The sequence below is a fragment of the Arthrobacter sp. B0490 genome (assembly GCF_002929355.1).
Lineage (GTDB): Bacteria > Actinomycetota > Actinomycetes > Actinomycetales > Micrococcaceae > Arthrobacter_D.
The window spans coordinates 1-48,519 of record NZ_PJIR01000017.1 but is presented as its reverse complement, the minus strand read 5'-3'; the positions used below and the strand labels follow the sequence as shown (position 1 = coordinate 48,519).

Below are 48,519 nucleotides of genomic sequence, written 5' to 3'. Positions count from 1 at the left end.
CACCCTGTCCGACGTGCAGCGTGAGGCAATCTACCTGGCGTACTACACCGGGATGACCTACACCGAGGTCGCCGAACGCCTGGGCATCCCCATCCCGACCGCCAAAACCCGCATCCGCGACGGCATCAAACGCCTCAGGATCGCCTTGCAGGACGCCCGGTCATCAGCGTGAACCCGTCGCGCGGGGTGCACCCTCGATGACGCCAGGCCGCTGGAGACATAGCGGAGCGCCGGCGATCCTCTGGGGATCGGATCACTGGAACATCTTGGTAGATACCGGATTGCCGAGGGAAACCATCTGCACGGCGTAGTGCTCCGAATCACACCCAGCGCGCGTTCAGGTTCGTGCGTGTTCTCCTCAGTGAAGGATATTGATCCCATGAACAAGATGCGCTTCCTCGCAGTACCGGCCCTGGCCATCAGCGCCGTTGCCCTCGCCGGTTCCCCCGCGATGGCCGCTCACGACGGTACCTACTCCTCGACCCTGGGTCAGCTCAATGGCACCACCGGAACCGGCACCATCACCCTCGACGTCGCCGGTGACCAGGCGACGGTCAACCTCCAGGTGTCCGGCCTCGCCCAGACCTTCATGGATGCCCCGTACCCGCACGTGCAGCACATCCACGGCGGAGCCCAGGGTGTCTGCCCGACTCCCGCCAATGACGCCAACGGGGACGGGATCGTCAATGTCGCCGAGGGTGCCCCGGGCTACGGCGACATCCTCACCACCCTGACCACCTCCGGCGCCACGACGCCGGCCGAGGGCCTCAACCTCGCACTCGGTGGCCAGGGCGGAACCTACTCGATCAACCGCACCATCACCCTCGATGACGCGACCCAGAAGTCCCTCGCCGCCGGCACCGCGGTCGTTGTCGTGCACGGCCTGGATCCCGCCACGGCCGGCGTCCCCGCCGAGGTCTTCAGCAGCCCGTCCGAGCTCAACCCGGACCTGCCCCTCGGTGCCACCTCACCCGCACTGTGCGGCACCCTCGTCAAGGCCCAGATGGGCGCCATGCCCTACGGCGGAGCCGACACCGGTGTAGCCCAGGAGACCGGCAGCAACGCCGGCATGGTCGCCCTCGGTGGTGGCCTTGTTCTCGCAGTAGCCGCCGGCGGGACCTTCGCCGTTCGTCGCAGCAGCGCCAGGGCATAACCGACCAGGGCCGGCCCGTCCGTTCCGTGACGGACAACAGCAGAACTCGGTAGTCCTGCCGGAACGCAGCAGAAATCCAGGACGATGACCTGATCGGACCACGAAAAGAAGCCCAATCATCGGTTCACCCGGCGACCGCCGCACACACCGCCTGGTGTCTGCGGCGGTCGCTCTGTACCCCACACCGGCCGTTCGTCCTCCCGAACACCACCGATCACGGCGGCCCAGGTGTACCGTCGTAGGCCGACGAACCAGCGGGAGCTCGCTGGTCGACCCTTGTCGTCGTCAGCGCGCGGGTGCGATCTGCGCGTAGAGAGCGGCGGGGTCGTGAGCGAGCGAGGCCTTGACCATTGCACTCCACTCGTCGACGACGACCTCGATCGCACCCGTGGCGAGTCCGTCGAGCGAGGCGCGGGGCACCACTGCGGGATCGATCATCGGTCCGTCGTAACCGGCCATGATGTCGGTATCCGCCGCACCGAGGTGAACGCCCTGCACGAGGGTGCCCTGCGCCGCGAGATCCAGGCGCACCCCATTGGTCATGTTCCACTCGGCCGCCTTCGCCGCTCCGTAGGCCCCGTTGCCGGGGAAGGAGAACCACGACAGCGCCGACAGGATATTGACGATTGCACCGCCCCCTCCCGCGGCAAGGGTCGGGGAGAACTCGCGGATCATGTCCAGGGTGCCCCAGAAATGAGTGTCCATCTCGCGGCGGATGGCCTCCAGGTCGCCCGTGACGAGGGGCGTCGAGGTGGCGATGCCCGCATTGTTGATCAGCAGGGTGACGTCAGTGGCCACCCGCGCAGAGGCCACGACCGAGGCGTGGTCCGTGATATCGAGCGAAAGCACCTCGACCCGGTCGAGGGCGGCGAGCTCGCGCGCCTGCGCGCTGTCGGTACGCCGTGCGGTGGCGTAGACCTTCCGGGCTCCTCGGGCGAGGAGCTCGTCGACGAAACGGCGTCCGATGCCGCGGTTGGCTCCGGTGACGAGGGCGACCTGATTGGTGATGTCCATGTGTTGCGTTCTCCATTCTCACGGTCGGGCCTCCTGCTCGACCTGCTCGGCTAGGCTAGGACCTCACGTTGACGTGAAGGGCAAGTCCCGCCGCCATCGAACCGAAGGAGTGTGCATGCGCATCGGAGACATCGCCGAGCGGGCCGGGGTCAGTACCAGGGCCCTGCGATATTACGAGGAGCAGGGGCTGTTACCGGCGGAACGGACGGCACGGGGCCAGCGCGTGTACGAAGAGGCGGCGGTCGAGCGGGTCCACCTGATCCAGCAGCTCTTCGCCGCGGGACTTGCTAGCCGCACGATCGTCGAGCTTCTCCCGTGCGTCGATTCCGGTGAGGCGAGCGAGGACGCACTCGCCCTGCTCCAGCGGGAGCGTGACCGCATCACCGAAAGCATCGGCGAGCTCGAGAAGGCCCGGGCCCAGCTTGATCGTGTCATCGAGCTGTCGTTGCATCCCGACCCCGAGCACTGTCCCGCGCTCCGCGCCGAGACGACACCGCTACCGGTATGAGCGCGGCCCCGTCATGGCACCACGTGCTGTCCGGCACCCGGACTGGTGCAGCGCGCTATCGGAATACGAAACGTAGCCTGCAACCCGTGGAGTGCGGGCCACCCGGAACTCCAGCACAGAAAGGAATCTGTGGGACCTGAGCCTCCGCGGAGAAACATCGACACAGACGTGCGCAGCAAGGGAGCAGTGTCCCAACTTCCCGGCCCACGTCCAGCGGCCGGCTGTTCTTCGGAGGTCGGTCAACCCTCACTGAGGGTTGACGCTGGTTCTTGCTCGTCCTAGCGTCAGGGCAGGACACCATCTGACCCCTCATGGGAGAACCTTCATGGATCTCAACGGCACACCCCTTGAAGTTGCTGACATCGCGGGAATCCAAGCCGCATTGTTCACCGGGCGGGTCACTGCCCGGCAGTTGGTCGACGCCTATCTTGACCGGATCGAAGCCTTCGACCATGCCGGCCCTGAGCTGAACGCGGTTGTCACGATCAATCCAGCCGCTCGGGATCAGGCTGACGCTTTGGATGATGCCTATCGTCGGACAGGGCAGGCGGTCGGACCGTTGCACGGCATTCCCATGGTCATCAAGGACTGTCTGGAAACGGCTGACATGCCGACTTCGTTCGGATCGGAGATCTTCGCTGACTACCGGGCGGAGGAAGATGCAACAGTGGTCGCCGGACTGCGCGCCGCGGGAGCCATCATCCTGGCGAAAACGACCCTTCCTGACTGGGCCACGTCATGGTTCAGCTACTCCTCCCGTACCGGGGTGACGAAGAACCCCTACGACCTTGACCGCGATCCAGGGGGATCAAGCAGCGGTACAGGTGCCGCCATCGCGGCAGGGTACGCAACCGTGGGGCTCGGCACGGACTGCGGAGGGTCAGTGCGGCTACCCGCCTCGTTCTGCAACCTGGTCGGGGTTCGCTCCACTCCCGGTCTGATCAGTCGAACGGGATGCAACCCTCTGGTCAGCGCCCAGGACACCATCGGGCCGATGGCCAGATCCGTGGAGGACGCCGCCCGGGTGTTCACCGTCATGGCCGGCTTCGACCACAGCGACCCCCTTACCTACGCCTACTCCGTGGCACGCGCTCCCGCCTCCTACCTGGATAGCCTGGTCCCCGACGCCCTGCAGGGACGACGCATCGGCGTACTGCGGAGTGCATTCGGTGCTGACTCGGACGCCAATGCTGCCCCCGTGAATCAGGTGATGGCCGGCGCTCTTGACGAGTTGCGGGCAGGCGGCGCCACTCTGGTCGATGTCACGATCGATGACCTGTCCGGGTGGATCGGTCGAACGTCCTTGTACACGATCAAGTCCAAGCACGACATCAACAGTTGGCTGTCGTCCAAGCCTGACCCGCCTGCCCGCACCGTCGCCCAGATCATCGACTCGGGCCGGTACCACAAGAAACTCGACCTCCTCGAGGCGTTGGCAGCCGGACCCGATGACCCGCTGAACGACGTGGACTACTACACCGCCTATACCGCGCGCGAAGCGTTCATGAAGACGGTCGTCAATCTCATGGAGTCCAACAGTCTTGATGCGTTGGTCTATCCGACCTGCCAGGTCGCCCCACCCACCCACGAGGACACCGATTCCGGACTGTGGAACACCCTGAACTTCCCCACGAACACGGTCATAGGTTCACAGACCTGGATGCCTTCCATGACGGTACCGGCCGGCCTGACCGACTCCGGACTGCCGGTCGGGATGGAGGTACTCGCACGTCCTTATGATGAACCCACCATGTTCGCCGTCGGCTACGGCTTCGAACAGGTCATTGGGCACCGGTCCCACCCCCGGAGCGTACCGATGAGCGCCTGATCGGGCCCTCGTACTCCGCCCTGGGGACCCGCCCGGGCCGCGCGTCCGCAGGTGGCCGGTGCAGTTCGAGGTCCTGGGCCCCGAGCCGCGTGCACGGCAGGAAGCGCCGGGTGGACGGTCGGTCCACCCGGCGCTTCACGGACTACCTGCTCCTGCTGCTGATTCAGAGGTTCGTGCGTGTCCCAACAGCCTGCAGGTAAGTGCCTCTACCTGTACGTGACGGTCGCTCCGGTGGGGGCGGACCAGGTGATGCGGCCGCCCTGGTAATCCTGGGCGACAACGGTGGCGCTCAGCCGGAATTCGTTGCTGATCGGGTAGCCGAGGCGGCCGCTCTCCCATCCCTGGGAAGCCCACTTGGACTGGATCGCACCCCTGGTGATCCATGCTCCGGTAACCGGGGACCAGTGCACTGACCCACCCTGGAAGGTTTGATACGCGCCGCCGTTCCTCAGCCCTCCGGCCTCGTTGCGGATCGGATACCCCAGGGACCCGTTCTCGTAGCCCTGAGACCCCCACCGGGCCCGGATCGCACCATAGGTCGCCTGCGCACCCGTCGCCGGGGAGTAATGGACGTCGCCGCCCTGGAACGCCTGGTAGCAGCCGCCGTCCTTGAGCCCGCAGACCTCACCGGCCACCGGGTAGCCGAGCTTCCCGTTCTCATAACCCAGCGAACCCCAGCGGGCCCGGATCGCACCGTAGGTCGCCTGCGCACCCGTCGCGGGCGAGTAATGGACGTCGCCGCCCTGGAACGCCTGGTAGCAGCCGCCGTCCTTGAGCCCGCAGACCTCACCGGCCACCGGGTAGCCGAGCTTCCCGTTCTCATAACCCAGCGAACCCCAGCGGGCCCGGATCGCACCGTAGGTCGCCTGCGCACCCGTCGCGGGCGAGTAATGCACGTCGCCGCCCTGGAACGCCTGGTAACAGCCGCCGTCCTTCAGCCCGCAGACCACCGGTCCCCCGGCGGCGCCGAGTCCCGGGGTACGGGATGCCACCGCCGAGATCAGCGGAGCCGCGGTCGCGGCCGGGCCCGCCGGCACCACTACGACCGGCGCCTCCGCGGTGGTGAAGCTCCAGCTCACCGGGGCCAGGGCGTTGCCGGCAGCATCGGTGATCCCCGCGGTCAGGTCCACCGTGTACCGGGCGCCCGGCGCCAGGTCGGCGGTCGGGTCCAGCGTCGCCACCCCTGTGGTGGCGTCGTAGGTGACGACTGCGGCGACCCCCGCGCCGTTGCCGGCCCGGAGGCTCACCGTCGCTTCGGTGACCCCCGTGACCACCTCGCTGAATGCTGCGGTGGTATCGGAGCCGGTGGCCACCCCCACCGCATCCGCACCCGGTGTCCGCGTCGTGACCGTCGGTGCCGAGGTGTCCTCCGGTTCGACAGACGTGTTCGTGAAGGTGGCCCGCATGTTGTCGGAGGCGTTCCCGGACGGGTCGATCGCGGCGTAGACCAGAGTGGTCGTCGTCGCGATGGAGAATGGCCCGGTGTAGCGGGTCGCCGTGTCGGCAATGCCACCCCCGGAGAGGACGACGTCGGTGCCGTCGGTCGTGTAGTAGATGTCGGCACCCGGCTCGGAGGCGGTCAACGTCACCTGCTGGGGCACCTCGGATGTTCCACCGTCGGGGGAAGCACTCACTGTCGGCGCAACACCGTCCAGTGCCAGTACCACCCTGGCCGCGGGGAAACTCTCACCGACGCTACTGACGGAGGCCACGTAGACGTCGTAGATCTCGTCCGGGTTCAACCCGGTAATGGTGGTGCCGGTGGCGGCCTGCCCTCTGATCCGCTTCCCGATCTCCACCTGCTCACCATTCGTGCTGGTCCGGGCGACTGCAGCAGCGCGGTAGCCGGTGATGGCAGGTGTTCCGGGAATCGCCTGTGCCGGAGTCCACGTCACCTTGAGGTCGCCACCGACCGGTGCGGCCGCGAGATCGGTGGGGGCGACGGGACCGGACCGGGACGGGCCGTTGGGGCAACCACCCATGCCGGGTCCACCGGTCTCGCCGAACTCGGCGATCGTCAGGCCCTGCCGGTTGTCGTCCACGTCCGCGGCTTCCCAGGCCATCGCGCGCGCACCGCCCGCGGCCGCTGCCAGCTGGGCAGTGGCCGGGGTGTCGAAGACATAGGTCGCCGTGAAGGTGTCCGCCCCGTCGAATGTGACACCGGAGGAATACCCGCCCTTGTCCGAGGGAGTCAGAGGACCAGGAAGAGCACGAACATCGCGTCGGCCGACGTCGGTGTCCTTCATGCCGGGCTCGATGATCCGTTGCTCGAACTGGGCGCGATCCACGCCCGCCGCGATACGTCCATGGACGGTGACGGTGTTGCCGGAAATCGTGGACGGGCCGGTGACCGCGGCGTCCTGGACCCGGGTGTCGGCAACGGCGACGCCGTCGAACTTGATGGACACCGTGTCGCCGGGAAGGATGTCCGGGGTGACGTTCAGGCCGGTGCCCGCCCCCCAGCACACGCCGCCGGGGTGGTTGATCTCGAAGGCGACGTCGCCGGCCCCGACAAGGCTGGAGGCCGAACCGACGACGCCGGCGCCGGGCCGGCTCACCTCGACGGTTGCTGTTTGTCCCACCCTGTCGGCGAACCCCTCGACGGTGATGAAGTCCCGGTCGGGAAACACCACCAGGTTGTCGGGGAAGGTAGGGACCGCCCCGAAGGCCGGTGGAACCGCGAAGATGGAGGAGGTGCAGACGACGGCGAACGCCGTCGTGATAATTCCGGTCCGCTTCCCTCTAAGAGACCGTACTTTTGTGTTTCCGTGAATGTCCCCTGCAGATTTCATGGCTACCTCATCGACCGGATGCGAGAGGGTTTCCCGCACACACAGAAGCTTGGAACCGGGGCCTTGGGAAAACGTTGGGTGAGCAGAGTCGTCCCGGAGGAAAATCACAAGGCCGGCCGAGGTCGGCCCGTCCCGCCCCCCAGCAACCTGCTACGCGGTGGAGCGGCTCCAGGAGCCGCGGGATGATCGAGCGGATCATGCGCGCCCCGGCGACCATGGGACAGCGGAGCGGCAGCGCCGGTGCTCCTGTCCCACGATGGCAGCCGAAGCACCCCACGACGTGCCCAGCGCCCAGGGGCTGCTGACCGACTTCTCAGCCGGGCCCGCTCAGCATGTCGAAGATCTCGCCGGCCAGGACTCGAGCCGCCTCCGGGGTCGGCGCCGACACTGCACCGTTGACCGCGTTCAAGGCGAGATCGGCGAGCTGGGACGGATCGAGATCGGTCCTCACCCGGCAGCACGAGGCGGTGGGATCGGCACCTTGCCCGACGGCTTCCCGGATGAGGTCGGTCAGGAAAGCCTGCCGGTGCTCATCGACCACTCGGTGCTGATGCGCGTCGTGAAGGACGGCCGGCGTACCCGCCGTCGAGGATTGCTGCAGCATCACCGAATAGACGTCGAGGACCGTGCGAAGCGTCTCCATCGGATCGACGCCCGACCCCGCCTCTCCACGAAGGTGAGCAAGATACCGGGACACCTGCTGCTCACGCCATGCCAGGAGCAGCACCTCGGTGTACGAGAAGTATTCATCCAGGGCCGTCCGACTGATACCGGCACCTTCGGCGGTCCTCGTCATCGTCACGGCCGCAACACCGCCGCCCCGCACGAGTTCCGCCACGGCGTCGACAATCGCCTGCCGCACCCTCGACCGGGATTCGTCCACAGTGTCGCTCCGTGACGCCGGCATCCTCGCCATACCGGCACTGTCCTTTTCGCTCATACCCCGACAATGCAGTGCACACGCTATGAAACGCTTGTAGTACAAGCGACCGGACGCGTGTGGAAAACCTTGGAAGCCGCCGTCGACCGAGGTCCTGCCTGGCGATGCTTCCGGCAGCACGTGCTCACAGGTAGGCGGTGGAGACCGCGAAAACGGCGGTCATCACGTGCCTCTGGCGCTCGGAGACCTGGTGGAGCAGCAGGGGTGCGTCGTCGTAGGGTACGACATCGGTGATCAGGTGCTTGCGGATCACATCGCCGTCGGAGCGGAGCAGCTTGATGGTTTCGGCGGAGAGCCGGGCACGGTCCCAATGCCCTGCCAGGCCTCGGGGAACCCGTCCGATCTGTGCGCAGCGCAGGCTCAGCCCGTTGTGATGGAACTCCTCGCCGAGGCGCACGGCGTCCGCTCCGCCGGTATAGAAGGCAAGATCGATGATGCTTCCTTGAGGGCGGGCGGCACGGAGAGCGGCGTGGAGCGCTTCGGGACGTCCACGGCACTGGAAGACGACGTCCGCCCCCCGGTCTGCCGGGCCATGACGCCACCGTGCCTTCAGTAGCCTGCCGGGATCGTCCTCCAGGTCCAGGGCAAGGAAGCCCAGTTCCTCCGCTGTCCGGCGGCGGCGCGGGTCCGAGTCCGCGACCACGACCTCGCGTGCGCCGAGGGCCCGTGCGAACAGTGCGGTGAGCAACCCGATCGGACCGGCTCCGGTGATCAGCACCTGACGTCCGTCCACGCCGTCGCCCAGACCGCGGACCATCCCTCCTGTTGCCTCCGCTGCCGCATGCAGCAGACCGTTGGCGCAGATCGGCCCGAGATGTGCCACGAAGACGCCCAGCAGCGGATCGAGGTCCGCGCCCAGCGGCACCAGATGCTCGTTGAGCGGATCCGCCACATGCGCGGTGGCATGCCCGTACGCGCAGGCGAGGACATCTCCCTCCGAGAATGCGGCAGTCCGCGATTCCGCTACCCGGGCGACTTCCATGTACCCGAGCCGGCGGATCGGGTACGCAGTGCCGGCGGAGTGCGGCAGGAACAGGCCCATGTCGGGATCCAGGCGCGACCGCAGCCCCGGATGGTCCCCCTTCACGAAGGCAAGTTCCGTGCCCGCGGACAGGCCGGTGACGAGGGTTTCGAGCAGTAGCCCACCGTCGGGAACCTCCGGCAACTGCTCCTCGATGATCTCCAGGGATCCAGCCGCGGGGATGATGAGATTGCGGCGGTGCTTCACGCTTCTGCTCCGCGGACCGCGGACCGCTCCACGGGCAGCTTCACCGGCAGTCCGGTGCGGGCCGATTCGGCGATGGCGCAGCCGAGCCGGTGACTGCGCAGGGCCTCCGCATAAGGGGTGCGTGTGGCTTCCCGCTCTCCGCGGACGGCTTGGATGAACTCCCGGTCCACCGTCACCCGTGGATCCTCCCTGCTTTCCAGATCCGTACGGGACGTGCCGTCGAAGCTGGCGAGGCCGGCCTCGGATATCTCCAGGTGCAGACCACGGCTCACGGTATGCAGAGCGGCCCGGTGCTTGGCGGCCAGCACGGACGTCGCAGCCATGGTGGCCACCGCTCCGGAGGCGAAGCGCAGCGTGGCCGCCGTGGCGTCGTCGACGTCGTCCAGCTCCTGGTCGGCCCTGCCTGCGGCCTGCGTGTCGTTCCCCGGGGCACTCCGGACACCCGCGGCGTAGACCTCGACGACGTCGCCGAGGAGGAAACGTGCGGCGTCCAGGACGTGGGTCAGCTGTTCCACGACCTGACCCCCGGAGCGGTCCACCCGGCCCCACCATGGGACCGGCGGGCGCTTGTCCAGCCAGTAGCCGTTGGCCAACAGGGCAGGTGCCTCCGCCAGCAGGTCGCGTGCGTGCTCCATCGTGTCCGTGCAGCGCCAGTGGTACCCGGTGCCGGTGACGACACCGGCGTCCTCGACGAGCACTCCGATCTCTTCCGCGGCCTCCCGGCCCAGGCCGACCGGCTTCTCCACGAACAGAGGCAGACCCCGGGAAAGCGCGGCGCGCTCACCCGAACCGTGGGCGAAAGGAGGAACACAGATATAGGCGGCATCCGCATCCGTGAGGTCCAGCGCTGTCTCGGGGTCCGTGAAGGCCCGAGCGTCCAGTTCGCGGGCCAGCTTCTCCGCCGCCGCCGCATGCGCATCGGTGACACTGGTGATCCGGACGCCGAGCTGCTGCAGGGTGCGTACATGGCGCTGCCCTACGGAACCGGCACCGACAAGAGCTATTTTCGTGGTCACGGAGTCTCCTCGAGGATCTGTTCGTACAAACGCAGGTAGCTGGCGGCCATCGCCTCCGGCGTCCAGACGGACGCCGCCTCGATGCAGTCCTCGGCGCGGATACTGTCCAGTTCCTGCAGGAACCCTGCCAGCTCCGCCTCACCGGCGGCAAGGAACCCGGTACGGCCGTGCTGCACCAACGAAGGCAACACCCCCAGCGGCGTGCCGACGACGGGAACGCCCCGCGAGAGAGCCTCCACCACCCCTGTCGCTCCGGGCTCGGCCCATCGGTTGGGTGCCAGGAGTACCCGGGCGGAACGCAGGACGCGTTCCTTCGCTTCACCACCGACACCCCCGATCCACCGGTACCCGTGTCCGTCGAGGAGAGGACGAACCTCGTCCTGGAAGTAGATGACATCGGGGTGGGACATCAGCTGGGCGTCGCCGGACGCGAGACGACGGTCCAGCTCAGCAGGATCATCGATACCGGCAACCGGCCCGGCGAGTACCAGCGGCAAGCCCGCCTGCCGACAGATGCGCACGGCCGCATCCTGCCCCTTGTCCCTGGTGATACGGGCCAGTACGAGGGCATGGTCTGCTTTGTCCGTCCGAACCTCCAGTGCCGGTGGGGCCGCCAGCGGGACGACGCCGATCGTCTGGCGACGCAGTGCCTCCGGCGCGCGATCCAGCTGGGACTGTGAGACGGCGGCGAACCGGACACGACCACGACCGTCGAAGGATTCGTAGAACGCGTCATGCTTCGCCAGGTCCCAATGCAGGGTCTGCAGCACTGGGGGCGCCGCCGTGCCCATGGCGGCAAGGACCGCAGGTCCCACGACCTCGAGGTGATCGTGGACAAGATCCCAGCTGCCGCCGTCGTGAATGGCCTGGACGATTCCCTGCATCTGGGCGTGCGCGATACCTGACACCTGGTTGTAGGGCCGGGCGATCGAGGCGAACTGCGGCCCGGCCAACGGGTGCAGGTAGCTGTCGGCTTCGATCGTGCTGGTCCCGACGGCGGCCAGCGTGACATGAACACCGGCCCGGCGCAGTTCGGGGATCAAGGTGGCGATGACCGTTTCGATGCCACCGTAGCCGGAGGGTGGGACGGGCAGCCACGGGCCGGCATTCATGAGGATCCGCATCCTCAAGCCCACTCGCCGGTCATGGAGAAGTGCTGTCCGACGTCCAGCATGGGCGGTCGTTCGGACACCCCGACGACGGTGGTGTCGCCGATGTAGTTGTCACCGTTCCGGAGGAACTGGGTCAGCTCGGCGGTCCGGGGAGCGGCCGGGGCAAGCCCGCGCCGGTGAAGCCGCGATTGGACGGTGAGCTGAATCTGCATCGCCATCTTGGCCAGTTCGCCATCGGTCGAGTTGCGGTGACGGCGTTCTCCGAGGTCCACCTGGGCCATACCGTCCAGACCCACCGTTTCCAGCACATCGATCAGCATGCCGATCTCGACTCCGTAGCCGGAGACGAAGGGTATGCATTCGAGCAGGCTGCGGCGGCCTGCGTACTCTCCGGCCAGCGGTTGGACGACCCCGGCCAGCTCGGGCCAGAACAGATTCAGCAGGGGACGCGCCACGAGCTCGGTCACCCGGCCACCCCCGGCGGGCATGACCTTGACCCCGTTATCAAGGGGTCGGTCGTAGTAGCTCTTGACGAAGTGAACCTGCGGATCGGTCAGCAAGGGGCCGAGCAGACCGACCGCGAACTGGGCGTCGAACCCCTGCAGGTCTGCATCGATGAACACGATGATGTCCCCCGAAGCGATCGCCAGGGACTTCCACAGCGCTTCGCCCTTGCCGGGGATGCATCCGGTGTCCGGCAGGATCTGGTCCTGGTGCGCGATCGTGGCTCCGGCGGCCGCCGCTACCGCGGAGGTATCGTCCGTGGAGTTCGAATCGATCACGATGATCTCATCCAGCAGCGGCAACTCCTCGATCAGTTCGGTGCGCAACGTGGTGATGATCGCCCCGATCGTTGCCGCCTCGTTCTTCGCCGGAAGCACCACGCTGACCCGTTGACCGTGCTTGTGCGCCGCCAGTTCCTGCCGGTCGAACACGCTCCCTCGGAAGCTTCGGGCTGAGTACCAATCCTGAACCTCTGCACGCATGTCGGTTTCCTCTCGCCAAGCGTGCCGGTCGTCCCCGGCCCGGCTATCGATAGGATCAGGTCGAAGCCTACGGTTCCGCCCGGCCCTTGGGAATAGATGAAAACCGTATCGGTCCGGGACCGCAGACTTCCTCGACCGGGACAACACGGACCCGGACCAGGGTCGGAAGCCCTGGGGAAACCAGCGGCAGTGGGGAGAACTGATGCACCAGATACGGGCCGGCGGGACACGTCCACGCCTGGTGTTGTGGAGGCACGGCCAGACCGAATGGAACGTGCTGGAGAAAGCACAGGGTCACGCAGACATCCCACTCGATGCAACCGGGCGCCGCCAGGCACGGCAGGCCGCAAAGCTGCTGGCCACCTTCGAGCCCCGGTTCATCTGGTCCAGCGATCTGGAACGCGCCCGGCACACCGCCGCCGAACTGGCCCGGCTGACCGGTCTGGAACCTGTGTTGGACGAGCGGCTGCGCGAATACCACGTGGGCATCCGGCAAGGCACCACCTTCGGCGAGTTCCGGCAGCAGCACCCGGACGTTCATCGGAGGTTCTTCACCGAGGAGAACTACCGGGTGCCCGGTGCCGAACTGCCCTCGGAAGTGAACCAGCGGATGAAGACCGTGATGGTGGAGGCGGCCCTGGCCCTGCGCGGCGGCGGTACCGGTGTGCTGGTGGGCCACGGGGCGGCCCTGCGCAGCGGGTTGATGGCCTTCTTCGACGCCCCGGCCCATATGCGCGAGATGTTCGCCGGCATGGCCAACTGCGCCTGGGCCGTACTGGAAGAACACCCCGACCGCGGCTGGCAGGTCATCGACTTCAACGCGCAGGCCCTGCCCGATACGTCGTTGACGCTGGCCGACGACATGCCGACCGAACACGACACGTAGGACCGGGCCGGCGGACATGCCGATCCTTCCGACCAGATCAGACCTGGTCCATTCCTTCACCTGAGTGGACCAGTTGCTCGGCGACCTGCACCAGTTTGCGATTGCTGCGCGAGCTCTCGTCCTGCAGGATCGTGAAGGCGTGGTGCGCGCTGATCTTGTGTCGTTCCATGAGGATCCCTTTGGCCTGCCCGATGGTGTCCCGTCCCCTCAGGGCCTGCTGGTATTCCTGCAGTTTGTCCACTTTCTGTTGCAGCAGCAGCTGGGTAGCAGCCAACTCACGGGTCAGAGTTGCAAGCAGGTCTCCTTCCCGGTGGTCGATCCGCGTCGTCTCTTCCACCGTCAGGACCGGCACCCCGCCCGCCTGAGAATCGGCGACGGGATCCGGCCGGGATCGCCGTGGCGAACCGGATGCTGCCGGGCTGGTGTTCCCTGGAGCGACGGGTGTGGAGGTGCCGACGTGTGATGCCAGGGCCGCCGAGGTGAGTTCGTCCATCGAGGACAGCCCGAGGATGGTCATCGCTTCGTACAGGTGCCCTTGGACGGCGCGTAGTGGAAGGGACAGATCGGCCGATATCTCCTCGCAACTGCGCCCATTGGCGACCATCACGGCAATCACCGCCTGCCGATCGCTCAGCCCTCCTGCCAGTGCCGGGAGATGCAGGGTCAGGGACGCTGCGGGAAACAGCCGAGGCGGGGCATCGGTGGGGTGATCGGACAGGAATGGCATGGGGTCCCCTGATAGGCATAGCGATAACAGCTCTTGCCGGGGTCTGGGGCAATCAACCCAGCGTTGCCGGTTCCGCAACCGACTGTCAAGGTAGAACTGTTTCGCCTACCGGTCGTGGAGCAGTGCAGCATCGAAAGCCGATGACGGCCTGATCTAGACTTCTGAGATGGTGACCACTTCGCGCTCCGAGAGAATCAGCGCAGCTTTCGTCAACCTCACCAGTACCCTCGTCGCCCCGTACGACATCCTGGAACTGCTGAATACTCTCGTGGCGGAATCGGTCGACCTGTTGGGTGCCGCCGAGGCCGGATTGCTGTTGGCGGATCCGAACGGAGACCTGCAGGTCATGGCCTCGACGAGCGAGGAGAGCCAGCTCGTGGAGGTCCTGCAACTGCAGGCCGGTGAAGGGCCTTGCATCGACGCGTACAGGACCGCCGGCGTGGTCACCGTCGATGACATCACGACGATGGGGGGTCAATGGCCGGCCTTCCAGCGAGCAGCCCTCGACCAGGGCTTCCGCTCCGTTCACGCCATTCCCATGCGTCTCAACGGCCGCGCACTCGGCGCGATGGGATTGTTCGGCGGAACCAGCGGTGCTCTGAGCCAGGAGGACGCCGCGATCGGACAGGCCCTCACGGATGTGGCGACGATCGGGTTGCTTCAGGAACGCTCGTTCCGCGAGAGCCAGATCGTCAACGATCAGCTTCGGCGAGCCTTGAACTCACGCATCACCATCGAACAGGCGAAGGGCGTCATCTCCCACACCGCGAACGTCGACATGAGTGAAGCGTTTCTCCGGTTACGCAATTACGCCCGGTCCCATCATCAGACCCTGCACCATACCGCTGCGCGCGTGGTCGACCGCACTCTCAGGTTTCAGGCCACCGACTGACCCCGCTTGCTGCCTCACCCGTGGGCGGGCGCATTTGGCGGGCCTTGTTACTCTGCTCTGAGGTCCGGGTTAAGACGCCAGCCCGGATCCGAGTACGTCGAACGGCTTTTCATGCCCTCCACCGTTGACCCCACGGATCCCTTCGTGCCCCTGTCCGGGGCCGTGTCCAGTGTCGAGTACTTCATCGACTGCCCGACCGGAACCGTCGAGCACTACTTCGCCGACGACACCTACACCTGGTCCGACGAGCTGTACCGGATCCACGGTTACGAACGCGGCGACATCGTCCCCACCCTCGAACTCGGCATGGCCCACTTCGACCCCGCCGACCGGGACGCCGTCCGCGCGTTCTGGACCAAGGTCACCACGGTGGGCGGACCGGCGTCGGTCTACGCCTCCCTGCTCGACCTCCAGGGCGATACCCACAGGCTCCTCCTCTCCGCGGACCTCATCGTCGACGGCACCGAGCCCGTCGGGGTGTGGGCGCTGGTCGTGGACCTCACCCGGTCGATCCACGCAGACACGCACCGGCTCGCCAACGAAGCCGTCGCCGCCTCCGCCCTCAGCCGGGCCGTGATCGAGCAGGCCAAGGGGATCCTCATGGGACGAGCAGGCCTCAGCGCCACCGAGGCCTTCCAGCAGCTCAGCTCCTACAGCCAGCGCACGAACCGGAAGGTCGTCGTCATCTCCCAGGAGATCATCGACCGGGCACTGACACTCACCCACGGGCACCGACACCAGTCCAGCACCGATGCCCTGCTGGACCTCTTCGAAAAGCTCTGACGTTCCGGAGCGCCTGGTCAGCAGGCTCGTCGAGGTAGCGGAGGAGCCCACCCTCACCGGGTACCTCGCCGCGCCCGACAGGGGCGGGGACCGCACAACGAACGGGGCGCCCCCGTGATCAGGTCACTCTCCGGTGCTGAGCCACCCGCTGTCCTCCTGACTGCGTACCATCCGTCCGGACGGATCGGCCTACGGGAGGGCTCTGGTGATCCCTGTGCTGTAGGGAGCGCGCGGCAGGGGCGGTATCTCATCGATGAGTTCATTGACGGCATGAGCAACGAGGTCGCCTTCCGCGGCCGTGAAGGGCATGAGTCCGTGGAAGTAGGCGTCGAGTTCGTACTCGTCCGCGGCTCCGGTCAGTCCGAAGTACCGGGCCCACACGTCCTTGTGTCCGAGCCCGGCCACCCGGACGGCGATGCAGGTATGCACGCGTTGATGATCCTGCCCGGGGAACCCGGTCATGACGACGCTCCGCGACGTCGATCCTCGTCGTGGCGGTCCTGGACCGCATGGCCATCGGGGTGCTGCCGGTCCGGGCGGGAGTAGAGTTCGGCGGCCAGCACCGCGATCGAGGTGCCGGTCTCTCGCGACAGGGCGATGAGTCTTTCGAGAGCAGCCCGGCCGTCGAGGTCATATCGTTCCATGAGGATCCCGCGGGCCACGCTGATCGCGTCCCGCGTGCCGAGTGATATCTTCACGGCGTCGCTGATGCGTTGTGGTGTGTCGGTGGTCTGGATGTGTCCGAGGAGGGCGGCCGCCGATTTGGTCAGGCCTAGGAGGAGTAGTTCATCGTTCCTGGTGAAGGCCTGGGGCGTGTGCGCATACAGCTTCATGGCGCCGATCGCGGTACCTCCCTTCTGCAGGGGGACGCTGAGGCAGGACCGGACGCCGATGGCTGCAGCGGCCTCGGCCCAGGGCCGCCATCGCGGGTCGGCATGGGTGTCGGTCACGCGGACGATGGAGTTCGTGAACCAGGCGCTGAGGCACGGCCCGTCACCCAACGCGTACTGGAGAGTGTCGACCTCCAGCACTTCCGGATCCGTTGCGCCGACGCTGGTGCATCGACCCTGATCGATCAGGCTCACCCCGGCGCCGTACGCGTGGCCGGTGAGGTTCCGGGCCACTGCGGCCAGGGCGTCCACTGCCTCGTGCGCTGTCTGCTCGGAGAGGAGGAAGCCTCGGGACCGTCCGAAAATGAGAGGCAATTCATCATGTGGCGGGATGCTTTTCACTGCGACTACCCTTCACCGCAGGCGCGGGACGTATCCCGCAGGTGAAGGCCGTTCACTCAGCCCAGCGGAAGCGCGCGCATGCGTACGTACCGAGATCGATCCTAGTCGTCAGCCGTTTTCGGCGGATGCTGTGGTCGCCACGAATCGGGTGTTGATTGTTCGCCCGTCCCTTCGGGTGCCGCGCCGTGCAGGATCAGATGTGCAGGGTCAGCAGGGTCACGAGTCGATCCCGGTACTGCCGATCTCCCGCACCACGTCGGCAGTGGTCAGGTGCGTACTGTAGGGGGCGCGGGGTAACGCCGGCATCTCGTTGATGAGTTCGTTGACAGCATGCGTGAGGATGTCGGCTTCCTCGTCGGACAGTGGGAAAGCGCCATAGAGGTGCGCCTCGATCTCGGTCATGTCGGCGTTGCCCGTGATCCCGAAATACCGTTCCCACACGCTCTGCAGGGTGAGCCCTGCCGCCTTGATGGCGTGCGCGGTGAGGCGGCGTTGCTCGTCCGCGGGGATGTCCCTGGTCATCGCGTCCTCGGATCAGCCGGGCGATCGGCCGACTGGGAAGCGGGAGAACGTTGATGGGAAGGATGAGTTCCAGTGAGGGATGGGTTGCGCACGAGGCGACCTTCGTCATCCCATAGGGAGCACTTCCACTGAAGTCACGGCTAGCGTCCGGTCGCGGTCGACGCCGAGGGAGGTAGTGACGCCTGCCTCCACCGTACGGCACTCAGGCTCCCGGAAGGGCCTTCGAGGACATGCAGATAGTCCAGTCGTTCTTCGATGCTCGGGTATCAGCCTCTGGGCGGGCGTTTCGTGGCCAGGTCTCCAGTATGCACAAAACTCGCGGCGACATCGGTCAATCTCGTGTTCGTGCTCGAACTTGCGGAGGACAGCAGCACGAACGCCTGATGCGAGGAGATCTTGTACCGCTCCATGAGGATGCCCTTGGCCTGACCGATGAGGTCCCTGTTCACGAGGGCGTCATTGAGCCCACGGACTTCCTTCGCATCGGACAGTGCGATCGCAGCATGCGTCGCAACCAACGCACCGGTCTGTTCCGCTTCCTGCCCGAAGGCACCGGCCACGCCGGCATAGAGGTTCAGGGCACCCATCGTGTCCCCTTCGACGAACAACTGGAAGCAGAGCATGCTCCGCGCACCGGCGTCCCATGCCCGCCGGGCGAAAATGGGCCACCTGGAGTCCCGGCCCATATCCGCCACCCGTACGAGCCGCTGTCGGAATGCGGCATCCAGGCACGGACCCTGCCCGATCTCGCTCTGGATATCATCGATGACACCCGGGAGAGCACCCGAGGCTGCACGCGGCTCGACGCGGCGGCGGCCCTTCACCAGACTGATCGATGCATCGGACGCCTCGGGTATGAGCTGGAGCGCGGTCTGCACCACATCCACCAGTCGGGTGTCCAAGTCGGACTCGTCATGCAGGCTTCGGGCAAGTTCCCCCAGCCGACGCGCCAGACCGTCCGTACCGCCAGAGCCGTCCGAGCCGTCCGCACGCTCCGCGGCGTCGACGCCACCTTCGGCAGGCGAAGGTACACCAGGTGCGGACTCCCGATCCTCGCGCGTGTTCATCCGATCTCCTGCCGGCCATGCCGGGATATCCCGACTGCCCCACCACCGCGTTCTTCACCGACGATCTCCACACCAGGGCGGAAGACCCTCGTCCCTCGCCGCATCGAACCGTCGCCACCCGGCCCTCAGCAGACCCTGTCCACTCATCGGCTTGACGCCAGCTTAGCCGCCCAGCTGAGTCGGCCACCCGTCACCCCGTCAGAGCATTGCCATACTCCCCCGTCGGCGCTGTGACCAGTCCTCCGCATCGCCTGTAGCCTGGTGCCTGATCGAGCCCTATGCTCTGTGTGAGGTAGTCGATCAAGGATGACCGAGACCTGCCCGCCCGCGAAGTCGGGAGGGCGTTCCGGGTCATCACTGTTTGAAGGACACGGAATGCGACATCGGTATGCGGCTCTTTGTTCAGTGATTACCGTCGCCCTCCTGGGTGTCACAGCATGTTCCGGCAGTTCAGGAGACGCCTCGTCCGAGACCGACACGCTGACGGTATGGACGACGGAGGACCTGCCTGACCGGGTCGCCTCCCAGCAGGCCATCATGGATCGATTCACCGAGTCCTCGGGGATCGAGGTGGAGCTCGTTGCCATCGCCGAGGATCAGCTGACGTCGGTACTGTCCTCGTCCGCAGCGTCGGGCGAACTCCCCGACGTCATCGGGGCGTTGTCCCTCAACGGCATGAATCAGCTGTCGACGGATGGGCTCCTGGACACATCGGCGGCCACTGCAGTCGTGGAGGAGCTCGGCGCGGACACCTTCTCGCCTCGCTCCCTGGAGCTCACGTCGGCCGACGGTGAACAACTCTCGGTGCCGAGCGACGCCTTCGCGCAACTGCTGTTCTACCGGGAGGACCTGTTCGAGCAGGCCGGCCTCGACGCTCCGACCACGTTCGAGGCGATCGAGGCGGCAGCTGAAGCGCTGCACTCGGACGAGGTCGCCGGTATCGTCGCCGCCACGGCGCCGGCAGACTCCTTCACCCAGCAGACCTTCGAGCAGTTCGCGCTGGCCAATGGATGCGAGCTGGTCGGCGATGACGGCGGCGTGACACTCGATAGCGATCAGTGCCAGGAATCGCTCACGTTCTATTCGGAGCTGCTCCGTAACTATTCGGTGCCGGGCAATCAGGACGCGGACACCACCCGCGCCAGCTACTTCGCCGGCGATGCCGCCATGACGGTGTGGTCGTCGTTCCTCCTCGACGAACTCGCAGGGCTGCGCAGCGACGCGTTGCCGACCTGCGCCGAATGCGCGGACGATCCGGCGTTCCTTGCGGAGAACACCGGAATAGTGACAGCCATCGAGGGCCCGCAGGGGCAGCCTGCAGGGTACGGGGAGATCGTCTCGTGGAACATCCTCAACGACGCCTCCCCCGCAGCGCAGGATCTCGTCACGTTCATGATGGGCGACGGCTATCAGGACTGGTTGGCAGTGGCACCCGAAGGGAAGATCCCGGTTCGGCTGGGCACTGCGGACAACCCGACCGAGTACAGCGATGCCTGGCAGGGCCTCGAAGCCGGCGTGGATTCGAAGGCGCTCCTCTCCTCGATCTACCCTCCCGAAACCCTCACCGAGATCAGCACGAGCACCAACCAGTTCGATCGGTGGGGCATACCGCAGGGCCAGGGTGCCCTTGCAGCAGCGGTGAGCGGGCAGTTCATCGCTCCACAGATCATCGCTTCGATGGTCAGCTCGGGCACCAGCGGAGAAGATGCGGCCAACCAGGCCCAGGACGAAGCAGAATCCCTCAAAGCCGATCTGGGCCAGTGAGCTCCGGATGCCGGGAGCTGGACGACGCGCAGCGTTGCAGCGACCTTCTGACTGAGGAGTAGGGCGTGCCACCGGTGTCAACGACGTCAGTGCCCCCCGGGTCCCCGGCGCGTCGGCGAACCCTGTCGCAACGCGATGCCCGCACGGGTTTTCTCCTGATGTCGCCCACCTTGCTGATCGTCCTCGCCGTCGTGGTGCTTCCCCTGCTGTGGTCGATCCTGATCGCATTCCAGCAGCTGCGGCTCCTCGAGATCGGCACCGCGAGCCCGTTGAGGCCCCTGACGCTGGCGAACTTCGAGCGCGTCTTCGCGTCGGGTGAACTGTGGCTGAGCCTCGGCACCACCCTGGTGTACACGGCGGGATCCGTGATCCTGTCCATCACGCTCGGCCTGATCGCCGCGATGGCGGTCCGGAAGCCCTTCCGCGGACGGACCTTCGTCCGCGCCGCGTTCCTGCTGCCCTACGTCGCTCCGGTCGTCGCCGTCACCTTCGTCTGGCGCACGATGCTCAGTCCCCAGTTCGGGATCGTCAACGAAGCCGGCCAGTCGCTGTTCGGCTGGGCACAACCCATCCCGTTCCTCTCCGAAGCCCAACGGACCCTCGAGATCTTCGGCGCCGAATTCCCGATCCCCACTGCGCTGCTCACCGCGATCGCGTTCGAAGGGTGGCGCTACTTCCCGTTCGCGTTCCTGTTCCTCATGGCCCGCCTGGGCGCGTTGTCGGCAGAGACGGAGGAAGCAGCCCTGGTCGACGGTGCCAGCCCGCTCCAGTCCTTCCGCTACATCGTGCTCCCCCAGCTGATGCCCGTCATCGCCCTGCTCGCCATCCTGCGCACCATCTGGACGTTCAACGAGTTCGACGACATCTTCCTCCTCACGGGCGGAGCGGCAGGAACCGGGGTTGCCAGCGTCCGCGTCTACGAATTCCTGACCGTCCAGCGCAATGTAGGAGCTGCGGCAGCACAGTCCCTCGTGCTGTCCCTCGTCCTGATCCTCATGCTCGCCGTCTACATGGTCCTGCTACGCAGACGAGGAGAACGGCTATGAGCGCCCGTGTGACACCCGACCCCGCCGTGCCCACCAGGCAGCAACCGGCGACCCGGGAGGTCGGTCCACCCCCACCTCGACCCCGGCGTTTCAACCGTCACACCGTCGAACGCAGGACCCTGGGCATCCTGCGCTGGACCGTCATCGCCTTCTTCCTGCTCATCACCCTGCTGCCCTTCTACTACATGGTCCTGCTCTCCCTGAAGCCGATCGAATCCCTGCTGCGGAATCCCGCGTCGATCATCGTGACGCCCGCAGAGTTCACACTCAGGGCGTATGAACAGGTCCTCTCACCGGTATCAGCCGGTGGTCAGGGATTCGGGACGTTCCTGCTCAACAGTGCCTTCGTTGCCATCAGCGCCGTCATCCTGTCGCTCCTCGTCGCCGTACCGGGCGCCTACGCGGTCGCACGGCTGCCCTTCTTCGGGTACCGACAGGTCAACGCCCTGTTTCTGGCCGCCTACCTGTTCCCGGCGATCGTCATGGCCATCCCCCTGTTCGTCCTGTTCACGCGCCTCGGACTCCGCGGATCACTGGTAGGCCTTGTCCTGGTCTACATTGCGCAAACGGTCCCCGTCGCCATCTACATGCTCCGCAACTACCTCGAAACCGTGCCGGTATCCGTCGAGGAAGCGGGCCTCGTCGACGGTCTCAGCCGTATCGGCATCCTCCGACGCATCAGCCTCCCCCTCGTCCTGCCCTCGATCATGGCGACCGGACTCTTCATCTTCATGATCGCCTGGAACGAATTCCTGTTCGCACTCCTGTTCCTCGTCGAACGACGCGACAGCTGGACGGTCTCCCTCGGGCTGTCGCAACTGTCCGGTAGCGCCGAGATACCCACCACGGTCCTCATGGCCGGTTCCGTCGTCCTGACCCTGCCGATCATCATCGTGTTCTTCTCCACCGAACGGCTCCTCACCGGAGGGCTCACCGCCGGCGCCGAGAAGGGCTAGGCCACCGGACCGTCATCCCGCGAAGGGGGCACTCAGTGGACCACCGCGCGATCGGGCGCTGCCCCCTCCCGGCGTCGAAGGGCACCGCGACCGGGCCATGGCACGCGCGGGCTAGACTTCGGACGATGAGAGCCGAACTGGGTGGACTGGTTTCATGACGGGCAACGTCACGGGAGGCTCCCGACGCCCGCCGACCGCACAGGCCTTCGTCCTCGCCGAACTCCGCCGGGCGATCATCGCCGGTGAGTTCCTGCCCGGACAGCCACTGCGCCAGGACGCCCTGGCGGAACGGTTCGGCGTCAGCCGTGTTCCTCTCCGTGAGGCACTGAAGACCCTCGAGTCCGAGGGACAGGTCGACTACGAACCCCACCGCGGCCACAGGGTGGCCACCCTCTCCCTCACGGACCTGCTGGAGGTGTACCGGATCCGGCAGCTCCTCGAGGGGGAGGCGGCGCGGGTCGCGTTGTCGAAGAAGCTCGGCAGCACCGTCCTCGACGACCTGAGGACTGCTGCCAGGGACGTGGAGACGGCGAGCAGCGCCGGGGACCTGCTGAAGATGACCGAGGCGAACCGGCGGTTCCATTTCCTGCTCGTAGGAGCAGCCGGGATGCCGCGGCTGGAACGGATCATCACGATCCTGTGGGACGCGACCGATGCCTACAGGTTCGTCTACTACGGAGCGGAGTCGAACCGTGCCCGCGTGGAGCACGAACACGCCCTGATCATCGAGGCGTTCGCGGAGCGGGACGCCGAAAAGCTCATTCTACTGCTCGATGAGCACCGTGAGCACGCAGTGAAAGCCCTCAGAACCTTCCTGGAAGTCGGTTCCGCTCGCGAGGCCTGACGGGGAGACTGGTTGAAGCAGATGGTGTGACGCGGGTTACATTCTGCTCCGAAATTGTATACAGTCTCCAGGGAGGTGCATCGACGGACCTCGGTACCGCACAGGTACCCATGCTTACTGCCCAATGAATCGGAGATGCTTCCTTTGGCTGACTGGCTTGGTATGAAGGATCAGCGTGTGCTGGTGGCCGGCGCCGGCGGTATCGGCGCGGCCTGCGCGGAAGCCTTTCTCCAGGCCGGAGCACGCGTACTCATCGCGGATCAGAACACGGAACGCCTGGCGGCCTTCGCCGGTACGGCCTCCATCGCCGCCGACCTGACGACCACCGACGGGTGTGAGCAGGCGGTGCGTGCCGCCCGGACGGAGCTCGGGGGCCTGGATGTCCTCGTGCACGCGGTCGGCATCAACCACCGGGTGCCTGTCCTCGACACCCTGGACGAGGACTGGGACAGGATCCTCGACGTCAACCTGTCGAGCGCCTTCCGCCTCGGCCGGGCCGCCGGCCGCATCATGGTCGACGCCGGATACGGCAGGCAGATCTACTGCTCCTCGGTCTCGAGCCTGCTCGCCCATCCCGACCACGGGCCCTACGCCGCGAGCAAGGGCGGACTGAACCAGCTCGTCCGTGTGATGGCGCGCGAGTGGGCGGCCAGCGGAGTGACGGTCAACGCGATCGCGCCGGGGTACGTCGAGACGGCCCTGACCACCGCCTACCTCGATCGGCCGGGCGTGCGCGAGCACTATACGGGCATGGTCCCGGCCGGCCGGCTCGGCACCGTCGATGACCTCACCGGCCCCGTGCTCTACCTCGCGTCCCGGCAGTCTGCCTTCGTCACGGGCCATGTCCTCTATGTGGACGGAGGGCGGACCCTTGTCTGACGCCATCGACACGACGAGGCCGCAGGCCGCCGGGCGGTTCCCGCTGCTCACTCCGGCGGAACTCTCCGCGGAACAGCGCGCCGTCTACGACTCCGTCGCAGGACCCCCGCGGGGCAACGGGACGTTCACGGTGGTCTACGACGACGGCTCCCTCGCCGGCCCCTTCAACGCGATGCTCCTCGCCCCGACCCTCGGCAATGCCGTCCAGGCGCTCGGTGCCGTCCTCCGCTTCGACAGTGCCCTCGACGGACGACTCCGTGAGCTCGTCATCTGCGCGATCTCCGCAGACCTCGACTCTGCCTACGAGTGGTATGCCCACAGCCGGGTGGCAGCGACCGTGGGGATCGACGAGGCCGAGCTGGAACACCTCAGGGCGGGCAGCATGCCGCCCACCCTCTCCCCCGCCGAACGTGCCGCGCTCGACCTGACCCGCGTGCTCCTGCAGGACACCACCGTGGACGACGACACCCATGCCCGCGTGCTGTCGCACTTCGGGCACGCCGGAGTCGCCGAGCTGTCCCTGCTGGTGGGCTACTACCGGATGCTCGCGGGCCTCCTCGCCGTCGGGGACGTCCCGGCGCCCGGCACCGGGCCCTGACGACCAGCACCACCCCGGCTTCCCTCCCCCCGAAGAACCAGTCATCACCGACAGCAAAGGATCAAGTCCATGACCACATACCAGCGAAGCCGGAAGCGTCTCTGCGCCGCAGCACTGATCGCCCCCGCGCTCTTCCTCTCGGCCTGCGGCAGCCCCGAGCCCGCCACCAGCGGCGGAGGAGGCGGGGCCGAGGCAGGCGGCGGCGGTGCCCTGTCCATCGCGACGGGCGGCACCGGCGGCGTCTACTACCCCCTGGGCGGCGGATTCGCCACGGTGATCCGCGACAACATCGAAGGCTACGACGCCACCGTCCAGGAGACCAACGCCTCCGTGGACAACATGCTCCTCATCCAGAACGGCTCCGCCCAGCTCGCCTTCTCGGTGGGTGACGTGGTGTCCGACGCCGTGGAGGGGGTCGGGGAATTCGAGGGCAACGCCGTGGAGGTCTGCTCGCTCGGCAACATCTACAACAACTTCATGCAGGCCGTCAGCGTCGACGGGACGGGGATCCAGTCCGTCGAGGACATGGCAGGGAAGGTCATCTCCGTCGGAGCGCCCGGTTCGGCCACCGAGGTCGCAGCACTGCGCATCCTCGAGGCCGCGGGGATCGATCCCGAGAGCGGAGTGGAACGCCGCCAGCTCGGCGCCGCGGAGACCGTGGCCGCCCTACGGGACGGCACCATCGACGCCGGGTTCTGGTCCGGCGGACTTCCTACGGGCGCGCTCATCGACCTCGCCAGCGACGGCGACATGGTGCTCGTGCCCATCGGCGAATACGCAGAGCCCCTGGCCACCGAATACGGCGAGTACTACGTCGCCGAGGACATCCCCGCCAACACCTACGAGGGCCAGACCGAAGCCGTTCCCGCCATCGCCTCACCGAACCTGCTGGTCGCCAGCCCCACGATGGACGAGCAGCTGCAGCAGGACATCACCCGGGCGATCTTCGACAACGAGGAGGCCCTCATCAAGGTCCACCCCGCGGCCGTCGAGCTCGATGCCACCACCGCAGGCGACATCTCCTACGTCGAGACCTGCCCGGGCGCCCAGACCTACTTCGACGAGGCCGCAGGCTAGGCCATGCGGAAGCCGGCCGCCGTCGTCGTCTCCCTCGCATGCCTCGGCATGCTGGGAGGAGGGTTCGCGAGCGCGTCCGCGCAGCCGGACGCGTCCATCAGCATCACCAACGACGACGGCGAGCTGGCGAGCGTTCCGCTCACCGGAACCAGCTTCTCCGTGAGCTACCGCAACTCTCTCTACGGCACCCGAGCCGAGGAACGCTACGTCCTCGGACCGGACGGCACCTTCGTGCTCGACCAGATCGCGGCAGACCAGCTCGCGGTGCTCGAGGAGTACTACGCAGTTCCCGGCGTCCCGTCGGCCGCCGGGGAAGGTGACCGCCGGCAATGGGTCGTGGAGCCGGACCCGGCGAGGCCCGCCGTGTTCGAGGAGCTCTCGATCGCGGCGACCGACCTCGGACAGCGCACCCTGCACGTGCAAGGCGCTCCACCACTCGAACTGTGGAGCCTAGTCGACGACGACAACCCGTTCGTCGAGCTACATCTCAAGGAGAGACCATGACCGAGCGACCAGACGGCAACGGCGCCGTGAAGGCGCATGCTTCAGACCCCGCCCCCACGCACAAGGCGCCCGGGCATGCGGACCTCGCGCGGGCGAAGGAGGACGATCCGATCAGCCCCCTCGAGCGGGAGGACGTCATCGACGAAGAGGCGCTGATCGCCGAGTTCGAGGCGGAGAAACCCGCGCGGCACCTCACCGGGCTCCCCTCCCTGCTGATCAAGATCGCCGGCGCGGGGCTCTCGCTCCTGGCCCTCTACTGGGTGTTCAACCCCATGCCGACCCAGTTCTACCTCCCGCTGTTCCTCGGGATCGGCCTGTCCCTGACCTTTTTGGTCTACCGGGGCTGGGGAAGATCGGAATCCTCGAAGGCGAGGAGGGCGGGCGACAACCCGGGCATCGTCGACTGGGCCCTCGCGCTCGTGGCGCTCGTACCGTTCCTCTACATCATCTCCGACTGGGACGGCTTCTTCCGGCGCGCGATCACCCCCACCTACCTCGACCTGGCCATGGGCGTAATCGCCATCCTCGTGACCCTCGAGGCGTCCCGCCGGACCGTCGGAATCCTCGTGCCTCTGGTGGTCGTGGGCTTCTTCGCCTACGCGTCCTTCGGCTCGCTCGTCCCAGCCCCGTTCAACACCTCGTCCTTCAACTGGGTCCGCCTCGTCGGCCACAACGTCATGGGCACGCAGGGGCTCTTCGGCGTCCCCACCGATGTAGCGGCGACCTACATCATCCTGTTCACCATCTACGGGGCCGTCCTCGGGGCATCCGGGGCCACCAAGTTCTTCATCGACCTCTCCTTCTCGGCCTTCGGCCAGTCCAAGTCCGGGCCGGGCCGCACCGTGACCCTCGCCGGGTTCCTGCTCGGCACGGTCTCGGGCTCGGGCGTCGCGACGACCGTCACCCTCGGCGGTATCTCCTGGCCCCTGCTCCGCAAGGCCGGCTACCCGAAGGAGCACGGCGGTGCCATCCTCGCCGCCGCCGGCATCGGCGCCATCATGTCCCCGCCCACCCTCGGTGCGGCAGCCTTCATCATCGCAGCCCTCCTCGGTGTCTCCTACCTCCAGGTGCTCATCTGGGCCACCATCCCCACCGTCCTCTACTACTTCGGCATCATCCTGGCCATCGAGATGGATGCACGCCGGTTCAAGACCCGGGCCGTCGACTTCGACGTCAAGCCCGTGGGCAAACTGCTCCTGCGTTTCGGCTACCACTTCAGCTCCCTCGTCGCCATCGTCGTGTTCATGGCCATGGGCATGACGCCGTTCCGTGCGGTCGTGTACGCCACGATCCTCGCGTTCGTCCTCAGCTTCCTCGACCGCGCCTCCTGGATGACCCCCCGACGCATCTTCGATGCCCTGGCCACCGGCGCCACGGGAGCGCTGTCGGTCATCCCCGTCATGGCCGCAGCAGGACTGATCGTCGGCGTCATGACCCTGACCGGCCTGGGCCTGAAGCTCGCCAACATCATCGTGGACTTCGCCGGCGGCAGCCTGCTCCTGACGGCCGTCTTCTCGGCCATCTCGGTGATCCTGCTGGGACTGGCGGTCCCCGTGACGGCGAGCTTCATCATCTCGTGGGTCATCATCGGGCCCGCCCTGCAGGACGTCGGAGTGCCCGCGTACGCCGCGGCGATGTTCATCTTCTACTACTCGGTCCTCAGCGAGGTCTCGCCCCCCACGGCGCTCTCGCCCTTCGCCGCCTCCGCCATCACCGGCGGCAAGCCGATCAAGACCATGTGGCTCACCTGGCGCTACACCCTCTCGGCGTTCCTCGTCCCGTTCATCTTCGTACTCTCCGGATCGGGCGTCGGGCTGCTGCTGCAGGGCGGGATCGCCACCATCGCACTGGCCTTCGCCGTCTCCCTGCTGGCGGTGGGCGCGCTCGCCGTCGCGACCGGAGCCTGGCTGTTCGGCCCCGCCCGCTGGCCCGAGCGGATCCTGCTCGGGCTCGGCTCGCTGCCGATGCTCGTCATGGAGCCCATGTACATCGGCATCGGAGCGGCGATCATTACCGTTGGCGTCGTCGTGCATCTCATCGGCCTCAGGATGCACGGACACCGCACGGACGAGGACGAAGCACCCGCCGACCTCTCCGCGTCCGGCGCTACCGGCACCCCCGGCACTCCCGCCGTGGGTGGTTCCACGGCCGTCGGCCAGACCCCCCGTACCGGGACGGACGGCACTGCGGACGGGACCCACCGCACGGGAGCCGACTCGTCGTGACTCCCGCACAGCCGCCGGGCGCGGGCGGCACCCTGTTCCAGGCGGTCACCGTGACCACCCTGGGCGTGCTGCCCGCGTTCCTGGTCGGCGCCCTCGCCGTGCAGATCCGGGACGATCTGGACATCGGTCCTGCCCAGATGGGCATCGCCGCCGCCACCCTGTTCGCGGTCTCCGGGGTCGCCGCACGGCGGCTCGGCCGGCTCGTGCAGCGGATCGGCGCGGCGAGGGGGGTGATGGCCTCCGCCGTCCTGGCCGCTGTCGCCCTCGGGGGAGCCGGCCTGGCGCCGACGTTCGGGGTGCTGATCGCAGCGCTCGTGGTGGGCGGCCTGGCCAACGGCCTGGCGCAGCCCGCCGCGAACCTCGGGATCTCGCGGGCGGTGGCTCCCGGCCGGCTGGGGCTCGCCTTCGGGATCAAGCAGTGTTCCATCCCCGCCGCCGGCCTGATCGGGGGCCTCGCCGTCCCGGGCATCGCCCTGGTCCTGGGCTGGCGGTACGCCTTCGCGCTGGGCGTCGTCCTGGCCGTGGCGCTGGCCCTGTGGGCCGGCCTCACCGCGCAAGGACCGGACCGCCCGATGACGGGACCGGCCGCACCGGCCGACCGGGGGACCCCCCGGCGCGGACTCGTGCTGCTGGCCGTCGGTGCCGGCCTCGCTGCGGCGGCCGCCACCTCCATGGGGGTGTTCCTCGTCGATTCGGCCGTGGAATCCGGGATGTCGCCCAGCGCGGCAGGGTACCTCTTCGCCGGCGCCGCGCTGCTGGGGCTCGTGATCCGCATCGTGCTCGGCGCCGCCATGGACCGCTACCCCGAACGCAGCCCCTACATCCTGGTGGCCAACCTGCTGACGATCGGCGTGGGCGGTTACGTCCTCCTGGCCTTCGGCTCCTCCGCCGCGTTCCTCTGCGGAGCGCTGCTGACCTACGCCGCGGGTTGGACCTGGCCCGGACTCGTCCACTTCGCCGTGGTGCGCGACAACCGGCAGGGCGCCGCGTCGGCCACGGGAGTGCTGCAGACCGGGCTGTCCCTCGGCGCTGCGGCCGGCCCCCTGCTCTTCGGTTTCCTCGTCGCCGCCACCTCCTACCGGGTCGGCTGGCTGACCGCCGCCGTCGTCGCGCTGCTGGCTGCCGCGACGTTCCGGCTCGGCCGCCGGACCATCCGCGCAGCGCGGTCGGCGGCAGCGGCTCCGCCCGACACCACTCCCCATCCGGCCGCCAACGCTGGAGGAACTCCCCTGAAAGGAACATCCCCATGACCGAACCGCTCCCGCACCTGTCCCCCGGACTCTGGGGGGTGCTGGCCACACCGTTCAGCGGAGCCGACCTCGCCGTCGACACCGACTCGCTCCGCCGTGAGGTCCAGCTGTACACCGGGCTGTCCGCCACCGGGATGGTGGTCCTCGGAGTCTTCGGCGAGGGCGCGTCGCTGACCGCCGCCGAGCAGTCCCTCGTCGTCGGCACGGTCGCCGACGAGGCGGGAAGCACCCCGCTCGTCGTCGGGCTGTCCGCCCGCACCACCGCCGTCGCCATCGAGCAGGCCTCCACCGCCGTGACGGCCGCCGGCAGCAACCTCGCCGCGCTCATGGTCCAGGCGAACACCGGCGACCCGGACGTGCTGGCCGCCCACCTGACGGCCGTCCACCGCGCCACGGGTGCGGGCATCGTGCTGCAGGACTACCCGGTGGCCTCCGGCGTGAAGATCACCGCCGAACAGATCCTGCGCGTCCTGGACCAGTGCGAGTTCATCGTCGCCGTGAAGTCGGAAGCGCCCCCCACGGCGTCCGCGATCGCGAAGCTGACCCGCTCCACGGACGTCCCCGTCTACGGCGGGCTGGGCGGCGTGGGCCTGCTGGACGAACTCACGGCGGGTGCGGCCGGTGCCATGACGGGGTTCTCCCACCCCGAAGGACTGCAGATCGCGCTGACGGCCTTCGCCGACGGCGGCTTCGCCGGTGCCCGCACCGCCTTCGCACCGTGGCTGCCCCTGGCGAACTTCGAGGGCCAGCCCGGCGTGGGCCTCGCCCTGCGCAAGGAGATCCTGCGCCGTCGTGGGATCATCGCCGACGCGGCGGTCCGACCCCCCGCACCCTCGTTGCCCCGTGAACTCGCGGACCTGATCGACGCGCACCTCGACGCAGTACGAATGGAGATCGCCTGATGGATACCGGACTGACCGGAAAGAACGTGCTGGTGCCGGGAGCGAGCTCCGGGATCGGCCTCGCGATCGCGCAGGCACTCGGCGCCGAAGGAGCGAACGTCGTCCTCGCCGCCCGCCGCGAGGACGTGGTGAAGGCCGAAGCGGCCCGCCTGCCCTCGGCCGTCGGGATCGCGATGGACCTCGACGACGACGGCGCGCCGGCCGCGCTGGTGGAGGCCGCGGAGCACGCCTTCGGGCCGATCGACGTCCTGGTCCTCAACAGCGGCGGGCCTCCCCCCGGCGGTGCTGCCGACATCACCGATGTGCAGGCCCTCGCCGCCGTGAACCAGCTGCTGCTGCAGCACGTGCGGCTCACCTCCCTGGCGCTCCCTGGCATGAGGGAGCGCGGCTGGGGGCGGATCGTGGCCGTCGGATCCAGCGGTGTGCAGCAGCCGCTGCCCAATCTCGCGCTGTCGAACCTGGGCCGTGCCGGACTCGCGGGCTACCTGAAGACCCTGGCCGCCGAGGTCGCCGCCGACGGCGTGACCGTCAACATGGTCCTTCCCGGCCGTATCGACACCGAGCGCGTCGCGTCGCTGGACGCGGCCGCGGCCAAGCGGACCGGCGCCACCCCCGCCGAGGCGCGAGCCGCGTCCGAGGCCGGCATCCCGGCCCACCGGTACGGCACTCCCGCCGAATTCGCCGCCGTCGTCACCTTCCTGGCCAGTGCGCCGGCCTCGTACGTCACCGGAGTACAGATCCGGTGCGACGGCGGCATGGTCCGCGCCTACTAGATCCCCGTCCCCCGATCCGAAAGGGCAGCTCCATGGCTCCCAGCATCCTGCACCTCTGCTCCATCACCTCACCGGGCAGCGACCCGGGGACTCCCGGCGCCGAGACGGCGGCCGTCGTCCATCCGCGGCGCGGGCTCGCACGGGTGCACGACCTCCTGCCCGGTTTCACCGGCGACATCCTCGAGGTCCTCACCGGGGATCTCCTCGGGCAGCTCGACGCCGCGGCCGAGACCGCCGACGACGGCGTCTTCAGCGACCCGGAGGCCGCCGCCTACGGCGCCCCCTACCGCCACCCCCGCATGCTCTGGGGCATCGGGCTGAACTACGTGGAGCACGCCTCCGACCTCTCCGAGGGCGTGCCCGAGGAACCGGCGTCGTTCATCAAGGGCGACCACACCGTCATCGGCCCGGGCGAGGCCATCCCCATCCCCGTGCAGAGCGAGCGCACCACCACCGAAGCGGAGGTGGCGGTGGTCATCGGCAGGTACTGCCGCGACGTGGAGCCCGAGGACGCACTGGACTACCTGGCCGGCGTCGTACCCGTGCTGGACCAGACGGCCGAGGACATCCTGCAGCGCAACCCGCGGTTCCTGACCCGCTCCAAGAACTTCCCGGGCTTCTTCTCCTTCGGCCCCCGGATCGTGCCGCTGGCCGAAGCCGTGGGTGACGGGACCCTGGCCGACATGGAGGTCGCCACCGTGGTCAACGGCGAGGTGAGGCGCAGCAACACGGTCTCCCACATGCGCTACGACCCCGCGTACCTGATCAGTTTCCACAGCAAGGTGATGCCGCTCTACCCCGGCGACATCATCTCCACCGGGACACCCGGCGCCATCCACGTCACCCCCGGGGACACGGCCGAGTGCCGCGTCTCCGGCGTCGGCGTGCTCAGCAACCCCGTCACTGCGTCCAGCTAGGGCTGCAGACACACTTCTCGAAGGACGCATCTTGAGCACGAACACGGAAAACCCGCCGGACGGCACGGCACCGGAGGGAAGCCCCCTGCCCGGTCCGCTGGAGGGGCTGAAGGTGGCGGATTTCTCGCGGGTACTCGCCGGACCGTTCGCCTCCATGATGCTCGCCGATTTCGGGGCGGACGTCCTGAAGGTGGAGAGCCCGGCCGGGGACGACACGCGCTCCTGGGTCCCGCCGGTCGACGAACACGGCGTGGGCACCTACTTCTCCAGCGTGAACCGGAACAAGCGCTCGGTGGTCTGCGACCTCGCCACCGAGGAGGGACTGGCGCGGGCCCTCGCCCTCGCACTGGAAGCCGACATCGTCATCGAGAACTTCCGCCCGGGGGTCATGCAGCGTTTCGGACTGGACTACGCATCCCTCGCCGGGCGGCGACCGGACCTGGTGTACTGCTCCATCACCGGGTTCGGCAGCACCGGCGGAGCGCACCTGCCCGGTTACGACCTCCTCGTCCAGGCCGTGGGAGGTCTGATGAGCGTCACCGGCTCGCAGGACTCCGAGCCGAGCAAGGTGGGGGTGGCGCTCGTGGACGTGGTCACCGGCCAGAACGCCGTGGTGGGGATCCTCGCCGCCCTGCGTTCCAAGGAGGCCACTGGTCGGGGCCAGCGCGTGGAGGTCAACCTCCTGTCCTCCCTGCTCTCCGGGCTGGTCAACCAGGCATCGAGCACACTGGCCACCGGCGAGGCGCCCCAGCGGATGGGGAACGCCCACCCCAGCATCGCGCCCTACGAGACCCTGCAGACGGCCGACGGCCCCTTGGCGATCGCCGTCGGGACGGACAGGCAGTTCGAGGCGCTGGTGCGCGTCCTCGGGGTACCGGCACTCGCGGCCGACCCCCGTTTCCGGGGCAATGCGCAGCGCGTGGCGCACCGCGACGCCCTCAAGGTCCTGCTCGAGGAGCAACTCGGCACCAGGAGCGCCGCCGAATGGGCACAGCTCCTCAGTGCGGCGGGGGTGCCCGCCGGTAAGGTCAATTCCGTCGCCGAGGCGCTCTCCCTCGCCGAGGACCTGGGGCTGGCCCCGGTCATCGAGATCACCGACGCCGCCACCGGACGCACCAGCCAGCAGGTGGCCAACCCGATCCGACTCTCCGCGACCCCCGCGAACTACACGCGGGTGCCCCCGCTCCTCGGTGAACACGACGGAGCAACCTTCACGCCCCACCTCCAGCCCGCTACCGGAAAGTAGACCCATGACCGACCCTTCGGACCTTCTCGACATCGACGCACTGCTCACCGACGACGAGCGTGCCCTGCGTGACCGCGTGCGCGGCTTCGTGGACTCCGCCATCAAGCCGAACATCGCCGACTGGTACGACCGCGCCGAGTTCCCCCTGGAGATCGTGCCGCGCATGGCCGAACTCGGGCTCCTCGGCATGCACATCAAGGGCTACGGCTGCCCCGGCCGGAGTTCCGTCGAATACGGGCTCGCGGCCCTGGAACTCGAGGCCGGCGACTCCGGGCTACGCACCTTCGTCAGCGTGCAGGGCTCCCTGGCCATGAGCGCCATCGCGAAGCACGGCTCGGAGGAACAGAAGAACGAATGGCTGCCGAGGATGGCCGCCGGGTCGGTGATCGGCTGCTTCGGCCTCACCGAGCCGACCGGCGGTTCCGACCCCGGCAGCATGCTCACCTTCGCCCGGCGGGACGGCGACGACTGGATCCTCAACGGCAGCAAGCGGTGGATCGGGTTGGCCTCGGTGGCGCAGGTGGCCATCATCTGGGCGATGACCGACGACGGCGTCCGCGGGTTCGTGGTGCCGACCGACAGCGCGGGGTTCAAGGCCACCCCGATCCTGCAGAAACTCTCCATGCGCGCCTCGATCCAGTGCGACGTCGAGCTCACCGACATCCGGCTGCCCGGCACCGCGCTGCTCCCGAAGGCGAAGGGGCTCCGCGGCCCCTTCGAATGCCTCAACGAGGCCCGGTACGGCATCATCTGGGGCGCGATGGGAGCCGCGCGCGACAGCTATTACGCCGCACTCGACTACTCGAAGGAGCGCCTGCAGTTCGGCAGGCCGCTGGCCGGCTACCAGATCACCCAGCTCAAACTCGTCAACATGGCCCTGGAGATCAACAAGGGGATGCTGCTGGCCCTGCAGGTGGGACGCCTCAAGGATGCGGGGAAGCTGCAACCCCACCAGATCTCGGTGGGGAAGCTCAACAACTGCCGCGAGGCCATCGAGATCTGCCGCGAGGCCCGCGCGATGCTGGGCGGGAACGGCGTCACCCTCGACTACTCCCCGCTGCGCCACGCGAACAACCTGGAGAGCGTGCGCACCTACGAGGGGACCGACGAGGTGCACACGCTGATCCTCGGCAACCACATCACGGGCATCCCGGCGTTCCGGTAGCCGCCCGATGACTGGATCTGCTGCTCCCGCCGGCCGGGCCTCCGGGATCCGGCGCGGCCTCACGAGCTACGGCGACGCGGAGTTCTCGCTCTTCCTGCGCAAGGCGTTCATCAAGGGTGCCGGATACTCCGACGACGCGCTGGACAAGCCGGTCATCGGGATCATCAACACGGGCAGCGGCTTCAACCCGTGCCATGGCAACATGCCCGCGCTGCTCGAGGCCGTGAAGCGCGGGGTGCTGATGGCCGGCGGCCTGCCGGTCGACTTCCCGACCATCTCGCTCCACGAGAGCTTCTCACAGCCCACCAGCATGTTCCTGCGCAACCTCATGTCGATGGACACCGAGGAGATGATCCGCGCCCAGCCCATGGACGCCGTCGTCCTCATCGGGGGCTGCGACAAGACGGTACCCGCGCAGCTGATGGGCGCGGCATCGGCGGGCGTCCCGGCGATCACGCTGGTCACGGGGTCGATGCTGACGGGCGGGCACCGCGGGCAGCGCGTCGGTGCGTGCACCGACTGCCGCGCCTTCTGGGGGAAGTACCGCAGCGGCGAGATCGATCGGCAGGAGATCGACGACGTCAACTCACGGCTCGTGGGGAGCGTGGGCACCTGCTCGGTCATGGGCACGGCCAGCACCATGGCCTGCCTCACCGAGGCCATGGGCATGGCCCTTCCGGGGAGTGCGAGTCCGCCCGCCGTGACGGCCGACCGCGTGCGGATCGCCGAACGGACCGGGACCGAGGCCGTGGCCCTCGCCGCCCGTGGCACGGACATGGGCACCATCCTCACGCAGGAGGCCTTCGAGAACGGGCTGAGGGTCCTGCTGGCCATCGGCGGATCCACGAACGCGATCATCCACCTGACCGCCGTCGCCGGCCGCCTCGGGATCCGCCTCGAGCCGGAGGACCTGGACCGGATGAGCACGGAGACGCCCGTCCTGGTGGACCTGAAGCCGACGGGCACCTACTACATGGAGGATTTCCACCGGGCCGGCGGCGTGCCCGCCGTGCTGCGCGAGCTCGGGGACCTCATCCATCGCGACGCCCCCACCGTGACGGGCCGCACCCTGGGCGAGGAACTGGACGCCGCGGGGCCCGGCTTCCCCTCGGACATCGTGCGTCCGCTCACCGACCCGGTGTATCCGGAAGGCAGCCTGGCCTTCCTGCGCGGCAACCTCGCGCCGGGCGGTGCCATCATCAAGCAGGCTGCGGTGTCGGCGCACCTGCTGGAGCACACGGGCCGTGCCGTGGTCTTCGAGGACACCGCGGACCTCGCGGCACGGATCGACGACGACGCCCTCGACGTCGCCGCCGAGGATGTCCTCGTGCTGCGGAACATCGGCCCCGTCGGAGCGCCCGGCATGCCGGAGGCCGGTTACCTCCCCATTCCGAGGAAACTGGCGGCGCAGGGGGTGAAGGACATGGTGCGTATCTCGGACGGCCGCATGTCGGGTACCGCCGCCGGCGCCGTCGTCCTCCATGTCACACCGGAGTCCGCGATCGGCGGGCCGCTGCGGCTCGTGCAGAGCGGCGACACCATCACCCTGAGCGTCAGCCGCCGCCTGATCCACCTCGACGTCTCCCCCGAGGAACTGCGCCGCCGCGAGGACGCCCTGGGCCCGCCCTCCGCCCCGGTCGCGACGCGCGGGTACCGGAAGCTGTACGTGTCGGAGGTGACGCAGGCGGACGAGGGGTGCGACTTCCGGTTCCTCCAGAGCACCGCACTCCCGGAGCGGAGCGTTCCACGGAACCTGATCCAGGAGCCAGGCTGACGACGCCGGGCCCTCACCTGACCCACACCGCGCTCCGCCTCCGCCGCGGGTCCGCCTAGGGAACCTCGCCGGGTCGGGGGGGTGCCGCGGGATCGAGCAGCTGCGCCAGGTGGATGCCGCGGCGCTCGCTCAGGTCCTCGATCTGGGTGCGGCACGAGTACCCGTCCGCGAGTACCACGGCGTCCTCCGCGGACCGGATGGCCGGCAGGAGCTGCTGTTCGGCGATCGTGACCGAGATCTCGTAGTGTCCGCGTTCCACACCGAAGTTGCCGGCGAGCCCGCAGCACCCGCCCAGCTTCTGGACGGTCGCGCCGGCCCGCTCCAGCAGTGCCGCGTCGGGGCTCCAGCCCATGACGGCGTGGTGGTGGCAGTGCGGTTGCGCCACCACCACGGTTCCGTCCAGGGAGGGCGGCTCGTAGCCGGGGACTGTCCCCAGGAATTCCGCGAGGGTGTGCGTGGACCGCGCCACGGCACCGGCGGCCTCGGTTCCCAGCAGTTCCACGGCGTCCGATCTCAGCACGCCCGTGCAGGACGGCTCGAGGCCCACGATCGGGATGCCTTCGGCGACCGACCGGTTCAGCACCTCGACGGTGGAGTGCAGCGTCTTCCGCGCGGAATCGAGCTGTCCCGTGGAGATCCAGGTCAGCCCGCAGCACAGCGGCTTCTCGGGGAGCAACACTTCGTAACCCGCTGCTTCGAGGACGCGCACCGCGGCCCGTCCCACCTCGGGTGAGAAGTTGTCGGTGAAGGAATCGGCCCACAGCATCACGGGTCGGCCCGCAGGTGCAGGGCGCGACGAACGGCTCCGGAACCAGGAGTGGAAGGTCTGGGGTGCGAAGGCCGGGATGTTCCGGCGCTGGTCCACCCCTGCCATCCGCAGACCGGCCTGACGGATGCCGGGCAGGCGCATCAGGAAGTTCAGCGCCCGTGGCGCCCGCGCCGCAAGTCCGGCCCAGCGCGGCAACCAGCCCAGCGAGTAATGCGAGGCCGGACGCAGTCGGCCCTTGTAGCTCTGATGGAGCACCTCGGCCTTGTACGCCGCCATGTCCGTTCCCGTGGGGCAGTCCGACGAGCAGCCCTTGCAGGAGAGGCACAGGTCGAGTGCGTCGTGTACCTCTGCCGCGCGCCAGTTGGGCTTGCCCGCTCCGGCGGCGCGCCCCGTGGCGCTCCCGTTGATCATCTCCTGGAGCGCCCTGGCGCGGCCGCGGGTCGAGTCCTTCTCCTCGAGGGTGGCGATGTAGGACGGGCACATCACGGCGCTGTTGTCCGCGTGCGCCGCACGGCACAGGCCCACTCCCGTGCACCGGTGCACCGCCTGGCTGAAGTCGCCCGCATCCTGGTGGTAGCCGAACCCGAGACCGGTCCGCAACGGCCCGGCCTCCGCCACGCGCACGTTCGCGTCCAGGGGCTCGGGGTTCACGAGGATGCCGGGGTTCAGGATGTTGTCCGGGTCGAGGATCCCCTTCACCCGTCCGAAGAGGCCGATCGCCGCGGGCGAGTACATGAAGGGGAGGAGTTCGCTGCGGGCCCGTCCGTCCCCGTGTTCGCCGGAAAGGGACCCCCCGTAGCGGGCGACCAGTTCCGCCGCGTCGGTCAGGAACGCGCGGAATGCCGCCGCGCCGTCGTCGCGCTGGAACGGGAAGTCGAGGCGGATGTGGACGCACCCGTCCCCGAAGTGTCCGAAGGGGAATCCCGTGAGGGAGTGCACGAGGAGCAGCTCGTCGAACTCGCGGAGATAGTCCCCGAGGGTCTCGGGCGGCACGGCGGAGTCCTCCCAGCCGGCGTGCGCGGGGGCGCCTGCCGGCGAGCGCCCGGCGAGCCCTCCCCCGTCCTCACGGATACGCCACAGGGCGGCGGCCTGCCGCGCATCGGTGATGATCCTCGAGTGCCGGGCGGCGCCGATCCCGGCGACGAGCCGGGCGCGGTCGGCCACCTCGAGAGGGTCGTCGCCGGACACCTCGACGAACAGCCAGGCAGCACCACCCGGCAGCTCGGGGACGGCCTGCGGGCCCTTGCGGGACCGCACCACCTGGACGATCCGGGAATCCAGGCCTTCGCAGGCCGTGGGCGCGAACGGCAGCACCGCCGGAACGGCGTCGCCGGCGGCCCCGATGTCGGGGAAGCCCAACACCACCATGGTCTTGTGCGGAGCGTCGGCCACCAGGCGCACCCCCGCCTCCAGCACGACGGCCAGCGTCCCCTCGCTGCCGACGAGCGCCCGCCGCAGGTCGAAGCCGCGCTCCGGTAGCAGGTGCTCCAGCGAGTAGCCCGAGACCTGGCGCCCGAAGCGGCCCAGCTCGGTGCGGATCGTGCCCAGCTCCGCGCCGACCAGGGAGCGCAGCGCGTCTGTCTCGGCCGACGGCGGAGTGCCGTCCGCGCCCAGGTGGAGCCGCGTGCCGGACCCGGTGACGACGTCGAGGTGCGTCACGTTGTCCGCGGTGCGCCCGTAGGCGAGGGCGCGTGAACCGCACGCGTTGTTGCCGATCATCCCTCCCACGGTGCAGCGCGTATGCGTGGAGGGGTCGGGTCCGAACCGCAGGCCGTGTGCCAGCGCTGCCTTCTGCAGCGTCGCATGGACCGCCCCGGGTTCGACGACGGCGGTGCGGGCGTCCGCGTCGAGATCGAGGACGCGGTTCAGGTGCCGGCTGAAATCGACGACGACGCCGGGGCCGATCGCGTTGCCGGCCAGCGACGTGCCTGCGCCCCGGGACGTGAATGGGATCCCGCGTTCCCGGCAGACCTCGAGGGTGGTGAGCACCTCGTCCAGGTGCCGGGGGAACACGACGGCCGCCGGCTGCACCCGGTACAGTGACGCGTCGCTCGAGTAGACGGCCCGCGAGGTCGCATCGTCCCGTGCGTCCCTCACACCGCGGGCCTGGAGCTCGGGGACGAGGGACCGGGGTGCCGAAAGCATCATTGCCATAAGTAACATGTTAATCACTCGTGGTGCACCCCCGTCCCTGGTTCCGGCCACCAACCCTGCAAGGAGCTCCATGACGTACGTCCTCCCGGTTCCGACGCCCCCCAGCCTCCCGGTCAGTGGTGGCGGGACGCTCTTCCCCGTCCGGCGCGTGTTCTGCGTCGGACGCAACTACGGTGATCATGCGCGCGAGATGGGTGCCGATCCGAACCGGGAGCCCCCGTTCTTCTTCCTGAAACCCGCCGACGCCGTCTTCGCGCCGCGGCCGGCGGCCTCGGGGGATGCCCGACCGGTGGTCCCCTATCCGCCGCAGACCGCGGATCTCCACCACGAGGTGGAACTCGTCGTGGCGTTGGGGAAGGGCGGCGCAGCCATCGACCCGGCCGACGCCCTCGATGCCGTGTGGGGCTACGGCGTCGGAGTGGACCTGACGCGACGCGATCTGCAGTCCGAGGCGAAGAACCTCCGGCGCCCGTGGGACCTCGCGAAAGGCTTCGACTTCTCGGGGCCGTGTTCGCCCCTCAGCCCGGTCGGCGACGGAGTGCATCCCGACCGGGGCCGGATCTGGCTGAGCGTGGACGGCTCGCCGCGGCAGGAGGGTGACCTCGCCGACCAGATCTGGGCGGTGCCGGAGATCATCGCGCACCTCTCCCGGTCCGTCACCCTGCAGCCCGGCGACCTCATCTTCACCGGCACCCCGGCCGGGGTGGGGGCGCTGACCCGCGGCAGCACGGTGATGGCCGGCATCGACGGGGTCGCCGAGCTCTCCTTCACCATCGAGTGAGCCGGACACCCCCGCGTCAGACCACCCGGCAGCCCCTCGCCGACCGGGTCCACAGTGCGCTTCTCGGGCAGCTCCTCGACGGCAGTCGGGAACCGGACGAGGTGCTCAATCTCGTCTATCTCGCCCGGGAGTTCGAGGTCAGCCAGACTCCGCTGCGAGAGGCGCTTGCCCGGCTCGAATCCACGGGACTGGTGCTGCGGGAGGCCCACAAGGGGTACCGGGTGGCGCCGCTTCCCAGCATGGAGGATCTCCGGAAGATCATGGACGCCCGCCTGGTCCTCGAGCCGGCCCTCGCCTTCGAGGCGGCCCTGCGGGTGACCCCGGAGTTCCTCGACCGCCTGGCCGCGACCATCGGCCACCTCGAGAGTGGGGCCCACCTCCCCGGCAGCCCTCCGCTCACGAGCTTCCTCCGGGCCGACGAGCAGTTCCACGCGGCGATAGCCCACCAGGCCGACAACTCGTTCCTCGAGGACGCCTGGAAATCGTTCGGTGGCCAGGCACAGCGGTTCCGGTTGTATGCCAGGACAAGCTCGACGGCGCCCACCACCACCGTGGCCGAACACGGGGCGATCCTCGAGGCCCTGACCCGGCGCGACGCGGAGGGTGCCTCCTCCGCCATCCGGATCCACATCGAGAACGCGAAGGTCCGTGCCCTCCACGACCGCGAAGCGGTCGCCACGGGAGATTGAGGTCGGGAGGCGTGCCGGCATCGACGGATGAACCGAGGGATGCCGCGTCGACGGCCCGGGCGCACCCGCCCGAGGGTTCGGGAGACCCGCGCGAGGCGCCTAGGCGAGCGGCGTGAGGATCATCTCTGTTCCCGCCCTGCCGCAGATCCCCCGAAGCTGCTCGAGGAGGTTCTCCGGGATCGGGATACCGTCCCGGCCGCGGGCCGCACGCGCCGCGGCTTCCGGGCCGCCGGGAAGGATCACGTGGGGCTCGTCCCGCACCAGGAGGCGGACGAGATCGTCCACGTAGCGCGCGGTCTCGCCACCCTCGGCGACCCTCGTCGGATCGATCACCAGGACGAAGTGCCCGAGGTTGTCGCTGTCGGCGTCGTCGAACGGGAGCGCGCCTCCCGAGAACGCCGCGCTGAGCACGTTGACCATCAGGCTGAGGCCGAATCCCTTGTGCCCGCCGGTCTCGGAGCTGGAGCCGCCGAGTGGGGTGAGCGTCGCCGCGTGCGTGGTCAGCAGGGAGTAGGCGAGGGCGGCGTCGGTCACGGGATCGCCCGACCGGTCGCTGACCCAGCCGACGGGCAGGTCCCGTCCGCTCAGCGCATAGGCCTTCACCTTGTTCATCGCCACGACACTCGTGGACATGTCGACCACGAGCTCGCCTCCGCCCGCGCGGGGAGCCGCGAAGGCGATGGGGTTCGTCCCGAGGATCGGCGTCGTGCCGCCGAGCGCCGCCACTACGGGGGTCCGCGTCGTCGTCGTCATGAGGGCGACCAGGCCGCGCTGCGCCGCGCTGCGGACGTAGTGGCCGAGAGCGCCCAGGTGGTGCGAGTTGCCCACGGCCACCGCCCCGATCCCGCAGACGGCGGCCTTCCCGATGGCCAGCTCCAGTGCGTGGAGGCCCGCCGGATGCCCCAGGCCGGCGCCCGCGTCGACGACGGCGAAGGCCGGAGCGTCGCGCACCACCCGGGGGACGGCGTCGAGCTTCAGGCGGTCCTCGGACCGGAGTTTCTCGTACATCATGAGCATCGAGACGCCGTGGGAGTCGACGCCGGAGAGATCGGTCTCCACCATCACCGTCGCAGTGGCGGCTGCAGGCTCGCCCGGCATCCCCCAGGCGCGGAGCACGGCGACGATCTGCTCGTGCAGCTGGTCGGCGCCGAAGCGGTGCATGTCCTCGGAACTCATCGGTTCCGCTCCTCCATCTCGTCGGCGATGCGCCTGCCGATCTCCAGCGCGGCGGTCGCGGCCGGCGAGGGCGCGTTGAGCACGTGGATCTGGCGGGGCGCCCTGTCGAAGTAGAAGTCGTCGACGAGGTCACCGTTCCTGCGCATGGCCTGCGCGCGGACACCCGCGTGGGTCGGCACGAGGCTGTCGTCGCCGAGATCGGGGACGAGCTCCCGGAGACTCGCCAGGAACTTCTTCTGCGACAGGGAACGGGCGACCTCGGAGAGCCCGACCCTCCAGAATCTCGCGCCGAGCCTCCAGAGCCCGGGCCAGGCCGCGCTTTCGAGGACGTCCCGCGGATTGATCGTGAGCCAGGTGTACCCTTCACGCGCCAGGGCGAAGACGGCGTTGGGCCCCGCATGCACCCCGCCGCCGATCATCTTCGTCAGGTGGACGCCGAGGAAGGGGAGACTCGGGTCCGGCACCGGGTAGATGAGGCCGCGGACCAGGTGGGACTGGTCCCCGGTGAGCTCGAAGTATTCGCCCCGGAACGGGATGATGCGCACCTCGGGCGTGAGGCCGGCCAGCCGTGCGATGCGGTCGCTGTGCAGGCCGGCGCAGTTGATGAGCTCGTCGGCGAGGATCTCCCCGGCGGTGGTGGAGACGGTCACGGACCCGGCGCCGGCCGAGATCCCCACGACCTCGGTCCCCAGCCGGATCTCCCCCCCGGCCTCCTCGATGAGCCGTCCCAGGACGTCGCAGACACCCCGGTAGTCGACGATCCCCGTCGATTCGACCCGGAGGGCTGCGACGCAGGCGACATGGGGCTCGTAGCCGCGGGCCTCGTCGGGGGAGATCAGCCGGCAGGGCACCCCGTTGGCGAGGCCCCGCCGGTGGAGCTCCTCGAGCGCGGGCACCTGGTCCTGCCGGGTGGCGACCACCAGCTTCCCGCAGATGTCCACCGGCACCCCGTGGTCCTCGGCGAACCGGCGCATTGACTGCGCACCCGCGGTCCCGAGGGTCGCCTTGAGACTGCCCGGCGCGTAGTACAGCCCGGAATGGATGACGCCCGAGTTGTTCCCGGTCTGGTGGTCCGCCAGCCGGGGCTCCTTGTCGACCACTGTCACGCGATATCCGCGCAACCCCAGCTCGTAGGCGGTGGCCAACCCGACGATCCCGGCACCTACGACTACTACGGAGCTCTTCATTTCGTGTCCCTCGTCTGACATCGTCGTCGTACACCACAGCGAACCTCGCACAACTCTATATCTTTTACCCATAAGATATAGAGTTCGGTTCACGCGCTACCCGTCCCCCTGCATCGCAGACCGACCGAAAGGACCGGCCCGTGCCACCTGACCCGAGCCGCCCGCACCTCGACCTGCTGAGCTCCCTCGTCGTCCGCAAGGCCCTGGACGACGTCGTCATCCCGGCCTTCGAGCTGGCGTCAGGCCTGCCGGTCCGGGCGGAATACCTGCCGACGACCCTCCTCCTCGAGAAGCTCGCCGCCGGCGCCGCACCGGATGTGCTCATCGGGACCCGGGACGCGCTGCGCGACCTCGAGGCCTCGGGTGTCCTCGCCGGCGGGAGCGCGGTGCCCCTGGTGGAGTCGGCGATCGGACTCGGCGTGGCCCGGGGCTCCGATGCTCCCCCGATGGCGACCGGGAGCGACCTCGTCGACACCCTGCTCGGCGCCCGCTCGGTCGCCTTCTCACGGGCCGGGCAGAGCGGCATCTTCTTCCGGGAGCTGCTCCTCCGGCTCGGCATCGCGGAGGAGGTGCTCGCCCGTGCGACGGCCCTGGAAGCGGGCTTCACGGGCACGGCCCTGACGGACGGACGCGCCGATGTCGCCCTGCAGCAGGTCAGCGAACTGCTGTTCGTGGAGGGCATCGGGCCCGTGGTCCCCCTGCCGGAGGAGTTCCAGCAGCACACCGGGTTCTCCGTGGCCCTCGGCCCGGGCGCGGGAAGTAGGACCGCCGCACGACGACTCGTCGACCACCTGACGGACGGGCCGGCGCGGGACGCCTACACGGCGACCGGCCTGCAGAACATCAGCACCTGATCCGACGATGCCGTGGTGCCGGGAGGAAGCGCAGGACCCTGGGGTCGTCCGGTGACGGGCGGGCAGGATCGGCCCCGTGGGGGCCTGGCAGCCATGTGTGTCGCGCAGACCACGAGCTGGGGCCTGCTCTACTACTCGCTGCCGGTGGCCCTTGTCCCGATCAGCCGGGACACCGGGTGGTCCGTACCGGCGATGACGGCGGCGTTCTCGGCCGGCCTGATCCTCTCCGCGCTCGCCGGCGTGCGGGTGGGGCGCACCCTCGACCGGACCGGGCCGAGGCTCCTGATGAGCCTCGGCAGTGTCATCGGCGTCGTGGCATTGCTCCTGGTGGGCACCGCACCGAACTTCGCGGTCTTCGCCGGTGCGTGGCTGGTCGCGGGGTTCGCGCAGGCCGCGGTGCTGTACCAGCCGGCGTTCGTGGTGCTCACCCGCTGGTACGGGCCGCACCGGGTACGGGCCCTGACGACCCTGACCCTGGTGGCGGGGTTCGCGTCGACGGTCTTCGCGCCCGTCACCGCGGTGCTGGTCGACGCCCTCGGGTGGCGTGCCGCGTACCTCGTCCTGGCGGGGATCCTGGCGGCGGTGACGGTCCCGCTGCACTGGTTCTTCCTCAACGCGCACTGGTCGGCGGCCTCCGGACCGCCGACCCGCTCCGGGGCGCCGCAGGATGCCCGGGCGGTCTCGGGGAGCCGGCCGTTCCGCCTGCTGCAGGTCACGCTGGGCCTCTCGACGCTCGCCCTGTACGCGGTGACCTTCAATCTGATCGCCCTGTTCCTCGAGCGCGGGGTGAGCTACCGGAGCGCGGCGGTGGCCTTCGGCCTGATCGGGGTGGGGCAGGTGATCGGCCGGGTCGCCTATTCGGCCCTGCCCCCGGGCACGTCCGCCGTGACTCGGACCGTGGTGCTCTCGGCGGCCGGGGCCGGCTGTGCCTGGGCCCTGGCCCTGATCCCGGGACCGACGGGACTCCTCGTCGGAGTGGCCGTGATCACCGGGATGGTGCGGGGCTGCAACACCCTCCTGCTGGCCACCGCCGTCTCGGACCGGTGGGGGGTGCAGAACTTCGGTGCCCTGCAGGGCGTCTTCGCGGCGCCGGTGACCATGGTCGGCGCCCTGGCCCCGGCCGCGGGCCCGGCCCTGGCATCCGTACTCGGAGGCTACCCCGGCATGGTCGTCGTCATGGCGGCGCTCGCCACGGTCGGGGTCGTCACCGCGTCCCGCACCCGGGCGATCCCCGACCGGCAGGGAGGTGACCGCGGAGGCTAGCGTGCCAAGGCGCGGCTGATCTCGGCCGAGGAGAGCCTGCGCTCCCCGACGTAGTACAGGACGGCGTCCCTGGGCAGGTGCGTGTCCCAGTCGGGATTGATGACGGACCCCTCGTGCTGCACCGCGATCACCGTGGTGGCGAAGTTCCGTCCCAGCGCTTCCTGGACCTGACCGAAGTCGACCTGCGGAAGGGCTTCGGGAAGGCGTGTGCTGTAGGTGTTGCGGCCGCCGTGGCTCATGAGGTCCGCGTAGACGACGGCGATACCGGGATCCTGCAGCTCTTCGGTGGCGAGGCGGGGCGAGTGCCACTGGACGCAGCGGATATCGGCGGCGATGTAGGAGAAGTTGAGGGCCCGGCTCATGTCACGCAGCGTGACGACGGTGTGCGCCTTCGGATTCACGTGCGTGACGGCCACCGTGATCGCGAGCGCTTCGTTGTCGTCGCGGGCGTCGATGAGCAGGCGGGCGGCCCGGTGCACCCCGGCACGCCGCAGCACGCTCTCCTCGGCGAGGTCCCCGCGGACGAAACCGAGGCCGGGCTGCTCGGGCATCGGGTTCTCGGGGACGTCCTCCCAGGCGCAGAGGGCGATCGGTCGCGCGTCGTCGTCGAGCATCTCGTGGATCAGCCGCTCCGTGCGTCCGGGCGTGTAGCCCACGATCACGAGGTGATCCGCCATGTCCACGTGCAGGTGGCCCTTCATACGATGTCCCTTCGCATTCTCGATCGCCGTGGCGATCCGTGTGAACAGGGTGGTCAGGGTGACGATGCCGCCGACGATGACATAGACACCGACGAGGCGACCACCGACCGAGGTCGGGAAGAAGTCCCCGTATCCGACCGTGGCGGCCGTGACCAGGAACCACCACCAGTAGTTCTCCACGGACGTGATGGTGTTGTCGGACGGCTCCGCCCACACCATGAGGGGCCAGCTGGTGAAGAACACCGCGAGGATGATGAGCGCCGGCAGGACCCAGATCCGAGACCGCCCGAGGCCCCGGATCAGACGGATCAGTACGAATGGCACCGCGCGTTCCCTTCAGCCGAGACGATACCGCTCGACGATACCCTCCGCCGCCCGCGTGCCGCGTATCCGTTCGAGGAGGACCCGGACGGCCGGGGTGTCCGCCCCCAGGAACGTGGGCAGCCACCCACTCCTGATGGAGTGGGTGGCTGCCCGTGGTACAGGTCCCGCCCGCCGGGCGGCTGTTACCCGCCGTGCCGGTGGAGCCGTGCGTCGGCGGTCAGAGTGCCCCGCCCGTGGTGCGGTTCTTGTCCACCAGCGGATCGTCCAGGGCGTCCCTGGTGGCACCGGTCTGTCCGGCCTGCGACCCGGGAGTCACAGGATCGATGTCGTCCACGGGGAGGAGGGCCTCCTTGGTGCTGGGCGAGAGCACGCTCTCCTCGCTCGTGTACACCTCGGTAGCCGCGCCGTCGGCGGGTGTGATCGTGACGTCGCCGGCGGTGTCCTCGTTGTTCTTCTTGCTGGCCGCGACCCCGACCGCTGCAGCGGCTGCAGCGAGCCCGACGCCCGCAGCGACCTTGCCCGAGATCCCCGCCTTGCCGCCGTCCCCGCGGGAAGCAGCAGCAGCCTCGACGCCTGGCTCACCGGTGTCGATACCCGTTCCCACGGATCCGCGCCATGCGCCGGTGGCATACCCCTCATCCTCGATGAAGGCCTTGAAGCGGGTCAGGTCTGCCTCGGCCTGGTTCTCGACGACGTTGAGCTTGTCGCCGATCTTCTCGACCAGGCCCTCGGGCTCGTACTCGAGGACGAGGTGCACCTGGGTCTGTCCGCCTCCGACGTCCTCGAAGGAGACCGAACCGGCGTTCGTCGCACCCTCGGTCGCCGCCCACGACACCTTCGTGTCGGGAACCTGCTCCAGGATGGTCGCGTCCCACTGGCGGCGGACGCCGCCGATCTCCACGACCCAGTTCAGGCGCTCGTCATCGAGCTGCGTGACGGACTTGACGCCGCCCATGAAGTGGGGGAATTCTTCGAACTGGGTCCACTGGTTGTAGGCGATACTGACCGGGACGTTGACGAGGATTCTTTTTTCGACCTTCGTGCTCATGGCGTCTCCTTCATGTTGGGACAAGCTGCGGCTGGTGATCTGAACAGCGGCTCGCGCCATTCATCAGCCTGCTTAGTATACCGCGGGAGACCCGTTCTGTGCTCAATTCACCGCCTTCGCCACGATCCGGCGCAACTCCTCCTCCACCTCGGCGGTCCACGCGGTGATCGAGAAGGCGTTCGGCCAGAACACGCCGTCGTCCAGCATCGCGGCGTCGTTGAAGCCGATGGTCGAGTAGCGCGACTCGAACTTGGCCGCCGCCTGGAAGAACGTCACCACCTTCCCGTCGCGGGCATAGGCCGGCATGCCGTACCAGGTCTTGGGCTCGAGGTCCGGCGCGACGGCGGACACCAGCGCGTGGTACTTCTCGGCGAGCTCCCGATCGGGCTGCGGCATGTCGGCGATCTTGTCCTGGATCGCCTTCTCCCCCGCGGCCCGGCTCTTGCCCCGCTTCGCCTCCGCGCGCATCTCGGCCGTTCGCTCCTTCATGGCCGCGCGCTCCTGCTCGGTGAAGCCCTCGGTCGTGTCGGTCTGGCGTGCCATGGTCTGCCTCCCTCGATGTGGTCCGCGGGCCGCTGCCCGGCGATGCTCCCACCCTAGGGACGGCGCCCCTCCGTGGGTAGGGGTGCGCGGTACCCCACGGCGGTCGTCCCCGGCCGGCGTGCAGGGAGCCTCCCGGCAACACGGCCCGGATCTTCTCCGTGAGTCCGCCCTTCGACGTCCCACGCACAGTAGGCTGACGAGGCCGGGCCCGATGTGCGGGCGACGCTTCGACAGAAGAAGCCGCCCCGTCGTCCCGGCAGGTCTCACCGTCCTTTCGGACTCACCGCACCGTCGATGATCATCGTCACCTGCCGATCCTCTGCAGCGCCGATGCACCGCACACCTACTTGGGAGAACTTCCATGACCACCGCAAACACGCCCCACGCGGGCACCCGCACCAATGTCCAGAAAGCAGCCCTCGCC

At 68.6% G+C, this 48,519-nt stretch carries 45 protein-coding genes; 27 read left to right on the top strand and 18 right to left on the bottom strand.

The genetic code is table 11. From position 1 onward, the window contains the following. The first annotated feature begins 13 nt into the window (after positions 1–13). Complete coding sequence (locus CXQ97_RS16955; RefSeq protein ID WP_258062705.1) at positions 14–172, top strand: sigma factor-like helix-turn-helix DNA-binding protein; 159 nt, start codon at positions 14–16, stop codon at positions 170–172. A 207-nt stretch (positions 173–379) separates the two neighbouring features. Further along, a complete protein-coding gene (locus CXQ97_RS16950; RefSeq protein ID WP_104182064.1) occupies positions 380–1,153 on the top strand; it encodes a hypothetical protein in 774 nt (257 codons plus the stop codon). Positions 1,154–1,438: 285 nt separating this feature from the next. Here the strand turns inward: CXQ97_RS16950 and CXQ97_RS16945 are convergent, their stop codons facing one another. Then, the gene (locus CXQ97_RS16945) at positions 1,439–2,167 is read right to left on the bottom strand and encodes an SDR family oxidoreductase (RefSeq protein WP_104182063.1); all 729 of its coding nucleotides are present in this window, start codon (positions 2,165–2,167) and stop codon (positions 1,439–1,441) included. 115 nt (positions 2,168–2,282) lie between these two features. On the opposite strand from CXQ97_RS16945, the gene CXQ97_RS16940 reads away from it, so the two are divergent. Beyond that, complete coding sequence (locus CXQ97_RS16940; RefSeq protein WP_104182062.1) at positions 2,283–2,675, top strand: MerR family transcriptional regulator; 393 nt, start codon at positions 2,283–2,285, stop codon at positions 2,673–2,675. 325 nt (positions 2,676–3,000) lie between these two features. Beyond that, a complete protein-coding gene (locus CXQ97_RS16935) occupies positions 3,001–4,503 on the top strand; it encodes an amidase (RefSeq protein ID WP_104182061.1) in 1,503 nt (500 codons plus the stop codon). 206 nt (positions 4,504–4,709) lie between these two features. On the opposite strand, the gene CXQ97_RS16930 is transcribed toward CXQ97_RS16935, so the two are convergent. The 6 genes from CXQ97_RS16930 to CXQ97_RS16905 all read right to left on the bottom strand — a co-directional run bounded on the left by CXQ97_RS16930 (position 4,710) and on the right by CXQ97_RS16905 (position 12,577). After that, the gene (locus tag CXQ97_RS16930) at positions 4,710–7,295 is read right to left on the bottom strand and encodes an Ig-like domain-containing protein (RefSeq protein WP_104182060.1); all 2,586 of its coding nucleotides are present in this window, start codon (positions 7,293–7,295) and stop codon (positions 4,710–4,712) included. A gap of 313 nt (positions 7,296–7,608) precedes the next feature. Then, entirely contained in the window at positions 7,609–8,235 is a 627-nt protein-coding gene (locus CXQ97_RS16925; protein ID WP_219815455.1) for a TetR/AcrR family transcriptional regulator, read from the bottom strand. 124 nt (positions 8,236–8,359) lie between these two features. Further along, positions 8,360–9,463, bottom strand: coding sequence for a zinc-binding dehydrogenase (locus CXQ97_RS20615; protein WP_104182058.1), 1,104 nt, complete (start codon positions 9,461–9,463; stop codon positions 8,360–8,362). Further along, positions 9,460–10,479 (bottom strand): Gfo/Idh/MocA family protein, encoded by a 1,020-nt coding sequence (locus tag CXQ97_RS16915; protein ID WP_219815454.1) that lies wholly within the window; start codon positions 10,477–10,479, stop codon positions 9,460–9,462. The genes CXQ97_RS20615 and CXQ97_RS16915 overlap by 4 nt, the downstream gene beginning before the upstream one ends. Beyond that, entirely contained in the window at positions 10,476–11,591 is a 1,116-nt protein-coding gene (locus CXQ97_RS16910) for a glycosyltransferase (RefSeq protein ID WP_258062701.1), read from the bottom strand. Before CXQ97_RS16910 ends, CXQ97_RS16915 begins: the two co-directional genes overlap by 4 nt. Before the next feature lie 14 nt (positions 11,592–11,605). Beyond that, the gene (locus CXQ97_RS16905) at positions 11,606–12,577 is read right to left on the bottom strand and encodes a glucosyl-3-phosphoglycerate synthase (protein ID WP_104182057.1); all 972 of its coding nucleotides are present in this window, start codon (positions 12,575–12,577) and stop codon (positions 11,606–11,608) included. 202 nt (positions 12,578–12,779) lie between these two features. Here CXQ97_RS16905 and CXQ97_RS16900 point away from each other — a divergent pair, with 202 nt between their 5' ends. Beyond that, positions 12,780–13,463 carry a histidine phosphatase family protein gene (locus CXQ97_RS16900; RefSeq protein WP_104182056.1) on the top strand — a complete coding sequence of 228 codons (684 nt, stop codon included), beginning with the start codon at positions 12,780–12,782 and terminating at the stop codon, positions 13,461–13,463. Positions 13,464–13,500: 37 nt separating this feature from the next. Here CXQ97_RS16900 and CXQ97_RS16895 read toward each other — a convergent pair whose 3' ends face one another. After that, complete coding sequence (locus CXQ97_RS16895) at positions 13,501–14,190, bottom strand: ANTAR domain-containing protein (RefSeq protein ID WP_104182055.1); 690 nt, start codon at positions 14,188–14,190, stop codon at positions 13,501–13,503. Positions 14,191–14,356: 166 nt separating this feature from the next. Here CXQ97_RS16895 and CXQ97_RS16890 point away from each other — a divergent pair, with 166 nt between their 5' ends. Beyond that, positions 14,357–15,082, top strand: coding sequence for a GAF and ANTAR domain-containing protein (locus CXQ97_RS16890; RefSeq protein ID WP_104182054.1), 726 nt, complete (start codon positions 14,357–14,359; stop codon positions 15,080–15,082). A 111-nt stretch (positions 15,083–15,193) separates the two neighbouring features. Continuing rightward, complete coding sequence (locus tag CXQ97_RS16885; RefSeq protein WP_104182053.1) at positions 15,194–15,865, top strand: ANTAR domain-containing protein; 672 nt, start codon at positions 15,194–15,196, stop codon at positions 15,863–15,865. 189 nt (positions 15,866–16,054) lie between these two features. Here CXQ97_RS16885 and CXQ97_RS16880 read toward each other — a convergent pair whose 3' ends face one another. The 4 genes from CXQ97_RS16880 to CXQ97_RS16865 form a co-directional block, all read right to left on the bottom strand. Beyond that, the gene (locus CXQ97_RS16880) at positions 16,055–16,327 is read right to left on the bottom strand and encodes a hypothetical protein (RefSeq protein ID WP_104182052.1); all 273 of its coding nucleotides are present in this window, start codon (positions 16,325–16,327) and stop codon (positions 16,055–16,057) included. After that, on the bottom strand, positions 16,324–17,070 hold the full coding sequence (locus CXQ97_RS16875) for a GAF and ANTAR domain-containing protein (RefSeq protein ID WP_181035127.1): 747 nt from the start codon (positions 17,068–17,070) through the stop codon (positions 16,324–16,326). The genes CXQ97_RS16880 and CXQ97_RS16875 overlap by 4 nt, the downstream gene beginning before the upstream one ends. 243 nt (positions 17,071–17,313) lie before the next feature. Next, positions 17,314–17,619, bottom strand: coding sequence for a hypothetical protein (locus CXQ97_RS16870; protein WP_104182050.1), 306 nt, complete (start codon positions 17,617–17,619; stop codon positions 17,314–17,316). Positions 17,620–17,885: 266 nt separating this feature from the next. Next, positions 17,886–18,686, bottom strand: a complete 801-nt coding sequence (locus CXQ97_RS16865) for a GAF and ANTAR domain-containing protein (RefSeq protein WP_104182049.1) — start codon at positions 18,684–18,686, stop codon at positions 17,886–17,888. Positions 18,687–18,992: 306 nt separating this feature from the next. Here CXQ97_RS16865 and CXQ97_RS16860 point away from each other — a divergent pair, with 306 nt between their 5' ends. From CXQ97_RS16860 to CXQ97_RS16785, 16 genes are all read left to right on the top strand, one after another. Further along, positions 18,993–20,450, top strand: coding sequence for an ABC transporter substrate-binding protein (locus CXQ97_RS16860; protein ID WP_306740181.1), 1,458 nt, complete (start codon positions 18,993–18,995; stop codon positions 20,448–20,450). Between the two features lie 158 nt (positions 20,451–20,608). Next, positions 20,609–21,496: a carbohydrate ABC transporter permease gene (locus tag CXQ97_RS16855; RefSeq protein ID WP_104182047.1), complete on the top strand. Its 888-nt coding sequence runs from the start codon at positions 20,609–20,611 to the stop codon at positions 21,494–21,496. Beyond that, positions 21,493–22,452, top strand: a complete 960-nt coding sequence (locus CXQ97_RS16850) for a carbohydrate ABC transporter permease (protein WP_104182046.1) — start codon at positions 21,493–21,495, stop codon at positions 22,450–22,452. Before CXQ97_RS16855 ends, CXQ97_RS16850 begins: the two co-directional genes overlap by 4 nt. Positions 22,453–22,606: 154 nt before the next feature. Beyond that, positions 22,607–23,296: a GntR family transcriptional regulator gene (locus CXQ97_RS16845; protein ID WP_104182045.1), complete on the top strand. Its 690-nt coding sequence runs from the start codon at positions 22,607–22,609 to the stop codon at positions 23,294–23,296. A 162-nt stretch (positions 23,297–23,458) separates the two neighbouring features. Further along, a complete protein-coding gene (locus CXQ97_RS16840; protein WP_104182044.1) occupies positions 23,459–24,175 on the top strand; it encodes an SDR family NAD(P)-dependent oxidoreductase in 717 nt (238 codons plus the stop codon). Next, complete coding sequence (locus CXQ97_RS16835) at positions 24,168–24,773, top strand: carboxymuconolactone decarboxylase family protein (protein ID WP_258062699.1); 606 nt, start codon at positions 24,168–24,170, stop codon at positions 24,771–24,773. The genes CXQ97_RS16840 and CXQ97_RS16835 overlap by 8 nt, the downstream gene beginning before the upstream one ends. Positions 24,774–24,842: 69 nt before the next feature. Then, positions 24,843–25,850, top strand: coding sequence for a TAXI family TRAP transporter solute-binding subunit (locus CXQ97_RS16830; protein WP_104182042.1), 1,008 nt, complete (start codon positions 24,843–24,845; stop codon positions 25,848–25,850). 3 nt (positions 25,851–25,853) lie between these two features. Further along, positions 25,854–26,354: a hypothetical protein gene (locus tag CXQ97_RS16825; RefSeq protein ID WP_104182041.1), complete on the top strand. Its 501-nt coding sequence runs from the start codon at positions 25,854–25,856 to the stop codon at positions 26,352–26,354. Beyond that, positions 26,351–28,579 carry a TRAP transporter fused permease subunit gene (locus tag CXQ97_RS16820; protein WP_104182040.1) on the top strand — a complete coding sequence of 743 codons (2,229 nt, stop codon included), beginning with the start codon at positions 26,351–26,353 and terminating at the stop codon, positions 28,577–28,579. Before CXQ97_RS16825 ends, CXQ97_RS16820 begins: the two co-directional genes overlap by 4 nt. Then, a complete protein-coding gene (locus CXQ97_RS16815) occupies positions 28,576–29,829 on the top strand; it encodes an MFS transporter (RefSeq protein ID WP_104182039.1) in 1,254 nt (417 codons plus the stop codon). Before CXQ97_RS16820 ends, CXQ97_RS16815 begins: the two co-directional genes overlap by 4 nt. Beyond that, on the top strand, positions 29,826–30,731 hold the full coding sequence (locus CXQ97_RS16810; protein WP_104182038.1) for a dihydrodipicolinate synthase family protein: 906 nt from the start codon (positions 29,826–29,828) through the stop codon (positions 30,729–30,731). The genes CXQ97_RS16815 and CXQ97_RS16810 overlap by 4 nt, the downstream gene beginning before the upstream one ends. Beyond that, positions 30,731–31,504, top strand: coding sequence for an SDR family oxidoreductase (locus CXQ97_RS16805; protein WP_104182037.1), 774 nt, complete (start codon positions 30,731–30,733; stop codon positions 31,502–31,504). The genes CXQ97_RS16810 and CXQ97_RS16805 overlap by 1 nt, the downstream gene beginning before the upstream one ends. A 32-nt stretch (positions 31,505–31,536) precedes the next feature. After that, the gene (locus CXQ97_RS16800; protein ID WP_104182036.1) at positions 31,537–32,421 is read left to right on the top strand and encodes a fumarylacetoacetate hydrolase family protein; all 885 of its coding nucleotides are present in this window, start codon (positions 31,537–31,539) and stop codon (positions 32,419–32,421) included. A gap of 31 nt (positions 32,422–32,452) precedes the next feature. Beyond that, positions 32,453–33,667 (top strand): CaiB/BaiF CoA-transferase family protein, encoded by a 1,215-nt coding sequence (locus CXQ97_RS16795; protein ID WP_306740178.1) that lies wholly within the window; start codon positions 32,453–32,455, stop codon positions 33,665–33,667. Between the two features lie 4 nt (positions 33,668–33,671). Next, positions 33,672–34,832: an acyl-CoA dehydrogenase family protein gene (locus tag CXQ97_RS16790; RefSeq protein WP_104182035.1), complete on the top strand. Its 1,161-nt coding sequence runs from the start codon at positions 33,672–33,674 to the stop codon at positions 34,830–34,832. Between the two features lie 7 nt (positions 34,833–34,839). Then, complete coding sequence (locus CXQ97_RS16785; protein ID WP_104182034.1) at positions 34,840–36,606, top strand: IlvD/Edd family dehydratase; 1,767 nt, start codon at positions 34,840–34,842, stop codon at positions 36,604–36,606. A 55-nt stretch (positions 36,607–36,661) separates the two neighbouring features. Here the strand turns inward: CXQ97_RS16785 and CXQ97_RS16780 are convergent, their stop codons facing one another. Beyond that, positions 36,662–39,529 (bottom strand): FAD-binding and (Fe-S)-binding domain-containing protein, encoded by a 2,868-nt coding sequence (locus CXQ97_RS16780; RefSeq protein ID WP_104182033.1) that lies wholly within the window; start codon positions 39,527–39,529, stop codon positions 36,662–36,664. Between the two features lie 70 nt (positions 39,530–39,599). On the opposite strand from CXQ97_RS16780, the gene CXQ97_RS16775 reads away from it, so the two are divergent. Both CXQ97_RS16775 and CXQ97_RS16770 read left to right on the top strand, forming a co-directional pair. Continuing rightward, positions 39,600–40,310, top strand: a complete 711-nt coding sequence (locus CXQ97_RS16775; protein ID WP_104182032.1) for a fumarylacetoacetate hydrolase family protein — start codon at positions 39,600–39,602, stop codon at positions 40,308–40,310. Continuing rightward, on the top strand, positions 40,307–40,999 hold the full coding sequence (locus tag CXQ97_RS16770) for a GntR family transcriptional regulator (RefSeq protein ID WP_104182031.1): 693 nt from the start codon (positions 40,307–40,309) through the stop codon (positions 40,997–40,999). Before CXQ97_RS16775 ends, CXQ97_RS16770 begins: the two co-directional genes overlap by 4 nt. A 99-nt stretch (positions 41,000–41,098) precedes the next feature. Here CXQ97_RS16770 and CXQ97_RS16765 read toward each other — a convergent pair whose 3' ends face one another. Further along, positions 41,099–42,175 (bottom strand): Ldh family oxidoreductase, encoded by a 1,077-nt coding sequence (locus CXQ97_RS16765; RefSeq protein WP_104182030.1) that lies wholly within the window; start codon positions 42,173–42,175, stop codon positions 41,099–41,101. Then, entirely contained in the window at positions 42,172–43,362 is a 1,191-nt protein-coding gene (gene lhgO, locus CXQ97_RS16760) for an L-2-hydroxyglutarate oxidase (RefSeq protein ID WP_104182029.1), read from the bottom strand. The genes CXQ97_RS16765 and lhgO overlap by 4 nt, the downstream gene beginning before the upstream one ends. A 140-nt stretch (positions 43,363–43,502) precedes the next feature. Between lhgO and CXQ97_RS16755 the strand changes: the two genes are divergently transcribed. Then, the gene (locus CXQ97_RS16755) at positions 43,503–44,216 is read left to right on the top strand and encodes a substrate-binding domain-containing protein (RefSeq protein ID WP_181035126.1); all 714 of its coding nucleotides are present in this window, start codon (positions 43,503–43,505) and stop codon (positions 44,214–44,216) included. A gap of 93 nt (positions 44,217–44,309) precedes the next feature. Beyond that, positions 44,310–45,479: an MFS transporter gene (locus CXQ97_RS16750; RefSeq protein WP_104182027.1), complete on the top strand. Its 1,170-nt coding sequence runs from the start codon at positions 44,310–44,312 to the stop codon at positions 45,477–45,479. On the opposite strand, the gene CXQ97_RS16745 is transcribed toward CXQ97_RS16750, so the two are convergent. The 3 genes from CXQ97_RS16745 to CXQ97_RS16735 all read right to left on the bottom strand — a co-directional run bounded on the left by CXQ97_RS16745 (position 45,476) and on the right by CXQ97_RS16735 (position 48,095). Continuing rightward, on the bottom strand, positions 45,476–46,504 hold the full coding sequence (locus CXQ97_RS16745) for an ion channel (protein WP_104182026.1): 1,029 nt from the start codon (positions 46,502–46,504) through the stop codon (positions 45,476–45,478). The two genes, CXQ97_RS16750 and CXQ97_RS16745, sit on opposite strands and share 4 nt — an antisense overlap. A 217-nt stretch (positions 46,505–46,721) precedes the next feature. Next, positions 46,722–47,552: an SRPBCC family protein gene (locus CXQ97_RS16740; RefSeq protein WP_258062696.1), complete on the bottom strand. Its 831-nt coding sequence runs from the start codon at positions 47,550–47,552 to the stop codon at positions 46,722–46,724. Positions 47,553–47,654: 102 nt separating this feature from the next. Further along, positions 47,655–48,095: an iron chaperone gene (locus tag CXQ97_RS16735; protein WP_104182025.1), complete on the bottom strand. Its 441-nt coding sequence runs from the start codon at positions 48,093–48,095 to the stop codon at positions 47,655–47,657. Positions 48,096–48,519 lie beyond the last annotated feature (424 nt).

What these genes read in the sequence shown, in the direction of transcription:
- CXQ97_RS16950 (WP_104182064.1), top strand. Translation starts at nt 380, where the DNA reads ATGAACAAGATGCGCTTCCTCGCAGTACCGGCCCTGGCCATCAGCGCC.
- CXQ97_RS16945 (WP_104182063.1), bottom strand. Translation starts at nt 2,167, where the DNA reads ATGGACATCACCAATCAGGTCGCCCTCGTCACCGGAGCCAACCGCGGC.
- CXQ97_RS16940 (WP_104182062.1), top strand. Translation starts at nt 2,283, where the DNA reads ATGCGCATCGGAGACATCGCCGAGCGGGCCGGGGTCAGTACCAGGGCC.
- CXQ97_RS16935 (WP_104182061.1), top strand. Translation starts at nt 3,001, where the DNA reads ATGGATCTCAACGGCACACCCCTTGAAGTTGCTGACATCGCGGGAATC.
- CXQ97_RS16930 (WP_104182060.1), bottom strand. Translation starts at nt 7,295, where the DNA reads ATGAAATCTGCAGGGGACATTCACGGAAACACAAAAGTACGGTCTCTT.
- CXQ97_RS16925 (WP_219815455.1), bottom strand. Translation starts at nt 8,235, where the DNA reads ATGAGCGAAAAGGACAGTGCCGGTATGGCGAGGATGCCGGCGTCACGG.
- CXQ97_RS16910 (WP_258062701.1), bottom strand. Translation starts at nt 11,591, where the DNA reads ATGAATGCCGGCCCGTGGCTGCCCGTCCCACCCTCCGGCTACGGTGGC.
- CXQ97_RS16905 (WP_104182057.1), bottom strand. Translation starts at nt 12,577, where the DNA reads ATGCGTGCAGAGGTTCAGGATTGGTACTCAGCCCGAAGCTTCCGAGGG.
- CXQ97_RS16900 (WP_104182056.1), top strand. Translation starts at nt 12,780, where the DNA reads ATGCACCAGATACGGGCCGGCGGGACACGTCCACGCCTGGTGTTGTGG.
- CXQ97_RS16895 (WP_104182055.1), bottom strand. Translation starts at nt 14,190, where the DNA reads ATGCCATTCCTGTCCGATCACCCCACCGATGCCCCGCCTCGGCTGTTT.
- CXQ97_RS16890 (WP_104182054.1), top strand. Translation starts at nt 14,357, where the DNA reads ATGGTGACCACTTCGCGCTCCGAGAGAATCAGCGCAGCTTTCGTCAAC.
- CXQ97_RS16885 (WP_104182053.1), top strand. Translation starts at nt 15,194, where the DNA reads ATGCCCTCCACCGTTGACCCCACGGATCCCTTCGTGCCCCTGTCCGGG.
- CXQ97_RS16880 (WP_104182052.1), bottom strand. Translation starts at nt 16,327, where the DNA reads ATGACCGGGTTCCCCGGGCAGGATCATCAACGCGTGCATACCTGCATC.
- CXQ97_RS16870 (WP_104182050.1), bottom strand. Translation starts at nt 17,619, where the DNA reads ATGACCAGGGACATCCCCGCGGACGAGCAACGCCGCCTCACCGCGCAC.
- CXQ97_RS16865 (WP_104182049.1), bottom strand. Translation starts at nt 18,686, where the DNA reads ATGAACACGCGCGAGGATCGGGAGTCCGCACCTGGTGTACCTTCGCCT.
- CXQ97_RS16860 (WP_306740181.1), top strand. Translation starts at nt 18,993, where the DNA reads ATGACCGAGACCTGCCCGCCCGCGAAGTCGGGAGGGCGTTCCGGGTCA.
- CXQ97_RS16855 (WP_104182047.1), top strand. Translation starts at nt 20,609, where the DNA reads ATGTCGCCCACCTTGCTGATCGTCCTCGCCGTCGTGGTGCTTCCCCTG.
- CXQ97_RS16850 (WP_104182046.1), top strand. Translation starts at nt 21,493, where the DNA reads ATGAGCGCCCGTGTGACACCCGACCCCGCCGTGCCCACCAGGCAGCAA.
- CXQ97_RS16845 (WP_104182045.1), top strand. Translation starts at nt 22,607, where the DNA reads ATGACGGGCAACGTCACGGGAGGCTCCCGACGCCCGCCGACCGCACAG.
- CXQ97_RS16840 (WP_104182044.1), top strand. Translation starts at nt 23,459, where the DNA reads ATGAAGGATCAGCGTGTGCTGGTGGCCGGCGCCGGCGGTATCGGCGCG.
- CXQ97_RS16830 (WP_104182042.1), top strand. Translation starts at nt 24,843, where the DNA reads ATGACCACATACCAGCGAAGCCGGAAGCGTCTCTGCGCCGCAGCACTG.
- CXQ97_RS16825 (WP_104182041.1), top strand. Translation starts at nt 25,854, where the DNA reads ATGCGGAAGCCGGCCGCCGTCGTCGTCTCCCTCGCATGCCTCGGCATG.
- CXQ97_RS16820 (WP_104182040.1), top strand. Translation starts at nt 26,351, where the DNA reads ATGACCGAGCGACCAGACGGCAACGGCGCCGTGAAGGCGCATGCTTCA.
- CXQ97_RS16810 (WP_104182038.1), top strand. Translation starts at nt 29,826, where the DNA reads ATGACCGAACCGCTCCCGCACCTGTCCCCCGGACTCTGGGGGGTGCTG.
- CXQ97_RS16805 (WP_104182037.1), top strand. Translation starts at nt 30,731, where the DNA reads ATGGATACCGGACTGACCGGAAAGAACGTGCTGGTGCCGGGAGCGAGC.
- CXQ97_RS16800 (WP_104182036.1), top strand. Translation starts at nt 31,537, where the DNA reads ATGGCTCCCAGCATCCTGCACCTCTGCTCCATCACCTCACCGGGCAGC.
- CXQ97_RS16790 (WP_104182035.1), top strand. Translation starts at nt 33,672, where the DNA reads ATGACCGACCCTTCGGACCTTCTCGACATCGACGCACTGCTCACCGAC.
- CXQ97_RS16785 (WP_104182034.1), top strand. Translation starts at nt 34,840, where the DNA reads ATGACTGGATCTGCTGCTCCCGCCGGCCGGGCCTCCGGGATCCGGCGC.
- CXQ97_RS16780 (WP_104182033.1), bottom strand. Translation starts at nt 39,529, where the DNA reads ATGGCAATGATGCTTTCGGCACCCCGGTCCCTCGTCCCCGAGCTCCAG.
- CXQ97_RS16775 (WP_104182032.1), top strand. Translation starts at nt 39,600, where the DNA reads ATGACGTACGTCCTCCCGGTTCCGACGCCCCCCAGCCTCCCGGTCAGT.
- CXQ97_RS16765 (WP_104182030.1), bottom strand. Translation starts at nt 42,175, where the DNA reads ATGAGTTCCGAGGACATGCACCGCTTCGGCGCCGACCAGCTGCACGAG.
- lhgO (WP_104182029.1), bottom strand. Translation starts at nt 43,362, where the DNA reads ATGAAGAGCTCCGTAGTAGTCGTAGGTGCCGGGATCGTCGGGTTGGCC.
- CXQ97_RS16750 (WP_104182027.1), top strand. Translation starts at nt 44,310, where the DNA reads ATGTGTGTCGCGCAGACCACGAGCTGGGGCCTGCTCTACTACTCGCTG.
- CXQ97_RS16740 (WP_258062696.1), bottom strand. Translation starts at nt 47,552, where the DNA reads ATGAGCACGAAGGTCGAAAAAAGAATCCTCGTCAACGTCCCGGTCAGT.
- CXQ97_RS16735 (WP_104182025.1), bottom strand. Translation starts at nt 48,095, where the DNA reads ATGGCACGCCAGACCGACACGACCGAGGGCTTCACCGAGCAGGAGCGC.